Source organism: Halopelagius fulvigenes (assembly GCF_055398025.1).
In genome coordinates this window covers 1212432-1267495 of record NZ_AP043846.1, presented here as the reverse complement: position 1 = coordinate 1267495, position 55064 = coordinate 1212432, and the positions used below count along the sequence as shown (strand labels likewise).

Below are 55064 nucleotides of genomic sequence, written 5' to 3'. Positions count from 1 at the left end.
CAAGACCCCTACCGCGAGATGCTCGACGTGGAGGAGGACGATTCTCCTCTGGAGCGTGACCTGTTCACGTTGTTCGAGCATTTCAGCGTCGATCCGGACGAGGGTGAGGACGACCACTCCTCGACCGTCGGCGTCGGCCCGATAGCGGGCATTCAGACAGCGTAACACCCGACGACCCGGCGCCGACCCTCCCCCGGTCGGCCCCGACCCCGCCACTCCCCCACTCGGCGGGCGGTCGTCGGCCCCATTCCCCCTTTCTAATTTCGATCGTTCGACTGAGAGAGCGACGGCACGAATCCGACACCGAGAGAAGAGAGCGACGAGAGCGTTCGGCGGTTACCGGTCGAGTGCGGAGAGGGCTTCGGCGGCCTCCCGCGCGGCGGCGAGATGTTCGCGCGCGCGGCGCGGGTCGTCCGCCGACTCGCCGCGCGTCGCGTGCGTCGTCACCGCCCGGAGGAGCGCTTCTCTCGCCTCCGTGACGGTCCCGGCTCGTCCGCTCGGAGCGGTGTCGACCGACGAGGACGGAGGCGACGGTGACGAAGACGACCGGGTGGACGTGCGCGGGTGCCCGGAGCTGGCCGTCGAGGTGACCGTGTCGTCGGTTTCCGGCGACGCGGCCGACTCCTGGCCGGTTTCGACCCCGGTCTCGGCCGGCGTCGCCCCGTCGTCCGCCTCCGTCCGGCGGTCGCTCCCGACGCCGTTCGACGCCGCGGCGTCCGGGGCGTCCGCGGCGTCTCCTCGCCCTTCCGCGACTGCGGCGGACGCGGCGTCCGAGTTCGCGCTCTCGGCCGCGTCGCCGTTCGCCGCGTCCGCCGTCGCCGCCGCCTTCGACCCGCCGCCCTGACAGTTCGGACAGAACTCCTGTTCCTGATAGCGGAAGACGGGCGCGCCGCAGTCGTCGCAGTGTTTGTTCGTCATCGTCGCGCCCTTCAACAGGAGTTCGCTCATCCGCGCCGTCTCCTGACGGCGGGACTCGTCCTGTTCGTACTTCTCGCGGAGTCGCCGTCGCTCCGCTTCCTTGTCGAAGTCGCTCATACCCCAACGGAAGCGACGTGCGTCGAAAAAGCCACCGGGAGCGCTCTCGCCCGCCGTTCGCCGGCGGCGACCCCCCGCGCCGCCCCCGACGGTGTTCGACGAACGACGAACCGGGATTCGACGTGAAATGGCGAGAAACGGGCGTTCCGAAGCGTTTAATCGGAATCCGGTGCCTCGTTTTACGTGGTATGACGAAAGTTAGCGTGGTAGGTGCTGCCGGGACGGTCGGCGCCGCCGCGGGCTACAACATCGCACTTCGGGACATCGCCGACGAACTCGTGTTCGTCGACATCCCGGACAAGGAGGACGAGACGGTCGGTCAGGCGGCCGACACGAACCACGGCGTCGCGTACGACTCGAACACGGAGGTGTATCAGGGCGGCTACGAGGACACCGCCGGGTCGGACGTCGTCGTCATCACCGCGGGCATCCCGCGGTCGCCGGGGCAGACCCGCATCGACCTCGCGGGCGACAACGCCCCCATCATGGAGGACATCGGCTCCTCGCTGGCGGAGCACAACGACGACTTCGTCTCCATCACCACCTCGAACCCGGTGGACCTGCTGAACCGCCACCTGTACGAGGCGGGCGACCGGGACCGACACAAGGTCATCGGCTTCGGCGGCCGACTCGACTCCGCGCGCTTCCGCTACGTCCTCAGCCAGCGTTTCGACGCGCCCGTGAAGAACGTCGAGGGGACCATCCTCGGCGAACACGGCGACGCGCAGGTGCCCGTCTTCTCGAAGGTTCGCGTGAACGGTCGTGACCTCTCCTTCGACGACGACGAGAAAGACGAGATTCTCTCCGACCTGCAGGAGTCCGCGATGGACGTCATCGAACGCAAGGGCGCGACCCAGTGGGGGCCGGCCACCGGCGTCGCCCACATGGTCGAGGCCGTCCTCCGCGACACCGGCGCGGTCCTGCCCGGGTCCATCAAACTCGACGGCGAGTTCGGCTACGAGGACACCGCCTTCGGCGTCCCCGTCAAACTCGGCTCCGACGGCGTCGAGGAAGTCGTCGAGTGGGACCTCGACGAGTACGAACGGGGTCTCATGGACGACGCCGCCGAGAAACTCCGCGACCAGTACGAGAAGATAGCGTAAGCGGTCGTCGCCTCGAACCTCCTCTTCTTTCGACCGCGGATACGCCGCCGCTTACCGCGTCCCTCGCCGTCGCTCTGCGCCGACGACCAGACGACCAGAAGCGCGAGTAACCCGCTGACGACGGACGAGAGGAGACTGATGAACATCGGGGCCATGTAGTTCGCGCAGTCGCCGCCTCCGCCGCACTCCGTCGCGGCGAATCCGAAGAGTCCGGGCGGGTCGGAGAGTCCGACGCCGCTGACCGAGAGCAGTACGATGGCGGTCAGAGCGAGGAGACGCCGTTTCGTCGTCACGGCTCCGCCTCACCGGCGACCCCTCGGTCGGGAGGCGGCACGAACGCCCGTTCCTGACAGTCACCTACTGATTTAGGTCGAGGGATTACGACTGTCCCGGCCCACTAGCAGGTAATGTCAGCCGACGTCTACCGGTACGAAATCGACGCGGGCGTCGCCGTCTTCAACCTCACGGAGTTCTCGGTCAACGGCGGACTCCTCCTGCAGGAGTTCTTCGAGACGTTCGAATCCGTCCTCGCCCGGTCGGAGGTGACGGCGACCGTCCTCGTCTTCGCGGAGGAGGGCGGCCTCAGCAGGTGGTTCTTCGAACGGTTCGACGACCTTCTATCGAGGATCGACGGCTACGAACTCGACCGGGCCGCCGTCGTCGCGCCGCCGGTGAAACGGACCGCGCTTCGGGGCCGCCTCGCGGAGACGGACGTGACGGTAAAGACGCCCGAGACGCCGTCGGCGGCGGTGGAGTGGGCGCGAACGTCGGCTTAGGAGGGAGTCGGCTTCTCGACGTGCGAGAGGTACGCGGTGAGGTCCGTCGTCGTTATCATCCCGATGACGGTGCCGTCGTCCACGACCGGCACGTGGTGGACGCCGCGTTCTATCATCGTGTCCGCCGCGGCGGTGATGGGTTCCTGCGCCGTCGTCGTCACCACGTCCGTGCTCATGTACTCCGAGACTGGCGTCTCGTCCTTCGGGTGGCGTTCGGCGACGATTCTCACGAAGTCCGTGGAGGTGAGAATCCCGAGCAGTCCGTCCTCCTCATCGGTGACGACCACTGACCCGACGCCCTCTTCGAGCATCGTCTGGGCGGCCGTCTCGACCAACGTGTCCGGAGAGACGGTGTGCACGGGCGAGGACATGAGTCGCGCGACGAATATATCGTCCATGCTACTTGCTACCCTCGGACAGAACATAACGATTGTCGTTCGAAAACCGGGGCGGGGCGGGACTTTCGGCGTCTCGGCCGTCCCCGTCAGAGGCGTTCTTTCAGCGTCTCGGCCGTCCCCTCGCCGACGCCCGGCACGTCCGTCAGGTCGCCCACGGACGCCTCGCGGACGTTCTCGACGCTCCCGAACCGCCGGAGGAGGGCCCGCCGCGTCTTCGGGCCGACGCCGGGCACGTCGTCTAACACCGTCTTCACCTCGTCGCGGATGGTCTGGTGGTACTGGACGGCGAAGCGGTGCGCCTCGTCGCGCACCCGTTGGAGGACGTGCAGGTGCGGCGCGTCGTTCGGCCAGTCGTACACCCTCTTATCGGTGATGACGAGTTCCTCCTCCTTCGCGAGGGCGACGGCGGGCACGTCCCACCCGACTTCCGCGAGGGCGTCTAGCGCCGCGTCGAGTTGGCCGTCGCCGCCGTCGATGAGGAGGAGGTCCGGGTCGGGCCTGTCGTCGCGCCCCTCGACGGCGCGTTCGGCCCGCCAGCGCACGAGTTCGCGCATGTTCGCGTAGTCGTCGTTCCGGTCTGGGAGTTTCTTCCGGCGGTAGTCGGACTTCTCGGCGGACCCCTCGATGAAGCAGACGTTACTCCCGACGACGGCGGTGCCTTGGGCGTGACTCACGTCGAACCCCTCGATGCGCGATACCGGCGGCAGGCCGAGTGCGTCCGCGAGTGCGCCGAGTTCGTCGCTCCGGCCCGGTCCGCGTCTGGCGTTCTTCAGGGCGAGTTCGACCAGTTTGGCCTCGCGGCCGGCCCCGGGGACGCGGACGGCGACGCCCTCGGCGTTCAACCACGCCGTCACGTCGTCGTCGTCGGGGCGTTCCGAGAGCAACACGGCGTCCGGAAGCGTTCGCTCGGCGTAGTACTGCGTGAGGAACGCGGAGAGGACGGCGGCGCTTCTGTCGCCGCCCTCGGGCGCGTCGAGGCGGTGACTCGACCTATCGACGAGTTGCCCGCGTTCGCTGTGGAGGCGGGCCACCGTCGCCGAGTCGCCCTCGACGGCGACGCCGAGGACGTCCACGGCGCGTTCGTCCGTCCGGGCGGCCACCGCCTCCTCGCCCGCGCCGTGGAACGACTCCACCGCGTCGAGCCTGTCCCGGAGGTTCGCCGCGCGTTCGAAGTTCTCCTCCTGCGCGGCGGACTCCATCGCCCGGCGCAGGGGGTCCGCGAGGACGCCCGTCTCGCCCTCGAAGAACCGGACGACCGATTCCACGTCCTCGCGGTAGTCGGCCTCCGAAATCTCGCCCGTGCAGGGGGCGGTGCAGAGGCCCATCTCGTAGTCGAGGCAGGGGCGGGCGCGGTTGGCGTACTTGTGGTCCGAACACCCGCGGACGCCGTACGTCTCCCGCAGGGCCTTCACCACCGTCTCGACCCGTCCCTTGTCGGTGAAGGGGCCGAACACCGTCGCGCCCTCTTCTGGGTCGCGCGTCACCTCGATGCGCGGGACGGGGTGGTCGGTCAACTGCACCAACGGGTACGACTTGTCGTCCTTCAGGCGGACGTTGTACCGCGGTTGGTGGCGCTTGATGAGGTTCGCTTCGAGGAGAAGCGCCTGCGTCTCGGTGTCCGTGACGGCGAAGTCGATTCGGTCGGCGCGTTCGACCATCTGACGGATGCGCGCCCCGCGCGGGTCGGCGTACGACCGCACCCGGTCGCGGATGTTCACGGCCTTTCCGACGTAGAGAACGGTGTCGTCTCGGTAGAACTGGTAGACGCCGGGCTCCGTCGGAAGGTCCTTGGCGCGCGCTCTAACGCCGCTTTCGTCCATCTACCCCCGGGTACGTTCCGACGGGCTTTGAGGCTGACGCGACGGCTCCGGGGGTCGCCGCCCGCCGCCTCCGCCCGTCACTTCGACGCTTCGAGGACGGCCGCCCGGATGGCCTCGTCGTACCCCGGGTGGGTGGACCACCGGTCGTCCGACGCGACGAGGTAGTCGATGGCCTCGACGGCGTCCCAACTGACGGACAGGACGAGGTGGTCGTCGTTCTCTCCGGCGTAGTCGTGCGGTGCCCCTCTGTTCGCCGAGGCTCTCGCAACGTCACCGGAACGCGTCGCGTTCCGATCGGCGTACGAAACGCTTCGCGTCTCGTCAACGTCGTCGGACTGCGTCCGATGGGCTGGCGAGCTTCGCTCGTCAACGTCGCGAGACTCCGTCTCGCGGCCCGTAGAGCTCCGCTCCGCGACGTCACCGGACCGCATCCGGCGCGCCGACGAACGTCGTTCGCCGACGCCGTCGGGCGACGCCCGGCCGCGTGCCGAGGTTTCTTCGACCGTGTCGCCGATCACCGCCCGGAACGCGCGTTCGGCCCGGTGGAGGTCGTGGCCCAGTTTCGTCGCGGCGAACCGGTTGCTCTCGCTTCTCGTGACCGCCTCCGCGTCGAGCAACGGCGGGAGGTGGCGGTGGCGCAGTTCCACCTCCAACTCGTTTATCCGTCGATCCGGGTGGTCGTCCGGCCCTCGGAGTCCGTCTTCGGTGCGGGCGGCGACGCGACGGGCGAGTTCTCGCCGCGTCAGCGGTCGACTCGCCTCGACTACGGCGGCGAGGGTGTCGCGTCGCCGTCGGGCGGCGAGCAGTTCGTGGAAGGTATTGCAAGGGGAGGGGACCATTCTATCTCCGACTATTTCTCTCATCGCTTAATTTTTATTCGTATTCGGCAGTTATGTCGTGTTTCCATACATATCGGCCGCGGTCGGTAGGTACAAACCGCGCCTCGCCGAACGCCGACTATGACCGACGCCGACGACGCCGACGACGACGCCGTCCGCGCGTGGCTCGTCGAACGCACGTACGACGACCGCGGCCTCATCATCCTCGTGTACGCGACTCCCGACGGCGAACGCGCCCGCCGGAAGGAACTCGCGGCGACGGTGATGCATCAACGCGGTATCACCCCCACCGCCGCGGTGGACGTGGACACCGAGGACTTAGACGAGGTGACGGACGCGGAGACGCGCGACCGGTACGCCGCGGAGGCGACTCGGATGCGCGAGAAACACGACCCCGACGACGAGGTGTAACACCCACCTTTTTCGAGGGGGTCCTCGCGCGCCGAGGGCGCGCTGTGGGGAACTCTCCCCGCAAAAACCCGGAGGGAAAAAAGGCCGACGAGACGGCAAGGCCGTCTCGCTCTACTCGCGGATGCCGGCTGTGCGCCGCGTTCGCTGCGGACCGACGGACCGTGACATCCCGTTGACGAAAACCGCCGGACGCGGACGCCCCAGTTTCAACGCTGATTCTCGCACCAAACCCTTTATCGGATGACCTGACTACCCACGGGCATGGCCGCCATCGAACTGGACGGGGTGACGAAGCGGTACGAAGACGTCACCGCCGTCTCGGATCTCTCCCTTACGGTCGACGACGGGGAGGTGTTCGGCTTTCTCGGACCGAACGGAGCGGGGAAATCGACCACGATCAACATCCTCTTGGATTTCGTCCGCGCGACGGAGGGCACGGTTCGCGTCCTCGGACACGACGCTCACAGAGAGAGCGTCGCCGTCCGGGCGCGGACCGGCGTCCTCCCGGAAGGGTTCGACGTGTACGACCGCCTCACCGGGCGCGCGCACGTCGAGTTCGCAATGGACTCGAAGGGCGTCGAGGGCGACCCCGACGCCGTCCTCCGACGCGTCGGCATCGCCGATGCCGCGGACCGGAAAGCCGGGGGCTACTCGAAGGGGATGCGCCAGCGTCTCGCCCTCGGGATGGCCCTCGTCGGCGACCCCGACCTCCTAATTTTGGACGAACCCTCCTCGGGTCTCGACCCCGCGGGAGCGAAGGAGATGCGTGAAATCGTGCTTCAGGAGGCTGAACGCGGGACGACGGTGTTCTTCTCCAGTCACGTCCTCGAACAGGTCGAGGCGGTCTGCGACCGCGTCGGCATCATGCGCGAGGGCGAACTCGTCGCCGAAGACACCATCGAGGGCCTCCGCGACGCCGTCGGCACGGAATCGACGCTCCGCGTCACCACGGCGGGCGACGCCATCCCCGACACCGACGCCCTCACCGAACTCGACGGCGTCAGTTCCGTCTCCACCGACGGCGAGACGCTTCTCGTCTCCTGCGACGGCGACGCGAAGACGGCCGTCATCGGCGAACTGGAGTCCCAGGGCGTCGAGGTGACCGACTTCGAGACGCGCGAGGCGTCGCTCGAAGACCTCTTCTTGGCTTACACCGGACGGGGAGACGGGACGGCGGACGAACCGGAGGTCCGCGCATGACGTGGCGAGCGGTCGCCGAGAAGGACTTCCGCGACGCCATCCGCTCGCGGTGGCTGTTCGGCGCGACGGCCTTCTTCGTCCTGTTCGTCGGCGGGGCCACCGCCCTGTTCTTCGGGGTGCTCCTGCCGCCGAACGCCCGCGACGCGTCGAACCTGTTCGGGTTCTTCGCGAATCTCGGCGTCTTCAGCCTCTCGTTCCCCGGCCTGTTGGCGCTCATCCTCGGCTTCGTCGGTCTGTCCACCTCCTACGGCGCGATAATCGACGAACGCGAGTCCGGGTCGCTGAAGCTGATGCTGTCGCTGCCGAACTCCCGGCTCGACGTGGTCGTCGGTAAACTCCTCGGTCGGAGCGCCGTCGTCGCCGTCGCCCTCCTCGCGGGGTTCGTCGCGGCGTTCGTCGGCTTCCTCGCGACCGGAACCGCCGTCGATTACGGCGCGTTCATCCCGCACGTCGCCCTGACGGTCATCCTCGGCGTCGCCTTCGTCTCCATCGGCCTCGGCATCTCCGCCGCCGCCGACTCCAACCGCGAGGCGACGCTGGCGACCCTCGGACTCTACCTCATCTTCGGCATCCTCTGGTCGTCCATCGCCGAGGGGATTCCGAAACTCATCAACTACGCCGCCAAGCAGGCTCCCTTCGTCTCGCCGCTCGAAAACATCACGCGGGTCAAAATCGGCCTGTTCCTGAAGTACGTCAACCCGCTGAAGACGTACGAGACGCTCGCCGCGCAGGTGTACTACGGCGCGGCGCAGGCCCGCCTCGTCAGCGCCGCCTTCGGCGAGCAGATGACCCTCGGTCCCCTGTTCAAAGAGAGCATACCGTTCTACTTCTCCGGCTGGTTCCTCATGCTCGTCCTGTTGGCATGGGTGGTCGCTCCGGTCGCTCTCGGCTACCTCGTCTTCGAGAAGCAGGATCTCTAACACCCACCTTTTTCGAGGGGGTCCTCGGCGACGGCGGAGCCGTCGCCTCGAACCCCCGCCAAAAAGCTGGACCAAAAAGGCCGGCGACATCGCGGCCTTCGGCCGCTCGTCGCCGGTGAACCGCTTGCTTCGTCTTCGGACGACCCCCGAGTTGTCCGAACGGCGGGCGAGACGGCCTTGCCGTCTCGCTTCGCTCGCGGATGCTCGGTACGGGACGATTATCTCTCAGACGTCCATCCGATGTAGGTGATTCCGACGCCCAACAGCACCACCAGAAACCCGATCTCGTAGTGTATGAATTGGGCGGCTCCGAGGCCGAGAACGCTTACGTGAGTACCCGCGACCATGCGCTTCAGGTCCATCGACTCCGCTTCGTAGGAGGGCACGTCATCTGTCCGGTCAATCTCCACATCTATCTACCGCAGACACGCTCCGCGGCGAGTCGCCTCACTCCGGCGGATAGTCGATACCGCGTTCGTCCAAGAACGCCGCGAACCCATCCTCGTCGAGTTCGGGCACGCCGTTCTCCTCGGCGTCGTCTCGCTTCGTCCGTCCCGCGCCCTCGCCGACGACGAGGTAGTCCGTGTTGCCCGACACCGTCGTCGTCGCCGTCGCGCCGTGGCGTTCGACCAGTTCCTGCGCCTCGTCCCTCGTCACCGACAGCGACCCGGTGAAGACGAAGGTGAGTCCGTCGAGTTCGTCGCCGCCGGAGTCGGCCGCCCGCGCCTCCGGTTCGACGCCCTCCTCGCGGAGTGCCTCGACGGCCCGCCGGTTCCGGTCGTTCCCGAAGAACTCTCGAATTCGCTCGGCGACGGCCGGCCCCACGTCGTCCACCGCCCGGAGTTCCTCCTCGCTCGCGTCCATCACGGCGTCTAACCGTCCGAACTCGCGGGCGAGGTTCCGCGCCGTCGCCTCGCCCACCTCGGGGACGCCGAGGGCGGTGAGGAAGTTCGAGAGCGTCGGGTTTCGGGTGTCGTCTATCTCCGAGACGAGGTTCTCCGCGCTCTTCTGCCCCCAGCCGTCGAGTTCCGCGAGCTCGTCCGGTTCGAGGCGGTAGAGGTCGGCCAGTTCCGAGACGAGGCCCGTCTCCACGAGCTGTTCGACGCGTTCCTCGCCGAGTCCGTCGATGTCCAACGCGCCTCTGCTCCCGTAGTGGCCGACGGCGCGGACGAGTTGTGCGCCGCATTCGAGTCCGCCGGTGCAGTAGGCTATCGGGCCGTCGCGTTCGACCGGACTGCCGCAGACGGGGCACTCCTCGGGGAACTCGTAGGTGCCGTCGGCGCGTTTCTCCACGACTTCGGCCACGTCCGGAATCACGTCGCCCGCGCGCTTGATGCGCACCTCGTCGCCGACGTTCACGCCGAGGCGGGCTATCTCCTCGGGGTTGTGAAGCGACGCGCGCGAGACGGTGACGCCGCCGACGTCCACCGGGTCCAACAGGGCGACGGGCGTGAGACGACCCGTCCGGCCCACCTGCACCACCACGTCGGTGATCGTCGTCACCTCCGACCGGGCGGGGAACTTGTAGGCGAACGCCCACCGGACGGCGCGGTTCGTCTCGCCCAGTCGCTTCCGTTTCCCGCGGGCGTCCACCTTGATGACCGTCCCGTCTATCTCGTAGTTCAGGTCCTCGCGTTCCGCCAGCAACGCGTCCCGGTACTCGATCGCGCCCTCGATGTCGTCGGCGCGTTCGACGCGTTCGTTCGTCGGGAGGCCCCACGCGTTGAGGCGATCCAGCGTCTCCCACTGCGTGTCGGGCGCGTCCGTCGCGTCGAGAACGTCGTAGAAGAACACCGCGAGCGGTCGTTCGGCGGCGACGGACGGGTCGAGTTGGCGAAGCGTCCCCGCGGCGGCGTTCCGCGGGTTGGCGAACGGTTCCTTCCCCCTCTCGACGCGTTCGCGGTTGTGCTCGCGGAAGGCGTCCCGCGGCATGTACACCTCGCCGCGGACGGCGAGGAACTCCGGGTGGTCGCCGCGGAGTTTCAGCGGCACCGACCGGATGGTCCGGACCTGTCGGGACACGTCGTCGCCGCGGACGCCGTCGCCGCGGGTGGCCGCGCGTTCGAACTCGCCGTCGCGGTAGACGACTTCCAGGGATAGACCGTCGAACTTCGGTTCGCAGACGTAGTTCGCCTCGCCCACCTCGTCGCGGACCCGGCGGTCGAACTCGCGGACGTCCTCGGCTTCGACCGACTGGTCGATGGAGAGCATCGGCGCGACGTGTTCGACCGTCTCCAGTTCGTCCAGCGGTTCCCCGCCGACGCGCCCGGTCGGACTCGCCTCGTCGTCGAAGCCGAACGCCGCTTCGAGGTCCTGCAGGCGGGCGAACAGTTTATCGTACGTCCGGTCCGCGACGAGGGGGTCCGCCTCGACGTAGTAGCGGTAGTCGTGTTCGCGCACGGCGTCGCGCAGGAGAGACACCTCTCTCTCGGCCTCCTCGCAGGAGAGTTCCTCGACCGGTTCGAAGTCGGTGTCGGGTTCGACGAGGTACGGGTTGCCCGCGTCGGCGTACGCCGTCTCGAACTCCGCGTCGCCGGGCGACTGCTCGCTCATCGTTCGCCGGTGTGCGCGCCGGGGGGTAAAATCCACCGCCGGGCGGCGAGAGCGGCGGCGAACCCCTCACTCCAGCTTCGCCCGCGCGTGTTCGCGGACGGCCTCGTGCGGGTCGTTCGCCGCCGTCTCGCGGAGGAGTCGGCGCGCCTCCGGGCCGCCGACGCGTCCGAGCGCCGTCACCGCCGCCCGTCGGAGCGCCGTGTCGTCGTCCGCCAGCACCGACGCCATCGCCTCGGCGACGCGCGCCGGTTCCTCGCCGAGGCGGCCGAGGGCGTCGATGGCCTCGCGGCGGACGTCCGCGTTCGGGTCCGACGTCGCCCGGTCGGAGAGGGGCGACACCGCGGCGGCCGTCCCCAGTTGCGCGCTGGCGAGGCACGCCCGCCGCCGGACGCTCGGGTCGTCGTCGTCGAGTGCGGTCACCACCGTCGGAATCGCCCGCGGGTCGCGGATTCGGCCGAGGGCCGCGACGACGTTCCACCGGAGTTCGGACTCGTCGTCGTATGCGTCGCAGAGGGGGCCGACGGCCCGCGGGTGCGCCTGCGCGCCGAGTGCCTCTATCACCCACGACCGGACGGCGGAGACGGGGTCGTCCAGTCGCTCGATGAGCGCTCCGACCACGCGTTCGCGCGTCGCATCGGACAACTCCTCGCCGTCGCGGAACTCGTCCGCGCGCGCGCCGAGTTCGGCGAACGCCCCCGCGGCCTCCTGCCTGACGAGGGGGGAGTCGTCGCTCAACCGGCGGAGAAGCGCGGGGACGGCCCGTTCGTCGTCGGCCCAGCGAACGACGGAGATCGCCTCGCGGGCCACCGACGGGTCGGGGTCGTCCACCGCTTCGAGGACGAGTTCGTGGGCGCGTTCCCCGTTCGTGACGCGGAGGACGCGCACCACGGTCTCTCTGACTGCGGGGTCGTCGCCGGTCCTGAGCAGGTGCGCGAAGCGATCCATCGCCGCCGTCGGGTCCACGTCCCGCGCCGCCCGGACCATGGCGTACCGCGTCGTCTCGTCGCTTTCGTCCGTCGCGGCCCCGAGGAGGGGATCCAACGCCTCCGGGTCGCCGACGGTGGCGAGGGCCGTCGCGGCGGCCCGCCGAACCGCGTCGTCGTCGTCCGCGAGTTCTCCGACGAGGGCATCCACCGCCCGCGGGTCGGCGAGAACGTCCAACGCCCGGACGACGGCCCGGCGGTCCCGGGCGGAGAGGTCGCCGTCCAGCGTCTCGACCAGGATCGGAACGGCGGTCCGGACGCCGCGGCGCGCCAGTTCGGTCGCCGCCTCGGCGCGGCGGTCGGCGTCGGCCAACGCCTCGCGGAGTCGCTCCTCGGACCAGTCGCAGACCGAGGGGCCGACCACCGCGTCGAGGCCGCGAAGCTCCGTCCGCCCGGTGCGGACGGCGAGTCTGTCGCCGACGGCGACCCGTCCGGCCGGCGTCCGGCGGGCGGACGGCGTCTCCCCGCGGGCGTCGAGTTCGCTCGGGTCGAACGCCACGGTTCCCTCGCCCACGTCGAGGAGGGCGCGCCCGTCGGAGACGGCGACCACCTCGCCGCGGAAGCGCGTTCCGCGCCCGTCGAACGCCTCCGAACCGGGGTCGATTCCGACGGCGTCGCCCTCGCCGACCGATTCGACCGAGGGGTCGGAGAGCCAGATCCGGGCGACGGCGCGCGATTCGCGTTCCGCCGCCTCGGCCCGGCCGTCCGGGTCGGAGACGCCGACGCGCGCGCCGCCGGCCGTGACGACGGTTCGCCGTCGCTCCGCCTCCCGACCGGCGGCGGCCGAAACGCCGCCGGACTCCGCCCCCCGCGCGACCGACCGTCGCTCGGCGGCGTCGTCGGACTCCGTTCCGGAGGCCGACGGGTCCCGGTCGCCAACCGCGTCGAGGAGGCGGACCGGGAGGCCCCACTCGTCGAACTCCGCGGCCGCGAGTTGGAGCGACCGCATCTCGGCGCGGAGGCCGGCGACGCTCTCGGTGAGTTCCGGGTTCGTCTCGACCACCGCGGTACAGAACGTCTCGACGGTCGAGAGCACCTCCTCGACGAGTGCGCGCCGGTCGGCGACGACGCGTTCGGAGCGGTTCGGTTCGGTGCCGTCCGATTCGGCGTCGCCCGATTCGGCGTCGTCGTCTCCGTCGTCCGCGCCCTCCGAGTCGGGCGTCGTCCCGTCGGGGAAGGTCAACTCCGGGCCCTCCGACTCCGGGGCGGACGCGAACCACGTCGCAACGCCGTCGCCCGCGGGTTCGAAGTGGAACTCGAACCGTTCCTCGAAGAACTCCACGACCGCCGCCTCGCCGTCGAGGACGCTCGACACCGCCGCGAGCAGTTGGTCGAGGTGCCACCGGAGGTGGTCCCTCCCCTGACCGACCTCTCGTCCCCCGACGACGAGGCGGACGTCAGCCGGCGGGTCCGCGTCTCCGCCGCGGATGCGGTCGTACACCGTGGCATCGTACGCGACGCTGACGCGCACGTCCGTCTCACCCAACCCCTTCGACATGCATCTGAGACGACGGTAGTCCGGAAAAAGCACTTCGGTGCGGCCGCCCCGGAATGCCGTAACCGCCGGTTATAAGATGCCGCGGGAATATGCGTGAGATACATGAACGACGGTTTCCACACCCGGAGCCTGCACGCCGGGCAGGAACCGGACTCGGCGACCGGCGCCCGCGCCCCGCCCCTCTATCAGACCACGTCGTACGCCTTCGAGGACGCGGACCGCGCCGCGGACCTGTACGCCCTCGACGCCGAGGGCGACGTCTACTCCCGCATCTCGAACCCGACGACGCGAGTTCTCGAAGACAGGTTGGCGGCGTTGGAGGCGGGCGTCGGCGCAGTCGCCACCGCGTCCGGGATGGCAGCGCTCGACGCCGCGACGAGCATCCTCGCCCGCGCGGGCGACAACATCGTCGCCAGCGCCGATATGTACGGCGGCACCTCCACGTACTTCACGAAGATGGCGACCCGACGCGGCGTGGACGTCCGCGTCGTGGACACCCTCGATTACGACGCCTACGCGGACGCCGTGGACGACGACACCGCGTTCGTCCACGTCGAGACCATCGCCAATCCCTCGCTGAAGACGCCCGACTTCGAGCGTCTGGCCGACATCGCACACGAGGCGAAAGCGCCCTTGGTCGTGGACAACACGTTCGCGACGCCGTACCTCTGCCGCCCCATCGAACACGGCGCGGACATCGTCTGGGAGTCCACGACGAAGTGGATTCACGGGTCCGGCACCACCGTCGGCGGTATCCTCGTGGACGGCGGCGCGTTCCCGTGGGAACACGCCGACTACGACGAACTCTCCGGCGAGAACCCCGCGTTCGGCATCGACTTCGTCGAACGGTTCGGCGACCGGGCGTTCGCCGTCGCCGCCCGCCAACGGTCGCTCCGAACGCTCGGAAACCAGCAGTCGCCGTTCGACGCGTGGCAGACGATTCAGGGGTTGGAGACCCTCCCGCTTCGGATGCAGCGACACTGCGAGAACGCCCGCGAGGTGGCGACGTTCCTCCGCGACTACGACGACGTGGCGTGGGTGTCGTACCCCGGCTTCGAGGACCACGAGACGCACGAGAACGCCTCGAAGTACTTCGGACAAGGGTACGGCGGCATGGTGACGTTCGGCCTCGAAGCCGGCTTCGAGGCGGCGAAGGGCACCTGCGAGAACGTCGAACTCGCCTCCTTCCTCGCCAACATCGGCGACGCGAAGACGCTCATCATCCACCCCGCCTCCACCACCCACGCGCAGTTGAGCGCCGAGGAACAACGCGCCGCGGGCGTCGGCCCCGACATGCTCCGCCTCTCGGTCGGCATCGAGGACGCGAGCGACGTCGTCGCGGACTTAGACGGGGCGATTCGCCGCGCGACGGAGGACGCCGCATCCGCATGAGGACACCATGAAGACCGACAGCGGAACCGTCGACGTGGGCCGGTTCGACTTCGAGTGCGGCGAGGAGATACCGAATCTCCGCGTCGCCTACGAGTCCTACGGCGAGTTCGACGGAGATAACGCGGTCCTCGTCTGTCACGCCCTCACCGGCAGTCAGAACGTCGCGGGCTACGGGTCCGAGACGACCGGACAGGCCCGCGCGTGGTGGAACGACATCGTCGGCCCGGGGAAGGCCGTCGACACGAACGACTACTTCGTCGTCTGCGCGAACGTCCCCGGGTCGTGTTACGGCACCTCCGGCCCGCCGAGCGAAGGACCGGACGGCGACCCGTACGGCACCGACTTCCCGCCCGTGACCGTCGGCGACTGGACGCGTTCCCAACGCCTCCTGTTGGACGAACTCGGCGTCGGTCGCCTGCACGCCGTCGTCGGCGGGAGCGTCGGCGGGATGAACGCCCTCGACTGGGCGAAGCGCTACCCGGACGACGTGCGCCGCGTCGCCGCCGTCGCCACCGCGCCGCGCTTGGACCCGCAGTGTCTCGCCCTCGACGCCATCGCCCGCCGCGCCATCACCACCGACCCCGACTGGAACGGCGGCGACTACTACGAGTCGGGCGAGGCGGACGGCGACGCCGACGGCGCGCCGGGGCCGAAGAACGGCCTCGCCCTCGCGCGGCAACTCGGGCACGTGATGTACCTCTCGAAGTCGTCGATGGAGCAGAAGTTCGGCCGCCGGGCGGCGGGACGGGACGCCACGCGCGACGCGTTCCCCGCCGACCCCGCGGCTTCCTTCTTCCCCTATCGCGACGTGGAGTCGTACCTCGACTATCAGGCCGAGAAGTTCGTCGGCCGCTTCGACGCCAACTCCTACCTGTATCTCACCCGCGCGATGGACGACTACGACCTCTCGGAGGGGTACGAGGACGACACGCGCGCCGTCGCCGCATACGAGGGCGAGACCCTCCTGATGTCGTTCACCGGCGACTGGCACTTCACCACCGAGCAGTCTGAGGCCCTCGCGGAGTCGTTCCGCGACGCCGACGTGCCCGTCGCCCACCACGTCGTCGAGTCCGACCACGGCCACGACGCCTTCCTCGTGGAACCCGAGAAGGTCGGCCCGCCACTCCGCGACTTCCTCGATACGGGCGTCGAGGGCCGAGCGATTCACGACACCGACGACGACGAGGAGATAGACGACGGGTCGCAGTTCGCGCCCGTCCACAACAGCCTGTTTTCGGGATGACGCCCTCCCTTCCGCGCCTCGTCGGCCTCCTCGGATTCGCGTTCGTCGCCGTCGTCGTCCTCCTCGCGGCGGCGTTGGCGCCCCCGAAGACCGACTGACGCCGCTTCCCCGCCGACCCGAAGGAATTTGTCCGTCTCGGACGACGACTCGGGTATGCCTCTGCTCCGATTCGCCGGCCGAATCGCGGCGCTTCTAGCCGCGATTCCGGCGTACTACGTCGCGTACCTCCTGCTCACGGAAACCGTCGCCGTCGGCGCCGTCACCGCCGTCGGTGCCGCGTCCCTCGTCGTCGCCCTCGGCGCGACGTACGTCGCCCTCATCCCGGACGGACTGGGCGCGCGAACCATCGGCGTCTCGTTCGGCGGCCTCCTCGCCGTCGTCGCCATCGTCGTCCTCTCGACGCCGCTTCTGGCCCTGACGCCGCTCGCCGGACTCGCCGTCGGCGCCGTCGCCCTCGTTCTCCTCTTCGCGGGCGCGTCCGTCGCCGACGCGCACGCGGTCTGAACTTTCTTCTCCGTCCGCCTCCGAGCCACCGGCGTATTTTGTGAGAACGTGGGTGTTTACCACACGCCCGGACGAACCGGGCGGGTATGTCCGACGAGAACGACGAGGAGAGACCGCTCGGATTCGACACGCGAAGCCTGCACGCCGGGCAGGAACCCGACCCGGCGACGGGCGCGCGCGCACCGCCCATCTACCAGACCACCTCGTACGTCTTCGAGGACGCCGACGACGCGGCCAGCCAGTTCGCCCTGGAGAAGGAGGGGTACATCTACTCGCGGTTGATGAACCCGACGCTCGCCACGTTGCAGGAGCGTCTGGCCTCCCTCGAAGGCGGCGTCGGCGCGGCGGCGACGGCGTCCGGGATGGCGGCGTTCGACTTAGCGAACTTCCTTCTGGCGTCGGCGGGCGACAACGTCGTCTCCGCCTCGTCGCTGTACGGCGGGACGTACACGTACCTGACCCACACCGTCGAACGCCGCGGCGTGACGACGAAGTTCGTCGATACGCTCGACTACGACGCCTACGAGGAGGCCATCGACGACGACACCGCGTACGTCCACCTCGAAACCATCGGCAACCCCGCCCTCGTGACGCCGGACATCGAGCGAATCGCCGACATCGCCCACGACAACGGCGTCCCCCTGTTCGTGGACAACACGTTCGCGACGCCGTACCTCTGCCGCCCCATCGAACATGGCGCAGACCTCGTGTGGAACTCCACGACGAAGTGGATTCACGGCGCGGGGACGACCGTCGGCGGCGTCCTCGTGGACGGCGGGTCGTTCCCGTGGGCCGACCACGCCGAGAAGTACCCCGAGATAGCGCAGGACAACCCCGCCTACCACGGCGTCAACTTCGCGGAGACGTTCGGCGACGCGGCGTTCACGTACGCCGCCATCGCCCGCGGCCTGCGCGACCTGGGCAACTCCCAATCGCCGTTCGACGCGTGGAACACCATCGAGAAACTGGAGTCGCTTCCGATGCGGATGGACCGCCACTGCGAGAACGCGATGGCCGTCGCGGAGTTCCTGGAGGACCACGACGCCGTCTCCTGGGTGAACTACCCCGGACTGGAGAGCCACGAGACCCACGAGGAGGCGTCGGAGTACTTAGACGGCGGCTACGGCGGCATGATAACGTTCGGGTTAGAGGCGGGGTACGAGGCGGCCAAGGAGACGGTGAACGACGTGGAACTCGCCTCCCTGTTGGCGAACGTCGGCGACGCGAAGACGCTCGTCATCCACCCCGCCTCGACGACGCACCAGCAACTCACCGAGGAGGAGCAAGCGGCCGCGGGCGTGACGCCCGACATGGTCCGCCTCTCGGTCGGCATCGAGGACGCAGACGACATCATCGCGGACTTAGCGCAGGCCATCGACTCCGCGACGAACTGAGTCGCGTCGGCGTCGAACCGAGCGGGGACCGACGCCCCGTCCGCGGGTTCGGTCCTCCGCAAACCGTCGGAATTTAACCGTCCGCTTTCGAGTAGGCGTACGTGGTCGAAGTACTCCTCGTTATCGGACTCGTAGTCGCCGCGTTCGTCGGATTCAACATCGGCGGTTCTTCGACCGGCGTCGCGTTCGGTCCGGCGGTCGGGAGCGACATCGTCTCGAAACTCGCCGCCGCGGCGTTGATGACCGGATTCGCTTTCCTCGGCGCGTGGACCGCCGGGCGAAACGTCATCCAGACCATGGGCGGTCAGATCGTCCCGGAGAGCCAGTTCACGCTGGCGGCGAGCGTCGCCGTCCTCTTCTTCGTCGGCCTCGCCCTCCTCATCTCGAACACCTTCGGCGTCCCCGCCTCCACGTCGATGACCGCCGTCGGCGCCATCGCCGGCCTCGGCGTCGCCACCGGCACGCTCAACGCGGAGGTCATGCTCGAGATCATCTCGTGGTGGATCGTCTCGCCGGTCATCGCCTTCTGGATCTGCGCCGTCGTCGGGCGGTACGTCTACCCGTACCTCGACGCGAGACTGAAACTCGACCGCTCGCCCGGACCGCTTCTGACGCTTGACCGCTCCGGGGCGGTCCCCCGCCCGACGTTCGGGCCGAACACCACGTCTAGAGAACTCGGGAGCATCGTCCTCGTCGTCGTCATCGCCTGCTACATGGCGTTCTCCGCGGGCGCGTCGAACGCCGCCAACGCCGTCGCGCCGTTGGTCGGTAACGGCGCCGTCGGCATCGACGCCGCCATCCTCCTCGCGTCGGGCGCTATCGGCCTCGGCGCGTTCACCATCGCCCGCCGGACGCTGGACACGGTCGGAAACGACCTGACCGAACTGCCGATTCTGGCGGCACTCGTCGTCGAGACGGTGTCGGCATCGCTCATCGCGTTCCTGTCGTGGCTGGGCATCCCCGCCAGCCTGGCCGTCTCCGCGACGATGTGTATCGTCGGCCTCGGGTGGGGGCGGGCGACTCGCTCCGTCACCATCGGCGAGGCCCTCGGCGGCAAGTCGCCGGGGATGTCCGTCAACGCACTCACCGCCGAGACGGACGAGAACGTCCCGGCCGTCGGCGAGGAGTCCGAGACCGACCTCGCGGGACGGAATCTATTCGATCCGGGGACGACCGGCCGGGTCATCTTCTTTTGGCTCCTCACCCCGTCGCTGTCGGCCGCGGCGTCGTACGCGCTGTTCGCGCTGACCTCGGTCTAATCATATTCGGTTGGACACGCTGGACGTGCGTCCGGTGACGGCGGCGGGGTTGTACCGTCGTTGGGCGGGAGGAACAGCAAAGTCTAATGGTGTGGGTTTCCAACCGTGGCGTGATGCCCACGGTAGAATACCTCAACTACGACGTACTCGATGACAACGGCTGGGACATGGACGACGACGACCTCTTCGAGAAGGCCTCCGACGCCGACCTCGGCGACGAGGACTACGGTACGCTCGACGTCAATCAGGGCGAGTACATCCTCGAAGCGGCCGAGGCGCAGGGCTACGACTGGCCCTTCTCGTGCCGCGCCGGCGCCTGCGCGAACTGCGCGGCCATCCTCTTCGAGGGAGAAATCGAGATGGACATGCAGCAGATTCTCTCGGACGAGGAGGTCTCCGAGAAGAACGTCCGCCTGACCTGCATCGGCTCCCCGGAGGCCGAAGAGGTCAAAATCGTCTACAACGCGAAGCATCTCGACTACCTCCAGAACCGCGTCATCTGAGGCGTTCACCCCGACACTTTCTTTCGGTCGTCGCGCGCGACGTGTCGCCGCAGAGGAGGTCCTCACCGCCGCCGTGGGTGTGACAATACCTATCATATACCCGTCTACCAGTCGTGTTTCTCGACTTTCAGGATACCAAAGCAATAACTCCCCCCGGTGCAGTTCGCCTGTATGTTCGCCACCGTACCCGACCTGCTCCGACTCCTCGTCATCCCGGCGTTGGGGTGGGCGGCTTGGCGCGACGTGGAGACGCGTCGAGTCCCGAGCGTCACGTGGTATCCGCTCGTCGCACTCGGCGTCGTCCTCCTCGCGTGGGACGCCCTCGGACACCTGTCGTTCGCGACGTTAGCCGACCGCCTGTTCTTCGTCCGCGTGGGCGTGAGCCTGCTGTTCGTCGCACCGCTCTCGTACGCATTCTGGTATCTCGGCGGGTTCGGCGGCGCAGACGCGAAGGCGCTCATCACCTTCTCGATACTGCTGCCGACGTTCCCGACGTACTACCTGCCCGGAATCGCGCTCCCCGCGGAGGCGACGACGCTCGGCGTGTTCTCGATGACCGTCCTCACGAACACGGTCATCTTCGCCCTCGGCTACCCGCTGGCGATGGCCGTCCGGAACGTCCTCGACGGCGACACGGAGGTTCCGCTCCTGTTCTTCGGGCGGCGTATCCCCACCGTCGACCTCTCGACGGCCCACGGCCGCCTGTTCGAGACGCCCGACGGCTACACCCGGAACGGACTCGACATCGACGCCCTCCGGATGTACCTTCGGTGGCGCGGGACGACGCTCGCGGCGCTCAGAGGCGACCCCGAGGGTCACCGCGACCCCGCCGGTATCTCCCGGACGCACGACCCCACCGACGGCGCAGTCGGCGCGGGCGTCGCCGCAGACGGGGGTACCGTCGCCGCCGCGGATACCGACTCAGACACTGACGCTGACGCCGACTCCGACACCGACGCTGACGCTGACGCCGCGACGACTATCCTCGACGCCGAGGACGAGTGGGGCGCGGAGGCGTTCCTCGACTCCATCGAGGGGTCGGCGTACGGCACGACGCCCGAGAAACTCCGCGAGGGCCTCGACGTCGTGACGACGGCCGACGAGGTGTGGATTTCGCCCGGCATCCCGTTCCTCGTCCCGATGTTCTTCGGCACCGTCGTCGCGTTCGCCTACGGCGACGTGCTGTTCGGCGCCGTCGGTGCGCTCGGACTCGTCTGAGGCGTCGTTTTCTCTCTTCGGGGTACAACGCCGGCGTCCGCTTCGGCCGGCGGACGGCGGCCGACTGACGCCTCGGTCGGTACAAAAGACATATCGGCCGGCACCGCATGGTTCGACGCGATGACCGAGGACGTGGAGGTGGAGTTCGGCGAGGACGGACTCGTCCCCGCAGTCGCACAGGACGCCGACTCCGGGGAGGTGCTGATGCTCGCGTACGTCTCGCCCGAAGCCCTCGAACGGACGCGCGAGACGGGGCGGGCGCACTACTACTCCCGGAGTCGGGACGAACTGTGGGAGAAGGGCGCGACGAGCGGACACACCCAGACCGTCGCGGAGGTGCGCGTCGACTGCGACGCCGACACGCTCCTGTACGTCGTCGAACAGACCGGCGGCGCGTGCCACACCGGCCACCGCTCGTGTTTCTACCGCACTATCGACGGCGAGACGGTCGGCGAACGCGTCTTCGACCCCGACGAGGTGTACGACGACTGACCGACAGACGATGACAGACGCCACAACGGCGGACGCCGGCGAGGACGGGGCGACCGACCCCGACGTCTCGGACCTCGTTCGGCGACTCCGCGAGGCGAGAGCGGCCGTGGACGACGTCGAGTCCGACATCGCGGACCACGGCGAGGACGCCGTGGACCGCGCGGTCGGCGCGTACCGACGAGCGACGACGCTCCTCGACGACTACGAGGACTCCGCGACCGGCACGGGCGACTTTCAGGCGTACGTGCGGTTCCAAGACGAGTTCCTCGGCCTCGTCGAGGACCTCCCCGAGGACGTGCCCGTCCGCGACGCGTTCGAGGCCGCCGCCGAACGCATGGACCGCAGGCGACTCCGCGCACGCGACTTCGACGGCGCGCGCGGTGACCTCGAACCGGCGGCCCGACTCGAAGGACTCCTCGAACGGCGCGCGGAGGCCCGCGAGGAACTGCAGGCGGCGCGCCGCGACGCCGCCCTCCGACTGAAGGAGTTAGACGAACGAGTCGACGAACTGGCCGATCTGGTCGCTCTCGGCGAGGCGGACTTGGACGCCCCCGTCGAACGCCTCGGAGAGCCCATCGAGGCGTACGCCGAGTCGGTCCGCGAGGAGTTTCAGACGTGGAAAGAGGAGGCCCCCGCCCGCGAAGTGCTCGACCTGCCGGCGACGGCGGAGTCGTACCCGTTGGTCGATTTCCAGTCGCCGCCGCGGGACGTCCTCGCGTACGTGCGCGAGAACCCCGGCGGCGACCACCCGATACCGAAACTGCTGGAGTACACCGGCTACTCCGGGTCGAAACTCGACCACTACGTCGACGACGCGGCGGCGCTTCAGACGTCCGTCGCCGTCCACCGGACGTACCTCGAACGACTCGGCGCGGACCCCCTCGTCGTCTCGTGGCCGCCGCCGCGGGCGGAGGTTCTCCGCCGCCGCGCCGACGAGATAATCTCGCTCCTCGATCGGTTCGCCTCCGAGGACACCGTCGTCACCCTGCGCCGCGTGCGGGACCTGACGTACCGCGAGGACTACGCCCGCCTCCGAACCGCCGCGCGCGCCCGCAGCGAAGTGACCGACGAGCAACTCTCCCGCCTCCGGTCGGGGGCCGTCGAGACGGAACTGGAAGCCGTCCGGGAGGCGCGCGCCCGCCTCGCGGCGGCCCTCGACGAGACGGACGAGGACTGACGCGTGGTCGTCGTCGCCGCCACCGCGTTCGTCGCGGGCGCAGTGTGTCTGTTCTACGCGACGAGAGCGCTGCGGACCCGCCGGGCGGCCGCGCGCCTCGACGTCGAAGAGGACCCCACGGCGTGGCTCTTACCCCCGGACGAACGCGAGGAGGCATCCGACGATCCGGTCGAGGACGTGTCGATAGAGCGCGGGGCCGTCCTCCTGTTTCTCGGCCTGCTCTGCTTTCTGTTCGGCATCATCAGCCTTTGAGGTCGCTTCCGGAGGTTCGACGAACCCCTCGATCGGGTGGTCGGTATCAGCGGTCGTGCTGGATAGAACGCGCGCGTGCAGCACGGTGGGTGGTTCGGATGGAACGGCACCACGCCGGTAGGTACAGAGAGCGTAGTGTCCAAAAAGATACGACTATTTGCGCCCGCAGCAGTATCCGGTTATGAACCGAGACGTATTCTGGTCACCGGCCGCAGGGGTCGGGATAGAATCTCTCCATCTCATCGAGGACTCAGCAGGTGTCGCTGCTGAGGGCGTCGTCGTCGGTTCGGTCGATGGTACGTCGTTTCGCGCCCGCTACGAAGTCGAGTGCGACCGCCGGTATCACACTCGGAGAGTGGACGTTACCACCCTCGGCCAGGAACCGGAATCGATGACACTTCGGGCCGATGGGGAAGGCCGATGGACCGATGGTCGAGGAGCGGAGGTATCGGCGCTACGTGGGTGCATCGACGTAGATATTTCGGCAACGCCGTTCAGCAACACACTCCCGATTCGACGTTTGGAACTCGGCCAGAACGAGTCAGCCGAGGTGCAGGTCGCATATATCTCGGTGCCCGAACTACGCGTCGAAGCCGCCTCTCAGAGGTACACCTGCCTCGATCCGATCGACGAGGACGGCGGACGGTATCGCTACGAAAGCGTATCCAGCGGCTTCACGGCCGAGTTACCGGTCGACTCGGACGGACTCGTCGTCGATTATCCGGGACTGTTCGACCGGGTCTCGCCGTCGTAACCGCCGATAATCTGCTCTGCGCTCGCAGGTACCGGCCTGCGGGACGCGGAGACCCGAATCGAACGCGTTCACCGTGCTGAGTGTCCCCCTCTCTCCGGTGCGCAGTTCCAATCCGTCTCTCACGGTTTCGACGGAGTCGAGAAAGAGAGAAAGAGACCGTATCGAGCGGGTTCGCAGTCTGTTCAGCGAACTGAGTTGAGAGCGATGCGAAGCGCGGCCTCCGCCCCGTCAGCGAGTTCTTGGGCGCGTCCGAGGTCACTGGACTCGGCGTAGACGCGCACTTTCGGTTCGGTTCCGGAGGGGCGGACCAATACCCACGCGTCGCCGTAGTCGAGGCGGTAGCCGTCGGTGGTGTTCGGCGTTGCCTCGGAGTTCTCGGCGTACTCGCGGGCGGCGTCGAGCATCGCCTCCAGTTCCGCCTCCGTCTCGTACTCCAGGTTCACGCGGACGTTGTGGTAGTCTTCGTACGGCGCGGCGAGTTCGCTGGCGGGGGTGTCGGCGACGAGTTCGAGGAACTTCGCGCCGACGAACGCGCCGTCGCGGACGAGGCGGAAGTTCGGGAAGAATATCCCCCCGTTGCCCTCGCCCGCGATGGGGACCGACTCCCCGCGCGCCCACAGTTCGCGGATGCGCGTGATGATGTTCGTCGCGCCGATGGGCGTCAGTTCGAGGTCCGCGCCCACCTCGTCGCAGACGTCCACGAGTCGTTGCGAGACGTTGACGGCGGCCACCGTCGTGTCGCCCTCCGATAAGTTCTCGGCGGCGAGGGCCGCCAGCGACGACTCGCCGGGGATGAACTCGCCGTTCTCGTCCACGAAGACGGCCCTGTCGGCGTCGCCGTCGTGGGCGATACCCACGTCGGCGTCGGCGGCATTCACGAGGCGACAGAGGTCCTCCAGTTCGCTCCCGACTGGTTCGGAGTTGCGGCCCGGGAAGGTGCCGTCCGGCGTGGCGTTGACCGTCACGACCTCGCAGCCGAGTTCGCGGAAGAACTCCGGGCTGGTGAGCGCGCCCGCGCCGTGGCCCGGGTCGAGGGCGACGGTCAGGTCCGCCTCGGCTATCTTCTCTCGGTCCACCGACGAGAGGAGGTCCTCGACGTACTCGCGGTTGGCCGACTCGACGGTTCGGACGTGGCCGACTTCGTCCCACGTCGCCGTCGAGAACTGCTCCGAGAGGATGTGGTTCTCGATGCGTTCGAGTTCGGCGACGGAGAGTTCGACGCCGTCGGACCCGACCAGCTTGATGCCGTTGTACTCCGGCGGATTGTGCGAGGCGGTGATGACGACGGCCGGCACCTCCTCGACTTCGCAGTAGCGGACGACGCCCGGCGTCGGGACGACGCCGAGCTGGTCGACGTCCACCCCGACGCTGGCCAGTCCGCTCTCGGCGGCGTTCGACAGCATCTCCCCCGTCGTCCGGGTGTCGCGCGACACCACGACGCGGTCGGTGTCCCAGACGGTCCCTGCCGCCTTCGCCACCCGGAGGACGAACTCCGGGGAGAGGCCGTCGCCGACCACCCCTCGCGTCCCACTCGAACCGAACAGTTTCATCGTGGGGTACTGGTTCGCCCGGCGACAAAGCCGTTCCGAACCACAGTGACCTTTTTCGGTGTCGAGTTATCGGTTCGTCCGACCGGTCGGCGTTCTGACGGACGGGAGCGAACCGTCGGCGCGGAAAAGTGGACGTGAGTCAATCCCGTGGTACCACCGCTTCGTTCCGCCGCCTCCGGAGCCTTTAGGCGCGGCGCACGAGGAGGGTTCCCCATGACAGAGGCGTTTCCCTCGTTCGAAGTCGTCCCCGCGGTGGACATGCAGGACGGCGAAGTCGTGCAGTTGGTGCAGGGCGAACGCGGCACCGAGAGGCGCTACGGCGACCCGGTCGAGGCCGCAGAGCGCTGGGTCGGCGAGGGGGCGGAGACGCTCCACCTCGTCGATCTGGACGGCGCGTTCGAGGGCGAACGGAAGAACGCCGGCGCGGTGGAAGCCGTCGTAGACGCCGTGGACGTGCCGGTGCAACTCGGCGGCGGCATCCGAACCGCCGACGACGCGGCGAACCTCCTCGAACGGGGCGTCGAACGCGTCATCCTCGGCACCGCGGCGGTGGAGAACCCCGAGTTGGTCGAGGAGATAAGCGACGACTACCCCGGCCGCGCGATGGTGAGTCTCGACGCGAAGGACGGCGAAGTGCTCGTCTCCGGGTGGACCGAGAGCACCGGACTCGACCCCGCGGAGGCCGCGAGTCGGTACGAGGAACTCGGCGCGGGCGCGATTCTGTTCACCGACGTGGACGTCGAAGGGCGGATGGAGGGCGTCCAGACGGACGTGACGAGGCGCGTCGTCGAGGCGGTGGACATCCCGGTGGTCGCCTCGGGCGGCGTCGCCTCACTCGACGACGTGCGCGCCCTGCGGGACGCCGGTGCCGCCGCCGTCGTCGTCGGAACCGCGCTCTACGAAGGCACGTTCACGCTCCGCGAGGCGGCGGCCGCCGCCGGGGAGTCCGAGTAAGAAGTCAGAGTACGGGGCCGAAGTCGTTCGAGGAACGGGCGGTCAGAACGAGAGTCGCTCGGCGATGCGACGGCGACGAACTCCGCCGTCGCGTAGACGCCCGCGCCCGCGACGACGAGGCCGACGCCGACGTCCGAGAGCGTCGCCGAGGTGATGTACGGGACGCTCACGAGCAACGTCACTCCCGTCAGCACCGCCCGCTTCGGACCCATATCCGAGCGCTCGCTCCGCCCCGTATCGATCTACGTCAGACGCTCTCTGCGGGGATGCGACGCTGTCGGACGCTCTCGCGGGCGGACGCTCGACCGGAAACGGAGGGGTTCACTCCCGCCGCGTCCCGCGTCCGCGCCCGTCGCGTCGCACTCCGTCCGCGGACCGGTTCGTCACCGCCGTCACCACGGCGGCGGACGCGAGGACGATGAGCGCGACACCTAACGCCGTCTCCGTGCCCGACCGGGAGAACAGCAGCAGGCTCCCGAGACACAGGGTGTACAACGCCACCGCCGCCCCCTTCCAGCGCATGGCCATACCGCCCCTCTGTGCGCGTCCCCAATTAATATCCGGCAGACGGCCGTCTGACGAGGTTCGGTATCTACCGGGAGTACGACGCCCAGAATCGGACGTCTCTCGTCCCCTCCGGGCGTTCGAGCGTCGAACCCGTCGAAAAACCGAGTGCCGCGAGCGCAATCGTCATACGGGAGGGCGAGAACTGGGAGGCATGAGCGACGACGCCGCGGAACGCACGGTGGCCGTCTCGCGGGAGACGGCGGAGACGACGATAGACCTGACGCTCGCCGTGGACGGCGACGGCGACGCCGTCGTAGACACCGGACTCGGCTTCTTCGACCACATGCTCGAAGCGTTCGCCAAACACGGCCTGTTCGACCTGACGGTCCAGTGCGACGGCGACCTGCACGTGGACGACCACCACACCGTCGAGGACGTGGCCATCGTCCTCGGGGAGGCGTTCGCGGAGGCCCTCGGTGAGAAGCGCGGCATCGTCCGCTACGCCGACCGGAAGGTGCCCTTAGACGAGGCAGTCGCGGGCGTCGTCGTGGACGTGAGCGGTCGGCCGTACTTCGGCTTCGAAGGGGAGTTCTCGCAGGACCGAATCGGCGAATTCACGAGCGACATGGCCCGGCACTTCGCGTACTCGCTCGCGATGAACGCCAGGTTGACGCTCCACGCGGAGGTGTCGGGCGTCAACGCCCACCACGAGGTGGAAGCGCTGTTCAAAGCGCTCGCGCGTTCGCTCGACGACGCGACGCGCGTGGACCCCCGGCGGAGCGACACGCCGAGCACCAAGGGCGAACTGTAGTCGTGGGCCGAAACGAAGCGGTCAGGATTTTCTGAGCGTCCCGCCGTCGTCCGCGAGGACGCCGCGTTCGACGGCGTAGTCGATGATGTCGCGGACGTGGTCGTCGTCTAAGTCGTACGCGCCGGCGGCGAGTTCCTCCACCTCGGCCCGTTCGACGGGGAACTCGCGGTTGTTCAGGAGGCGCATCACCTTCCGGAACTGCGGCGGTTCCTCGTCCGCCGAGGAGGTGTCTTCCCCCTCGTCCGTCCCCGTCGCCCCGCGTTCGCCGGCGTCGTCGCCCCCCGCCGCTTGGAGGGATTCGCCCGCCTCCTCGTCCGTCGCGTCGGCGATGCCGGCCGTCTCGGCGTCCGCCGTCGCGTCGTCGGACGCCGCGTCCGCCGTCGCCGCGGGTTCGCTCGGCGAGTCGTCGGACGCCTCCGCGGAGAGTTGGTCGTCCGTGTCTCTGCCCGCCACCATCGGGGAGTTCGACCCGAGCGAGTCGGTTGTTTCGTCGCGCCCGTCGCCGTCGCCGCTTCCGACGGTTCCGTCCTCGCCGCCACCTCCGCCGCTCTCGACGCCGAGACGGTCGAGGAGCGGTTCGAGGACGGCTTCGAGCGTCGAAGAGCAGTCGCCGCAGAGGACGACGCGACGCTGTTCGCCCTCCGCGGGGGACAGTTCCGGTGGCAGCACTTCGTAGACGCCGTCGGCGTCGGCGCCGCAGAAGTCGCAGGAGCGAAGTTGGCGCATGGGCACGTCCACCTCTCGCCGTCGGACGGATTAAAGCCCCGGCAGACGGGCCGTCGCCCGTTCTCGGTGGTACAGAATTAAAGCCGCCCGCCGCGAACGTCCGCCGACGGATGTTCGACGAAATCATGCAGAAGTTCGAGGGGAGTCCCAGCCAACAGGCTGTCATCCGACTCCTCCTCGAACGGGGGTTCTCGGTCAACGACGAGGGGCGCGTCGTCTCCGGCGGCATCGAGATTCCGAACACCGGCATCGCGCGCGAGATCGACGTGGACCGCCGCGTCGTGGACTCGACGACGAGCGCGATTCTCGAAGACGAGGAACTCCGCCGCATCTTCCAGAACATCTCCTCCATCCCGAGCCTGATGGACCTCGCGCCCGTGTTGGACCTCTCGGTGCTCACCGTCGAAGTCGGCGACGCCGACGAACCCGGCATCGTCGCCGACGTCACGTCCCGACTCGCGGCGCGCGACATCTCCATCCGCCAGACGATAAGCGAGGACCCCGAGTTCACCAACGAACCGAAGCTGTACATCGTCACCGACGAACCCCTGCCGGGCGACCTGTTGAACGAACTCTCCGCTCTGGAGTTCGTCCGGAAGATATCCATCGCCTGAGTCGCGTCGGCCCGCAACGTCGCGTCCCCCGTCTCGGAACCGGGACCCTCAGCTTACGGTGCCCGGTAGTAGCTTCTTCTTCCCCGCCCCGCGTCCACGATGCGCCGCTCCAGTCGCCCGTTATCGACGAGTTTGTCGAGGATCGAGTTGACCGTCGCGAGGTCGAGAGCGCACCCGACGAACTCCTCGATGTCCGCGTCCCCGACGTTCGACTCCGACCGCCCCAAATCGACGACTCGCTCGGCGATCTCCCGCACGTTGTACGCCTCCTCCGGGTTGCCGTGCAGGAAGCGGAGTATCTCGTTCTCGATGGAGGGCCGTTCGTCGCCGCTCTCGAACGTTTCGCCGTCAATGGGCATAGCCTCGAATAGCACCCTCCGCCCCGTAAGTCCGCGTTTCCGGCCGACCGATAGCCGCCGACGCGTACGAACCCTTTTGACCGATGGCGGGCCTACCGCCACGCATGAGCGACGACGACGCCTACCGCACCGTCGCCGGGCGCGGCGAGGCCGCCTTCGAGATACGAGGCTCGGAGTTCATCGGCTACGTCGCGCCCGCGAGCACCGTCGAGGAGGCGGAGGCGTTCGTCGCCGAGATAACCGAGCGACACCCCGACGCGACGCACAACGTGCCCGCCTACCGCGTCCCCGCGGGGGGAGCGTCCGCCGGTGCGGGAACGATGCTCCGCGAGTACGCCTCGGACGACGGCGAACCGTCCGGGTCCTCGGGCGACCCGGCCCTGAACGTCCTCGTCCAGCAGGAGATTCGGAACGTCGCCGCCGTCGTCACGCGCTACTACGGCGGGACGAACCTCGGCGTCGGCGGACTCCCGCGGCGTCAAGGAGGCACTCGAAGACGCGGGCGTCGTCGAGGAACTGCCCCACGAAACGTTCTCCGTCGCCGTCGAGTACGACGACTCCGGGACCGTCCGCGGCATCTTAGAGAGCGCAGACGCCGAGTTCGACGCCGCGTACGAGGAGGACGTCTCCTTCGACGTTCAAGTGCCCGTCGCGGACGGCGCGGAACTGAGAGACCGCATCAGAAGCGCCACCAGCGGTCGAGCCGACATCTCGTAACTCCTCCCCCGTCCGAACCGCCGGGAGCGGTACACTCACGTCGCCGGATTCCCTCGCCCCGTTCGTGACAGACAGATACGACGCGGTAGTGGTCGGCGGCGGCATCGTCGGGTCGTCCGTCGCCTACCACCTCGCCCGCGAGGGGACCGACGCCCTCCTCGTCGACCGCCGCGACGAGGGCCGCGCGACGGACGCCGGCGCGGGCATCCTCTCGCCGGCGACGACGAGCAGAGACGACGAGACGTGGGTTCGATTCGCAGTCGAGGCCGTCGCGTACTACGACGAGTTGGTGCCCGCACTCGAAGCCGAACAGGACGGTCCCCACGGGTACGCGGAGCGCGGACTCCTCGCAGTCGCCGTGAACGGCGCGGAAGCCGACGCGTACGACGAGACGCTCGAACTCGTCCGCGAGCGGCGAGCGGAGTACGGGACGCCCGCGCCCGGGACGATACGCGAGCTCGATTCCGAGGAGGCGAAAGCCCGGTTTCCGCCCCTCGCGGAGACGAAACGCGCGTTCCACTACGACGACGCCGCCCGCGTGGACGGGCGGACGTTCGAGGCGGCCCTCCGGCGCGCCGGACGGGCGCACGGCCTGACCGAACGCGAGGGGGGCGTCGCGGAGATTCTCGTCGAAGGCGGCGACGTTCGGGGCGTCACGCTCGCCGACGGGGAGACGGTCGAAGCCGAGAACGTCATCGTCGCCGGCGGCGCGTGGTCGGCGGCGTTCGAGTCGCAGTTGGGCGTCGAGGTGCCCGTCGAACCGCAACGGGGGCAGATAGTCCACCTCGACGTGGACGAAGACACCGAGGGGTGGCCCATCGTCAGCCCGTTCCGGAGCCATTACATGGTGTCGTGGGACGACGGCCGCGTCGCCGCGGGCGCGACCAGGGAGACGGGCGCGGGGTTCGCTCCGCACACCACCGTCGCGGGCCTGCGCGAGGTGTTCGACGAGGTGCTCCGCGTCGCGCCGGGCCTGTCGGACGCGTCGCTCCGAACGTCGCGCGTCGGACTCAGACCGCTGAGCGAGGACGGCCACCCCGTCTTGGGCGAGGTCCCCGGCGTCGCCGGCGCGTACCTCGCCACCGGACACGGACCGACGGGTCTCCAACTCGGGCCGTACAGCGGAAAACTGGTCGCGCAGGCGGTCCGGGGCGAGACGCCCGAAACGGACGTCTCGCAGTTCGGCGTCGGGCGGTTCTGAGCCGTCAGTCGCCGGCCGAGACGGCCGTCGGTTCGGCCTCCTCGTCGGCGCTCCGACGGTTCTGGAGGACGAGTGCGCCGAAGATAGCGCCGCCGACGGCGCGCATCGCCACGTCCACGACCACCGGGTCGCCGAAGTTCTCCAAGAGGCCCACCGCGCCGGTGAGGTCGGTGAAGGCGTTGAGAACCAGCATCGGAGCCATCAGCAACAGCGCCGACGCCGCGAACAGGGCGCGGTCCGAGCGGTCGGCCGGTCCGTACATGTGGCCGATGACGGTGACGCCGAGGGCGACGACGCCGACGAACACGCCCGCGACGGGTACGACCACCTGAGGGACGAACCAGCCGACGTCGGCCACGTCGGCGAACGTGATGACTCGCGCGTCCGCGCCGCGCCCGCGGAGCAGGAGGATGCCGGGGGTGAGCGCGAAGGCGAACGGCACGATGGCCTTGTTGAGCGACAGCGAGAACGCCTCGATACCCGTCTTGAACGGGTCAGAGCGGGCGATGCCGGACGCCGCGTACGCCGCCACGGCCACCGGCGGCGTGATGTCGGCGATGACGCCGAAGTAGAGGATGAACAGGTGCGCCGCGAGGAGCGGAATGTCGCTCGACTGGGCGATGGCCGGGCCGAGGAGCGACACGAGGATGATGTACGTCACCGTCGTCGGCATCCCCATCCCGAGGATGATGGAGGCGATGGCGGTGAACAGCAGTAGCAGGACGATGGAGCCCGCGGCGACGGCTTTGATGAGGGCCGTCAGGTTCGGGCCGAGGCCCGTCGCGCTGACGACGCCGGGGATGATGCCCGCGGCGGCGACGGCGATGACGACTTCCGTCGCCGTCCGCGCGCCCGAGTCGAGCGACTTGCCGAGGAACGCCACGTACCGGGTGGCGCTCAGGTTCGCCAGTCGGGGGCGGCGCACGGCGGCAGAGAGTCGCTCGCTCGTCTCGTCCACCGCCGGGTCGAGGTCCATCAGCGGCGAGTAGGTCTGCCGGCGGACGACGAGGAACGCGAGACTCACGAGAACGACGACGGTTCCGAGGTCACCCGCGGCGGCCGAGGCGGCGGCGACGGGCGACATGCCGCCGTCCCCGCCGCCCGTCGCGGCGTCCACGACGCCGACGCCCGTCAGCAGGAACGAGACGAACTGCGCGAGCAAAAGCGCGGCGATGCTCCCGACGAGGGGGACGCGCGTCCGCCGGTTGTACGCGGCGACGGCGGCGATGAGCGCCATGATGGCGACCAGCGTGTACCACGCCGAGCGAGCGACCGTCAGGCGTTCGACGAGGAGGAAGTACAGCAGAAGCAGGATGGGGACGAGGTAGAACCACCCTTTCCGGAGGTGTTTCGGCACGGCGACGACTTCGCTCGCGTCGAGTCCGCCGATATCGGCGCGCACCGCTTCGAGGTGGACCATCACCCAGACGCCGAAGAAGAACACGACGGCCGGGATGGTGGCGGCGACGATGATGTCGGAGAACGGCACGCCGATGAACTCTATCATCAGGAACGCCGCCGCGCCCATCACGGGCGGGAGAATCTGCCCGCCCGACGACGCCGAGGCTTCGACGCCGCCCGCGAACTCGGGGCGGTAGCCCGACTTCTTCATCAGGGGGATGGTGAACGCGCCGGTGGTGACGGTGTTGGCGATGGACGAGCCCGAAATCGTCCCCATGAACCCCGACGCGAGGATGGACGCCTTCGCGGGGCCGCCCCGGCGCGTCCCCGTCGCCGCGTACGCGAGGTCGATGAACCACTGCCCCGCGCCGGACATCTCGAGGAACGCGCCGAAGAGGATGAAGATGTAGATGAACTGCACGGACACCGTCACCGGGATGCCGAACACCCCGTTTTCGGTGTTGTACCAGAGGTTCTGGACGATGTTCGCCCACGACCCCTCGGGGATGGAGAGGACGCCGACGAGGGGCGCGCTCCCCGGAATGAGGTAGCCGTACCGCGCGTAGACGATGAACGACGCGACGATGAGCATCAGGTAGACGCCCAGCGACCGCCGCGTCGCTTCGAGGACGAGGAGGACGCCCACGACGCCGAGGACGTAGGCGTAGGCGACGTCCGAGAACGGCAGGACGCCCACTATCTCGCCGAGCGGAATCACGTTCGCCACCGCCGCGAACGGGCCGTCGGGGCCGAGGTACTCCGCGACGGTTCGGCCCGACTGGAGGCCGAGGACGCGCAGTTGCTGAATCTCCTTGAACTCGAGCACCATGTACGCGGCCGTCGCCGCGGCGCAGACGACGAACACCGCGTCTATCGGCGTGATGCGCTCTCGCTCCGGGTCCACCGCCAGCCACCGGACGACGCCGCGCGCGCCGACGGCCGCGCGGGTGACGGGGTTGTCGCCGCCCAACCGGTCGCGGAGTGCGGGGACGACGGCGGCGAGTCTGCGCGCTATCGCGCCGTCGCCGGTGGTCGGGGGGAAGAGGAGAAACGCCAGCATGAGGCCGAAGGCGACGTGGACGGCGTTGACCTGCAGGAGTTGGAGCGCGCCGAGGTCGATTTCGCCGACGAACGGCAGTTCGGCTCGGAACTCGAACCCGCGGGCGGCCAGCCACACCTGAAACAGCGAGAAAGTGATGGCGATGGCGGAGACGAGAACCGCCGCCGGCCCGGCGAAGGAGCGCTTCCGCTCTATCTCCTCGATGAGTTCTTGGGCCTCCTCCTCGGACATCTCCTCGTCGACCGCGTCGGTGGCCGCGCCCTCCGGCGCAGCGTCCACGCCGTCCGCGTTCGCGTCGGCGTCCGCGTCTTCGGCGTCGTCGGTGTCTCGTCCGCCGTCGGTCAGATACGACCGCTCCGCGCCCGCATCCGGTGTCGAGGCGTCGGAACGCTCGTCCGAACGGCAGTCGCTCGCGCGTTCTCCGTCGTCGATGCGTCGGTCGGCCGACCGACCGTCGTCGTGTGTGTCAGTCATTGTCGTGTGAAGGCGGGGAGGGCCCGGTCCAGAAGCGACCGTTGTTCGATGCTGAGGCGGACGCTCCGCGCGTCGGAGAGGCTCACGAGGTCGTACGTCTCGTCGCCGACGCGGAGTTCGTGGCCGGCGACGCGGCCGGGCTTGACGTAGAACTCCTCGTAGGACCCCGGCGGGTCGAAGACGAACGACCCGTTCACCTGTCGAACGTCCGCGCGGGCGGGGAGGCCGGCGCCGAACGAGTGAAACACCATCCGCGTCATCTCCAACTCGTCGCCGCGGACGGTGTACTCGTCTATCACCTGCGTCTTCTCGACGCTGTGAGTGTACGCTATCGCGACGGTCGTCCCGTCGGAGACGGGGACGGTCAGCAGTTCTTCGCCGGTTTCGGCGTCGCTGACGACGAGTACGTTACCTCCCGGTACCGCCGCACTCGCCCCTACCGTCAGGACGAGTACGAGAAAGAGAGCAGCGAACCGGCCGAGCGTTCGTCCGTTCATTGTCGAGACGATAGGCGGTGGGGCGCGGGGAATTACTTACCGAAGTACGCCTGCGCTCCGGGGTGAAGGTCGATGGACATGCCCTCTTGGGCGGAGTCCTTGCTGATGAAGTCCGTCTTGATGGAGAGTTGGTCCACGTTGTCGAAGATGGCCGCGGTGACCTCTTTGACGGTCTTTTCGGGCTGTTCGGCGTTCGTCGCGATCATCGCCTGCACGGACACCGTCGGGGCGGCCTGTTTGAGGCCGTACGTCCCGGACGGAATCTCGTCGTCGGCGTAGAACGGCGCGGCGTTCTTGACGGCCTTGCGGTTCTCGCCCTCAATGGGGACGATGCGCACGTCGTTCGTCGCGGCGAGTTCCTCGATAGCGCCGACGGGCCATCCGCCGACGACGAACGCGGCGTCGATGTCGCCGTTCTTCAGTTGGTCCGACGCCTGTGAGAAGCCGGTGTTCTGCTCGGAGTAGTCGCTGATGCCGAGGGCTTCCAGAATCTGGACCGCGTTCACCTGCGTCCCCGACCCGAGGTCGCCGGTGTTGATGGTCTTCCCCGAGAGATCCGAGGGCTTCTTGATGCCCGTGTTCGCCAGCGTGACGATGTGGATGGTCTCCGGGTAGAGCGTCGCGACGCCGCGGAGATTCTTCACCGGGTTACCCTTGAACGCGTCGATGCCCTCGCCGTTGGCGGCGAAGTAGGCGACGTCGTTCTGTATGAGGGCGAAGTCGGCGTCGCCGCGGGCCAGACTGCCGACGTTCTCGACGGACGCGCCGGTGGACTGGACCTGCAGTTTGTAGTCGGTGTTCTCCTCGACGACCGACTTGAACTCGTTCGAGAGGGGGAAGTACGTCCCGCCCGTGCCGCCCGCGTGCCACGAGAGGCGCGACTCGGTGCTGCCACCGCTCTCGGTGGTCTCTCCGCCGGAGGTTCCCTCGCCGGTGGTCGCCTCCCCGCCGGCGGTCGTCCCTTCGCCTTCGGTCCCTTCGCCGCCACCGCCACCGGAACATCCGGCGAGGCCGGCGATACCAGTGAGACCCGCAGCCGCAACGAATTCGCGTCGATTCAGTTTTCGAGACATAGCCGTGAGATGAATATCCGCACATAATACTATTACTAATTATGTTCAGGATCTCTCCGCCGAGATGACGTTCCGCCAACTTCTTCGTGGGATTTGCTGACGTACGTCCCGGCGTTCTCCGCCGGGTAACGTAACTCTATCAATCGCGGCGGTCAAGGCAGCCTATGACTCGCATCTCCGCGGCTGACTATCACGACGTCGCGCAGGTCGAAGACCCGCAGGTGTCGCCCGACGGCGACCGCGTCGCGTTCGTCCGAAAGGTGCCGAAGGACGACGAATCGTACGAGCAGACCGTCTACCTCGTGCCGACGGACGGGACGGGGGAGGCCCGGCGCTTCACCGTCGCCGAGGGCGTCGATTCGAAACCGCGGTGGAGTCCCTCCGGCGACCGACTGGCGTTCGTCTCCACGCGCGGCGCGGACGACGACCGGCCGCAACTGTGGGTGCTCCCCGTCTCCGGCGGCGAGGCGGAACGGGTGACGGACGTTCCCGGCGGCGTCGGCAACGTCGCGTGGAGTCCCGACGGGTCGAAGATAGCCTTCCAGCAGTCCACGACGGCCGAGGAACGCGAGGAGAGACTCGATACGAACCTCGGCGGCGAGGAGTACGAACGCGAGACGCCCGACCCCCGCGTCGTGGACCGACTCGTCTACCGACAGCACGGGCGGTACAAGGACGGTGCGGAACCGCACGTCTACGTCGTCCACCTCGACGAGGCGGGGGACGGGGAGGACGCGGAGGCGGACGCCGACGCCCCCCGCGTCGAACGACTCACCGAGGGGGAGTACGGCCACGTCTCGCCCGCGTGGGGCGACAACGAGACGCTCTACTTCGGCGTGAAGCGTCACCAGGGCGACACGGAACCCGACGACAGCGTCGTCATCGACATCGTGGCCCACGACCTCTCGACGGGCGAGACGGAGGACGTGACGCGGACGACGGCGTGGGGACTCGCCCTCGACGCGACGGCGGACGGTCGCCTCGCGTTCGGTCGGACGCCCGAGGAACGCCTCTCGATGCGGCAGTCCGACGTGGTGGTGTACGACCGGAAGGCCGACGAGGAGTTCGTCCCCACGGAGAACTTAGACCGCGATATCGCCCTCCAAGGCGGCCTCTCGTGGGGGCCGAGCGAGGAACGCGTCTACTTCCTCACGCCCGACGAGGGCGACTACGTGGCGCGACGCGTGCCCGGTGATGCGTCCGCCGACCCCGACGTTCTCGTCGGCGAGGGTCACGCCACCTCGGTGTCCGTCGGCGGCCCGGCCGACGACTCGGTGGTCGCCGTCGCCAAGAGCGAGTGGGACCACCGCGGCGACGTGTTCTGTCTCTCCGAGGGCGAGGAACGGCGACTGACGAGCGTCAACGCCGACTACCTCGAACGCGTCGAGGTGCGGGAACCCGAGGAGGTTCGCTTCGAGTCCGAGGAGGGAGTCGAGGTGCAGGGGTGGGTGCTGACCCCGCCGGAGTTCGACCCCGAGGGGACGTACCCCCTCGTCGTGGAGGTTCACGGCGGCCCGCACGCGATGTGGTCCGTCACGGGCACCATGTGGCACGAGTTCCAACTCATGGCGGCCCGCGGGTACGTCGTCTTCTGGTCGAACCCGCGCGGTTCGACCGGGTACGGCGAGGAGTTCGCCACCGCCATCGAACGGGACTGGGGCGAGGTGACGATGACGGACGTGATGGCCGGCGTCGAACTCGTTTGCGAACGCGACTACGTGGACGAGGAGAACGTCTTCCTTACCGGCGGTTCGTTCGGCGGGTTCATGACCGGGTGGATGGTCGGCGAGACGGACCGTTTCCGCGGCGCGGTGGCCCAACGCGGCGTCTACGACCTCTCGTCGTTCTACGGTTCGACGGACGCGTTCAAGCTAATTGAGGGCGACTTCGACACGACGCCGTGGGACGAACCGGAGTTCCTCTGGGAGCAGTCGCCCGTCGCCCACGCCGCCGACGTATCGACGCCGACGCTGGTGATGCACGCCGAGAACGACTTCCGCGTCCCCGTCAACAACGGCGAGATGTTCTACCTGTTCCTGCGGAAGAACGGCGTCGAGACGCGCCTCGTGCGCTACCCGCGCGAGGGGCACGAACTCTCCCGGTCGGGCGAACCGGCGCACGTGGTGGACCGACTCGAACGCACCGTCCGGTGGTTCGACGGCTACTCCGACCACCACGACGCGCCGAAGGCCCTCGAACGCGGCGATGACGGCCTCTCGGCGGCGAACGACGGCGAGGATGGGAGGGGCGACGGCGACGAGAGCGACGACTGAGGGAGAGTCGGAGGCATCGCGGGAACTCTTCGCCTCCCGAATCTATAGCGGCCTCGGTACCCCTCGGGGGGTGCGTTTCGTCCGCGCCGATCCGGCGGACAACTTCGCCCCCGTTTCCCGTTTTTCGACCGGAAGCGAAGGGGTTCGCGGCGGGTCGAACTACGCCGATTCGAGTTCGGCGGCCAGCGAAGTCAGTCGCTCTGCGAGCGTTCCCGCGTCGGCGGCGACGACGCGCGCCAACGGTTCTCTGCCCACCGCGCCGCCGTCGACGACCGCCGCGGGCGTCTCGCCCTCCGATTCGAGCGTTCGACGGACCGCCCCCCGCGAGACGCTCTCCGTCTCCGGACCCGACTCCTCCCCGTCGGCGGACTCGACGCGGGCGACCGACCACCCGAGCGAACCCATCGCGTCCGCCACGTCGTCGTCGAACCGGCAGTTCGCCGCGAACCGGGCGGTCGAATCGACTTCCCGAACCGCAAGCAGGAACGCGGCGAGGTGACTCGACGCGCCGACGCGGACGCCCCGGTTCGGCCGCACGCCCGATTTCGTACGCGCGATTCGGCCCTCGACCGCCGCGAGCTCGTCCGGGCGTTCCGCGTACGGCGTCGCGCCGACGACGTTCAAGCCGACTTCGGGGACGAGTGCGCGCGCGCCCGCGCCCGCACCGACGAGTTCGTCCACGACGCCCTCCACCGCCTCGACCGCCTCCGTCCGCGCCGCGCGGTGGCGAATCGTCGCGAGGTGGTGGACCGACCCCGGCCCCTCGCCGACGTCGAGGGGGTAGCGGATGGCCCGTTGGAGGGACGCCACGGCGGAATCGACCGCCGCGGTCGCGTCCATCCCCCGCGCGAGGTTCGCGGCTATCGCACTCGACAGCGTACACCCCGACCCGTGCGTCGCGTCGGTGTCCACGCGTTCGTGGGCGAACGAGACGTGCGACCCCTCTGTGACGAGAACGTCGAGTACCTCCTCGCCGGGGGCGTGGCCGCCTTTCACGAGTGCGGCCTCCGCGCCCATCTCGACCAACGCCGCGCCCGCCTCCCGCGCCGCGGACTCGTCGGTCGGTTCGGTGTCCGTGAGGACGGCTGCCTCGTCGGCGTTCGGCGTCACCACCGCCGACGCCGCGATTAGGTCCTCGTAGGCGCGTTCGGCGTCCCTGTCGAGCAGTCTGTCGCCCGAGGTGGCGACCATCACCGGGTCCACGACGACGGGGAACGGCGCGTCCGCGACGCAGTCGGTCACCGTCTCGACCATCTCCGCGGTGCCGAGCATCCCCGTCTTCGCCGCGCCGACGTCGAAGTCCTCGGTCACCGCCTCGTACTGCGCCCGCACCTCCTCGGTCGGCACGGGGTGTATCGAGGAGACGCCGCGGGTGTTCTGGGCGGTGACGCTCGTGATGACGCTCGTCCCGAAGACGCCGGCGGCCTCCATCGTCTTCAGGTCCGCCTGGATGCCCGCACCGCCCCCGGAGTCGCTTCCGGCGACGGTGAGTGCGACGGGCCGCGCGTCGGGCGCGGGCGTCCGCATCACGAACCACCTCGCCCGGACGGTCTGCGGTCTGTCGCGCGGTGCGCGGCGCGTGAGAAGAGGCGAGTGCGTTCGGCCATAGTTGAAAGTTGTACTACTCGGTAATAATTTTGTGTCTCGCCTGCGTCGCCGGGATAATGGCGTTCACCGACGAACTCGAACCCGAGGCCGACGACATCTGGACCGCCATCGTCGAACACCCGATGGTCGAACGGTTGGGCGAGGGGACGTTAGACGAGGACCCGTTCCGGGAGTGGGTCAGACAGGACTACTACTACCTGCGGGAGTACGGGCGGACGTTCGCCCTCGCGGCGTCGTCGGCGCGGCGTCTCGACCGGATGGGGACGTTCGCGGAACTCCTCCACTCGACGCTGAACACGGAGATGGACCTCCACCGGTCGTACGCCGCTGAGTTCGGCATCTCCGAGGACGAATTGGAGGCGACGGACCCCTCGCCGACGACGCGGGCGTACACGGACTTTCTCGTCCGGACGGCGGCGGTGGAGACGTTCGGCGACGCGGTGGCGGCCGTACTCCCCTGCATGTGGGGGTTCAACGAGACGGCGCGACGACTCGCGGCCGACGGTGTCCCGGACCACGACCAGTACGCGGCGTGGATAGAGATGTACGAGGGCGAGGAGTTCACGGAACTCACCGACTGGTGTCTCGACCTGATGGACGAGGTGGCCGAGGAGTCGACGGCGGCCGACAGAGAGCGATACCGGGAGCGATTCCTCACCTCCGCGCGGTACGAGTACCGCTTCTGGGACGCGGCGTGGCGGCGGGAGTCGTGGGAGGTGTAGGGCAGTAACCGGTTGTACTACCAAGTTTTATCACCGCCATCTCGCGTATCGTCTCACGTGAAACGACACGTTCGACGGTCGGCCGCGGAGAGAGCGGGGTGGGTTGCGTGGTGAGCACGACGGCGGCGCTCGGACTCACCGTCCTGACGCTCTCGGCGTTCACCGCGTTGGGCTTTTGGTACTCCCGGGGGCGAGTCCGGAGCGTCGAGGACTTCCTCACGGCGCGAAACAGCGTCGGGTCGGGGTCGATGACGGCGACGCTCGTCGCCTCGGTGATGGGCGTCTGGATCCTCCTGAGTCCGGCGGAGGCGGGCGCGGCGTTCGGCGGCGTCACCGCCGTCGCGGGCTACGCCGTCGGCGAGGCGATTCCGATGCTCGCGTACGCCCGCCTCGGCCCGCGCATCCGCGAACTCCTGCCCGAAGGGCACTCGCTGACCGAGTACGCCCTCGTCCGGTACGGCCCCGCCGTCTACCTCTTGGTGTTCGTCGTCAGCGTCACCTACATGTTCGTCTTCCTCGCCGCCGAACTCACCGGCATCACCAGCGCCCTCCAACTCGTCGCGGCGGTGCCGCGCTGGCAGACGGCGGTGCTCGTCGGCGCGTTCGTCCTGCTGTACACGGGCTACGGCGGCCTCCGCGCCAGCATCTTCACCGACACCGTGCAGGCCGTCCTCGTGATTCCGCTCCTGTTGGGGAGCGCCGTCGCCGCCCTCGTCGCCCTCGGCGGCCCCGCGGCGGTTCACCGGAACGTCGCCGCCGCAGACCCCTCCCTCTTGGACCCCGGCTTCCTCACCGGCCTCCAGTTCGGCTTCTGGGTGGCCATCGCCGTCCTCGGCGCGGAACTCGTCAACCAGACGTGGTGGCAGCGCATCTACGCCGCCGAGGACTCCGAGACGCTCCGGCGGGGGTTCCGCCGCGCGGCCCTCGTCAACTTCGTCCTCGTCTTCGTCGCGGGCCTGTTCGGCGTCGCCGCGCGCGGGTACGTGGACGTCGTGACCGACTCGGCGAGCGCCCAGTACAACGCCAGCGTCGCCTTCTTCGTCCTCGTCACGGAGGCGTTCTCCGAGACGTTCGCCCTCGCCGTCGTCCTCGTCGCCCTCCTCTTGGTGATGAGCACCGCCGACACCCTGTTCAACGCCCTCGCCAGCCTCGTCACGACGGACCTGCCACGGGTGCTCAACGATCCGGACGACCGGACGCTGACGCTGTCGGCGCGGGCGCTCACCGTCGTCGTCGCCGTCGCCGCCATCTACGTCAGCCTCCGCGCGCGGAGCGTCCTCGAACTGTTCCTCTTGGCGGACCTGTTCGGCGTCGCCGTCGCCGTCCCCCTCCTGTCGGGGCTCTACTCCGAGCGCGTCACCGGCGAGGGCGCACTCGCCGCCGGCCTGTCGAGCCTCGCCGTCGGACTCGTCTTCTTCCCGAACCCGCTGGTCCGCGGCCCCCTGTCTGCCGTCCCCGTCCTCGGCGAACTCCTCCCGACGCCCGCGTTCCTCCCCGCGTTCGTCGGCACCGCCGTCGTCTCGATACTCGTCACCGCCGTCTCCGTGCGGACTTCGTCCTCGCGGTTCGACCACCGGCGACTCGCCGACGCCGTCCACAGCCTCGACGACTCCTCCGCCGGCTACCGAGAGAGCGACGACTGACTCCCCGCCGGAGATATTCTTCGGTGTTACAACTTGGTAAACTTCTTACGTCGGTACCGCAACCCACCGGCCATGAGTCGCGCGGACGAAGCCGTGACGAACGTCACGGCCGTCGATACGGAACGAGTGGGAACGTACGTTCGGGAGATGGGGCCGTCGTGGGTCGCGGGCGCGGTGGCCGCCGGCCCGGCGACGATGGCCAGCGTCGTCACCGCGGGCGCGGCGTTCGGCTACCGACTCCTGTGGATAGTCGTCCTCTCGGCGGTCCTCGGCGCACTCGCGCAGTACCTCGCCATGCGGCTCGGCCTGTTCACCGAGGACGGCATCGTCTCCGTCGTCGAACGCCACCTCGGAGCGTCGTGGGCGTGGATACTCGTCGTGGACGCCGTCCTCGCGGCGGGTCTGGCGCAACTGGTCATCATGAAGGGCTTGGCCGACGTGTCCGCGGCGGCGACCGGAATCGACGCCCGGGTCTGGGGCGTCGCGTGGGCCGTCGTCCTCGCCGTCGGACTGGCGGGCCGGGGCTACCGGTTCGTCGAGACGGCCGCGAAACTCCTCGTCTCCGCCGTCGTCCTCGCGTTCCTCGCGTCGCTTCTGGTCGTCCCCGTCGACCCCGCCGCGGCCGCCTCGGGCCTCGTGCCGCGGATTCCCGCCGGCGTGGACGGCGCTCTCGTCGCCGCGGGCGTCCTCGGCGGCGCGGTGCACATCACCCTCGTCACGATGCACTCCTACACGATGCGCTCTCGGGGGTGGACGACCGAGGACTACGGCCTGGCCACGTTCGACGTGGGCCTCTCGATGCTCGGGGCGTTCGGCGCGTTCAGCGTCGCCATCTTCCTCGTCGCCGCGGGCGTCCTCCACGACCCGAGTATCGCCGCGAACGAACTCACCGCCGTCGCCGCCGCGCAGACGCTCGGCCCCCTCGTCGGCCCGAACGCGAAGTGGCTCTTTCTGCTCGGACTGTGGGGCGCGGCCGTCTCGACGCTCGGCGGTAACACCGTCGTCCCGCCGTTCCTCATCGCGGACAAACTCGGCTGGGAGACGGACATCGAAGACGGTCGGTACCGCGCGGCGTTGGTCGCGGTGGCCCTCCTCTCCGCTGTGGGCGCGTTCGTCGGCGGGTCGTTCTTCCCCCTCCTCGTTCTCGTCCTCGCGTTCGGCCTCGTCGGGACGCCGTTCGTCCTCGTCGTCGTCCTCTACCTCCTGAACTCCGATGCCGTCTCCGAGTCGAACTCGACGCTCGCGAACGTCGGCGGCGTCGCCCTCCTCGCCGTCGCGGCGACGACGGCGGGGTCGTTCGTCAGAGAGCAGGTGGCGGGCGGACTCGCCGACCCGACGACGCTGTTCGTCGCGGCGTTCTCGCTCTTCGTCGGCGTGGCGACGCTGGCACTCGTCGCTCGGTACCTCCGGGAACGTTTCGCGGGTACGGGTGGGGTAGTCGAGGCGTAGTCACCGGAAACGCCCGCTTCGGTACCCGTGACTATGGTCCTCACGCGGCAACCATGTGGTACGTTTCCACTCGGTTCCATTCGAAGGAAAACCGCACGACGGCGGACGAACTCTACCCGAAGCGAAGGGGTTCGGTCCCGGCGGCGAACCGCGGTTTCGCGGTCGCTCCGCGCGCCGTCACCTCCGCGGCCGACGCGAACCGCGTCTGGTCCGGAGACCGGGAATCAGCCTGCGACGACCGGAATCCGGTCTACGGCGACCGGAACACGGTCAGAGGCGATTCGGGTTCAGTCCACGATGATGTCGGCGTCGCCGTCCTTCGGAACGGGCGTCCGCTCCGATTCGGGTTGCATCTCCTCGCGGTACCGGGCTATCCACTCGGCGAAGCAGTTCGGACAGAGTCGCTGGCTGTCTATCTCCGAGCGGTCCACGCTGAGACGGACCGTCCGCGAGAGGGCGTCCTCCACGGCCGTACCGCAGGCGTCGCATGGGTCGGCGTCGCTCATACGGCCTCACGTGTGTAACGCTCCGGTATAGTCGTTGTTCTGCGCCGCGCCGCCGAAGAAAGCGAGACGGTCGAAAGAGAGGAGAGTCGGCCTACTGCGTCCGGAAGGCGCGGTCGCCGGCGTCGCCCAGACCGGGGATGATGTAGCCGTCCTCGTCGAGGTGGTCGTCGATGGAGACGGTCAAGAGGTCGGCCTCGGGGAACTGGTCGCCGACGCGGAGGAGTCCGTCGGGCGCGGAGACGGCCGAGAGGACGAACAGGTCCGTCGGTTCCGCCTCGGCGTTCGAGAGGACGTGGTCGAGGACGGCGCACATCGTGGACCCGGTGGCGAGCATCGGGTCCGCCACGATGACGGTGTCCTTCTCCGTTATCTCGGGCAGTTTCACGTAGTCGATGGTGATGGGGAACTCGCCCTCCTCGTCCATGCCGGCCTCCTCGTCGCGGCCGGCGCTGATGACGCCCTGCTTCGCCCGCGGGAACGCCTTCAGCAGTCCCTCCACGAACGGCGTCGCCGCCCGGAGGACGTTGATTATCACCACGTCGTCGAGTCCTTTGACGCGTTCGCCCGTCGTCTCGGTCAACGGCGTCTGGACGGTGACGTACTCCGTCTCCATCGCGCCGTCGATTATCTCGTAGCCGCAGATGCGGCCGAGTTTCACGAGGCCTTTCCGGAAGGCGACCTGCGTCGTCTCCACGTCTCGCAGGCGCAACAGGGTGTCCTTGGCGAGAGCGTGGGTGATGAGGTACGCGTCGTCTCGGTCTTCGATGGGCATCTTGTTCGAAACGCAGAACGCCGAGGGCATAAAGTCCGACGAATCGCCGCTCACACGTCGCCTGCCGTGGGTTCACGCCGCACGGTCTGTCTGCGAACGCGACTCGACCGCCCCCGTCACCGCGTCACGACGTACGTCACCGCCATCAACACGAGGGCGAACGACGCGACGTTCACCACCGTGAACGGGACGACGTCGATGTAGCTCAGGCCCCAAACGACGACCGACGCGAAGGCGGTCGAGAGGACGAGGTTCATGGCGAACAGCACGCGCGGGTCGCCCTGCGATGCGGGTTCCATACCTCCCCGTCCGACCTCCGTCACTTAGATTCTTTGCGATACACTCCCAAGCGAACCCGAATGCGACTCCGAAACCGCCGAGGCGAGGCCGTAGACGCCGTTCCGTTCCTCGTCGTCTCGGGGTTGGGGCTGCTTCTCTGCGTCTCGTTCGGCCCCCTCTACGTCGCGGCACTCGGTCTCCCGTGGACCGTCGCCGTCTGCGCCTCGGGCGCGGCGTCCGTCGTCGTGACCGCGGGCGCGTACTACCGTCTGGTCTGGACCGGGACGCCCCTCCGCACCGCGGAGATTCCGCCGGGGTCCCGACTCCGGCGCATACTGTACGCCGGGGTCGCTCTCGGACTCCTCCTCTGTCTCCTCTCCCTGCCTCTTTTGTGACCCGACGCGAAACGGCGGGCATGCGTGAAGTGACGGTCTCTCGGTTCGTCCCCCGGTCGCCGCCCACTCTCTCTCGGATGCTGACGCCCGAGGCGATGGTCGAGTACGAGGGGAGTTTCGAGGTGCGGGACGTGCGGGAGGGGGAGGCCGACGCCCTCGTCACCGTCGGGGGCGGCGGCGTCGAGTTCGTCCTGCGCTTCGAGGAGACCGACGATGGCCTGCGGTACGAACAGGCGGGCGAGGCCGGCCCGTTCGACGCGATGGAGACCACCGTCGCCGTCGAACCCGCCGAGGGCGGTTCGACCGTCACCGCCCGGTCGTCGGTGAGTCTCGGCCTCCCCGCGCCCGCTTTGACCGACCGCGTCGCCGCGTGGAAGCGACGCAGCGAACTCGAACGCGCCCTCGACGCACTCGTCGAGGACTGCTGAGGTTCGCCCGGTTCGACCGGGTGCGCCCGTTAGCCCTCGGGCGTCGGTTCCGCGAGCGTCGTCCGGTCGCCGGGGGAATCGGGGAACGGGTTCTCGGACTCGAAGGCGTCCCAGTCGGCGGCCATCTCCTCGTCGGTGAGGAGACAGTCGTCTAGCGCCGCGACGAGTCCCTCCTCGTCCATCTCGCGGCCGATGAACACGAGTCCGGTCCGCCTGTCGCCCCACTCGTCGTCCCACTCGAACCCGAGGTCCGAGCGATTGCGCCGGTAGGCGTCCTGTTCGAAGTCGGGGAGGCTGGCTATCCAACGACCGCTTCCCTCGACGTAGGCCGAGGGACCGGCCTGACTGTACGTGAGGTGCGTCTCCTCCCGGCCGGCGACCCACATCGACCCCTTCGACCGAATCACGCTCTCGGGGAGGTCAGAGAGGAGTTCGGCGACTCGGCCGGGGTGGAACGGCCGCCTGCGCCGGTAGGTGAAGGAATCGACGCCGTAGGCGGCCTGCGGGTGGCTGTGGCCGTCGTGGTCGTGTCCGCTGTGGTCGCCGTGGTCGTGGCCGTCGTGGCCTCCTTCCGCGCCCTCCGCGTCTGCCTCCGCCGCGTCCTCTCTCTCGGCGGCGTCCAACATCCGTCGCCACCCCGCCGCCTCCGCCGCGGACTGGGGGTCGAACCGCTGGACGCCGAGCAGTTCGTCCGCGTCCACCTCGGCGTACGTCGCCGGGATGATGTCCGCACCCGGACGAAGTGCTTTGACGACGCTCTCGACGCGTTCGCGTTCGGCGTCGCTCACCAAGTCGCACTTGTTCAGGACCACCGCGTCGGCGAACTCCACCTGTTCGACCAGCAAGTCCGAGATGGGGCGCGTCCCCTCCTCGCCGCCCTCGGCGACTGTCTTCGAAGGCGTTCCGTCCGCGTCGAACGTGTCCGCGAACAGGCGGGCGTCCACGACGGCGACGACGGATTCGACGCGGTACCGCGCGGCGGCGGGCGACCCGCCGGTGAACAGGCGGGCGACGGGGGCGGGGTCGCTGATTCCGGAGGGTTCGACCACGAGGTGGTCGAAGTCGCGTTCGCGCGCGAGGCGGACGACGGCCGTCTCCAAGTCGTCGCGGAGTTCGCAGCAGATGCACCCGTTCGACAGTTCCGCGACGGTGCCGTCGGCGACGGACAGGTCCGACTGTTCGCTGACGAGTTCCGCGTCCACGTTCAACTCGCCCATGTCGTTGACGAGGACGGCGATGGTTCGCTCCCCGGCGTTCCGCAATAAGTGGTTCAGGAGCGTCGTCTTGCCCGCGCCGAGGCTTCCGCTCAGCACCGTCACCGGCGTCTCGTCCGTCGAACGCAGACCCATGCCCGCAGATGGCGCGCGACGGTATATCAACGCACGGAATCCGGGCAGTCGTTCGTGAGCGACACACTTTTTGGCGGCGGAGGGTGAGACGTGAACGAATGACACTCGCGGAGCGAATCGACCGGTACCGGAAGGTCCTCGCGGAGTGGCTCCGCGGACTGTACCACGGGATGATTTCGCACCCGGCGTACGAGAAGATAGAGAAGGAGGCCGAGGACGTGGAGGACACCTTCATGCTGGCGTGTTTCCCCGAGGCGTTCGGCATCCCGAGTCCGGTGTCGTACTACACCGCGGAGTTGCTCCCCTACCTCGAAGACGAGTTCGAGGCGTGGGAACGGCGGATGTGGGACCGGGGGTCGCTCCTCGAACGGAAGGGGCAGCAGTACCACTTCTAACATGCGCAAGTTCGTCTTCTTCGGCGGCAAGGGGGGCGTCGGCAAGACGACGCTCTCCTCGGCGTACGCGCTGAAGTGCGCCCGCGAGGGGTTGGAGACGCTCGTCGTCTCCACCGACCCCGCCCACAGCACCTCGGACGTGTTCGACCAACAGTTCGGCGACGACCCGAAGGCCGTCTCCGGCGAGGAGAACCTCCACGCGATGGAGGTGGACCCCGACACCGAGGTGGAACGCCACCTGATGGAGACGAAACGGGCGATGGGCGACCAGGTGAGTTCCGCGATGGTCAACGAGATAGACCGGCAGATAGAGATGGCCCACCAGACGCCCGGCGCGTACGAGTCGGCTCTGATGGACCGCTTCATCGAGGTGATGCGCGAGTCCGACGACTTCGATAGGGTTGTCTTCGACACCTCGCCCACCGGCGGCACCCTGCGTCTCCTCTCGCTTCCGGACCTCTTGGAGGGGTGGATAGACCGACTCACGCACAAGCGCGAACGCTCCATCGACCTCTACGAGAAGGCGGCCATCGGGAACAACGAACCGCGGCGCGTGATGGACGGCGACCCCATCCTCGCGCGCCTCCGGACCCGAAAGGAGCGATTCGAGTTCGCGGGCGAGGCGTTGCGCGAACGCGCGGCGTTCTTTCTCGTCGTCAACCCGGACGAACTCTCCATCCGCGAGACGCGTCGCTCCGTCGAGCAGTTGGACTCCTACGGCCTCGACGTGCGCGGACTCGCCGTCAACCGCCTCACGCCGGAACCCGAACCGCACGAGGAGGGACGCGGCGCGCGCTTCCTCCGCGACAGGGTGGAGACGGAACGCGAACGCCTGCGGGAACTGCGCGAGGACTTCGAGGAACCCGTCGTCGCGGAGATTGCCACCCGCGTCGCGGAGGTGAAGGGCGACTTCCTCGGCGAGGTGGCCGCGGAACTGGACATCGACGTCGCCCCCGAAACGGAAGCGTAGCGCTCTCCCCGCCCCGTCGGGGGATTTCGACCGAAAATTCACCCGCCGAGGAGTTACTATTTGTTCTCCCTGGCGTGGTAGTAATCAACAGGGTTAATAGGCGGTTTTTCATGAAATGCAATGAGGCACGCCACCATGGTTCAAGTAATTTGGCTCGTCGCGGCGGTGTTCGCGCTGTTCAGCGTGGGGTATCTCGGTTACTCGAAGTACCTTGCGCAGTTCGTCGAACTCGACGACAGTCGCGAGACACCGGCCCACAAGTACAAGGACGGACAGGAGTACGTACCGGCGAAGAAGCCGGTACTGCTCGGGCATCACTATTCGAGCATCGCGGGCGGAGCACCCATCGTCGGCCCGATAACCGCCGGCGTCGTCTGGGGGTGGGTGCCCGCTCTCGCCTGGATCGCCATCGGGAACCCCCTGATGGGGAGCGTCCACGACTTCGTGTCGCTGTCGGCCAGCCTCCGACACGAGGGGAAGTCTATCGGTTACATCATCGGCGAGTACGTCGGCGAACGGGGCAAGGATATGCTCCTGTGGTTCGCCTTCATCACCATCATCCTCGTCGTGGCTGTGTTCGCACTCGTCGTCGCCATCGTGTTCGACGCCTACCCGCAGGCGGCGACGGCGAGCCTGATATACATCGGACTGGCCGTGCTGTTCGGCGCCTACCTGTACCAGTTGAACCTCCCGTTCATCCCCGGTACCGTCGCGTTCGTCGTGGCGATGTTCGTCGGGGTCTGGGTCGGCATCCAGTACCCCCTCGCTCTGCTCCCGGCGGCGGAGGGGTCGTCTTACCCCGCGGGCACTATTGTCCTGTTCGCGATGGAGGGGTCGTGGCTCCCGGCCGCGGGTTCGTTCGGCACGAACGCCGCCGCGTGGATTCCGGTCATCCTCCTGTACGGTGCGCTGGCTAGCGCCCTGCCGGTCTGGGTGCTTCTCCAACCGCGCGACTACCTCTCGTCGTTCCTGCTGTACACGGGCGTCGGAGGCGCGCTGCTGGCCGTCATCGTCGGAACCGTCGGCGGAGCGCTCGGCATCTCGGCGATAACGTCGAGCCAACCGCTCGTCACCAACCTCGAACCGTACTACGGCTTCATCGGGCGAGGCGGACTTCCGCTGTTCCCGCTTCTGTTCATCACCATCGCGTGCGGGACCATCAGCGGCTTCCACTCACTCGTCTCCTCGGGGACGACGTCGAAGCAGCTGAACAAGGAGTCCGACGCGCGGACCATCGGCTACGGCGGCATGCTCGGCGAGGGTCTGCTCGCCACCGTCGCGCTCATCACCGTCGCCCTCGTCTCGCCCGACGTCGGCGGCGGCATCGGACTCGCCCTGCCGACGTTCGCTACGGGCGGCGGCATCCTGCTGACGAGTTTCGGCATCCCGACGTCGTTCGGTGGCCCGTTCATGGCGCTGGTGCTCGTCAGCTTCCTTCTGACCTCCACCGACACGGCCGTCCGCCTCGGACGGTACATGATGGAGGAGATAATCGGGACGCCCGAGTCCGCGACCGAGTCGTTCGCGGCCGACCGGTACGGGAACGCCGCCGTGCAGTGTCTCGCGGCGTACGTCCTCATCGCGAGCGGTTCGTGGACGACGCTGTGGGCGCTCTTCGGCGGTGCGAACCAACTGCTGGCCGCGCTGGCGCTGCTGACGGCCACGGTGTGGCTCGCCAACTGGAGCGACGCGAAGCAGCTTCTCAGCACCGGCGGCCCGATGGTCGTCATGGTGACCATCACGGTGCTGGGACTGCTCTGGATCGCGCTCCACGACAACATCTACGCGAAGTTCCTCAACTCCCAGTGGATGGCGAGCGCGGACGTGGTCGCGATGCTGTCTGCGGCGGCGCAGATCGCCATCGCGTTCACGCTCATCTACCTGGCGCTGTCGCTGGTGAAGATGGGGTACGAGAACATCCAGAAGGTCCGCGAACAGCCCGGTTCCGGCGAGTTCACGCCCGGCGACGACTGAACCGACGACCGACCGTCCCCGCGCGAGCCCTCCGCGTTCTTCCGTTTTTCACCCGGCGAGCGACGTCGCCGAGAGTCGTCTCGGCGTCGACGTACCGGCGACGAATCGTCGCGGCGGTTTCAGCCGCGGAGTCGGTCCACGATGCGGCCGAGAAGTCCCCTGTCGTCCGACGGTTGCACGTCGTCCCAGAGGGCGAACGCCTGCGCTACGTCCGCGTTCTGACTCGCGACCACCTCGTGCGTCTCGGGGACGGCGACGACGAGGTTCACCTCGTAGTGGCCGTAGTAGCCGAACTTCAGGAGCGTCCGATCGGAGAACGACTCGACGAACTCCCGAACGTCGTCGCTCGTCTCGGAGACGACGGCGACGAAGGTGAAGTCCGTCCCGTAGTGTTCCTCGTCCGGGACCAACCACTCGGCGTCGTCGGCCAGTTCGTGCCCGAGTTCGACGAGTCGTTCGAGTTCGGCGACGGTCACGCGCGGAGTGCGCCGCGCGAAGATGTACTCTCGGCTCTCGTGGTTCGCGTAGTTGAGGGCGGGGTGGAGGAACTGCTTTCGGTTCTCGACGCGCATCGTCCCGACCATCTCGAACCGTTCCCCGCGGACGCGCCGGTCCCTCTCTAAGTCGTAGTTGAACATCAACCGGTCGCTCACCCGGTTGAGGTACTCGTCGTCCCACTCGGGCACGTCCGGGAGTTCGACGCCCGCCTCGGCGGCGACGGCCTCCGGGTCGAAGTCGCCAGATTGCGTCTGGCCGCCCGACGAGCGCTGCTCGTCGAAGTCGTCCTCGCCCCCCTCTTCGCCTCCGTTCGCGCCCTCGGCGTCGCTCATTCGTCGGGTTCGTACGGCGCGACGTCGCCGTCCACGTTCGGCGCGCCGACGGCGAGGACCACCACGTCCGAGTCGGCGTCGGCGGGGTTGTGCGCCCGTTGGGGGTTGTTCGGTTCGACGGCGAACAGGCCGCCCTCCTCGATTTCGTACGTCCCCTCCGGTGTCTCGACGAACAGGGTCCCCGAGAGGACGTAGAACGCCTCCTCCTGTTCCTCGTGGTAGTGGTACGCCAGCGGAATATCCTCGCCCGGCGCGGCGCGGAAGCGGTTGACCGCTACCTTCGAGAGGCCCGCCGCCTCGCTCAGACGGCGCATCTCGCAGGGCCGGTCCGCCTCCGTCTCCACCTCGTCGGCGTCGACTACGGTGTATCCCATGATTGTCTCCACCTCGCAAGGGTACAAAAGCCCCTCGGGGCGTCCCCGGACGCAAGAATTTAATCGTTAGGGTTCCTAGCTCACGCGAGTCGTTCTCATGCCCGAGAAGAAAACCGAGAGTTGTGGCCGGTGCGCGATGTCAACCGTCGTGGACGCGGCGTCGGCGCGCGACGCCGACGGAGGCGACGAGGAGTCGAACGCCCGGAACCCGATGGACGGCGGGCGCATCGAACTCTCCGAGTCGGAGGTGCGCGCCGCCTCGCCCGCGGCGTGGTTCGCCGGCGTCGTCTCCCGCCTCGACGACGCCGCCACGGCCTTCATCTACGGGCGTCGGTGAGTCGCGCGGAAAACACTGTCGCGGAACCGATCAGGTAGTATGGCCCGCGAATAGACTTTTATAGCCGGCCCCTCCTACCCTCGCCTAAGCCGATGGAAGAGAGCGTTTCGGGCTTCAAAGTCCGTGGTTCGTGGGGCGACGTCGTAGAGCACGGCGAACGCATCACGCGGGCCCTGCGAGACGCCGACGTGAATAGTGAGGCGATAGAACGATGGGACGAGTGGCGGCCGAAGTCCCACGAACGTCTCGGCGAGGACGTGAGTCAGAAGACCGCCGAACAGGCCAGCGTCGGCGAAGGCGAGGGCGAGAGGGCCGGCAAGGAGCCGAACGAGGACCTCCAGACCGCCGGCGAGAAGCTGTCGGAGTCGTACCAGAAGGTCGAGGAGGGCGACAACGACGGCGCGGTCGAACGCTGGAGCGAGTCCATCGGATACGTCGCGCGCGCGGCGGACTCGGCCAGTCGGAAGGCCCTCCGGAAGGTCGAAGACACCGTCTACCAGAAGGTGATGACGCAGTTGGCGCCGTACTACTTCGACAGCGAACTCGTCAGCGCCAACATCCAGAAGACGACGCGGGGCGAGAGCGACGAACCGCGCTTCATCTTCGAGGTGAACATCAACGACGACGAACTGAAGTCGGAGGTGAGTCGTCGCCTCGGGCAGTACGACGACGAGGTGGACCGCTGGCACGTCGACACCGAGAAGGAGACGGCGACGGCGGAAGCGGCGGAGGGCGTCGAACCGCCCGAGTCCGAAGAGGAGTCGAAGTTCACGACGAACTGAGCCGGTTTCATCCGGCGAACGCTCGTCGAGGGCTTCGCGTTCACGACGAATTGAGTCAGCGTCGGCTGACGTACTCGTCGTGGACTTCGGTGAAACGACGAACTGAGCCGGTTCGTCCGGCGAACGCTCTTTTCTTCGAGACTCGCGGGCGCATCCGGCGGACAGACAACAGTCATGTCCGCGGCGTCCGAAGGTTCGATATGACCGACCCACTCCGCGTCGAGGCCGGCGAACTGTCCGCCGAGGAGATTCTCGACGCCCTCTGCGGCGGACGCCGCGTCCTCGTCGAGACGGAGATGATGGGCGAGACGCGCCAACTGTCGCTCCGGCACGACGGCACGACGTTCTACTGCGACACGCCCACGACGCTCCACAAGCACAGCGAGGCCGAGGAGATGCGGACCTGCATCGAGAAGATGGGGTACGCGAAGGAGGCATGAGGGCGGCGGGAGCGGAATTCGAGAGCTCTTTGAAGTAGTGTCACCCGCTTACTCACACGCGGAGCGATCTCGAAAAGAGAGGGACGTTATCCGTGCAGAAGTGTAATTAATCGTATATGGGAGCGATGACTGATAGTCACTTCGAAGCGCTGGCGAACGGTCACCGACGGCAGATTTTGGCGTCGCTGATGCGAGAGAACGGACGCTCCGTCGTTCCGGACGCGGCGGACGATCTCTCCGGAGAGAGACAGCTACAGGCGGAAATCGCCTTCAGGCACGTCCACCTCCCGAAGTTAGACGCCGTGGATTTCATCGACTGGGACCCGGAGTCGGGTATCGTCGCGAAGGGCCCTCGCTTCGGGGACATCGAACCGCTACTGAGGTTTCTCACGAACGAGTACACCGAATGCTTCGAAATCAGGTATTAATCTCTCGAAAAACTGCCACGAAGGTGGCAGCTAGGCGTAGAATAGCGGTTGGTTGGGACCCTACGTACCCTACGCCCAGTGACGATTCGAACTACCACTGTATAACCCTACTGTGATTATCTGAGTGAATGAACTGTTTCGCGTCCCGCGCTCGTCTCGGTGTTCCTCGTCGGGAGTCTCTCCGATGGCGTCGCCGGCGGACGGACGAGAGGCGGTGACTTATCAAGGCTCGCATACTATTACAGACGGTACCGGAGGCGCCGGTCAAATGGTTGGGACCCATGTCAGAGTTATCTAGCTATCAAGAGGCGGTCGAACTGCTTCAGAAACTGGGATTGAAAGAGTACGAGGCGAAGTGCTTCGTGGCGCTGTCGCGTCTGCCGAAAGCGACGGCCAAGGAGATAAGCGAGACGTCGGACGTGCCGCGGACTCGCGTCTACGACGCGATTCGCGTACTGGAGACGAAGGGACTCGTCGAGATTCAACACAGCAACCCACAGCAGTTCCGGTCCGTCCCCATCGGGGAGGCGGCGAAGACGCTCCGGGCAGAGTACGAGTCTCGGACGGAGTCGCTGGTCGACGCCCTCGAATCGATGGGATCGGCGTCGCTCAACGCCGACGAGGAGGTCACCCACGAGGTGTGGGCGCTCTCGGGCGAATCAGCCATCGGGAACCGATTACTGCAACTCGTCGGCGACGCCGACGAGGAGGTTGTGCTCATCCTCGGGCGCGAAGGAACGGTCACCGACGAGTTGCTCGAACGCCTGCAGAGCGCTCGGGAGTCAGGCGTCGACGTCCTCGTCGGGACGACCACGGGGGCGTTCCACGACCGAATAGAGGGCGCGCTTCCCGACGCCGAGGTGTTCGTCTCCGAACTGTCGTGGTTGCACAGCTCTCCGTCCGACCCCGACGACGACACGGCCATCAGCCGACTCCTGTTGGTCGACCGGGACACGATTCTGGTCAGTTCCGTTGAGGAGGACGAGTCGGGGTCCGTCGAGTACGAGCGAGCGGTGTTCGGAAAGGGGTTCACCAACGGTATCGTGGTCATCGCCCGCCGACTGATGGCGATGGGGCTGAACCCCATCGACGACCCCAAACCGCGCGACGAGTAGCGACCGGCGTCTCTCCGCGGCGGTCCTCCGTCGATTCCCCCGGCGTCCGGTCTCGCCTCCGGTTCGGAGCGAACTGAATCTGACTCCGCGGCGTGCGCGCCCTGCCGGCGACGCGGGACTTTAATCGGGGGCGCGGCGTTGTACCGTACATGAGCGACGCGCCAGATATGGGGGACCTCGTCGAAACGGAGAACCCGAGTTTTCAGCACGTTCTCGCGTGCGTCTTCGGCATCCAAGCCCACGAGAGCAGGACGTACTTGACGCTTCTCGACAGTCCGGGCAGTACGGTCGCGGAACTCGCGGACGAACTCGACAGGGACCGGAGCA

At 68.2% G+C, this 55064-nt stretch carries 58 protein-coding genes and 1 pseudogene (2 of these 59 cut by a window edge); 37 read left to right on the top strand and 22 right to left on the bottom strand.

The window, feature by feature from the left end:
* On the top strand, positions 1-165 hold the 3' portion of the coding sequence (locus tag ACZ522_RS11125) for a hypothetical protein (protein ID WP_379699598.1). Its footprint begins 114 nt before the window's first position; only the last 165 of its 279 coding nucleotides appear in the window; its start codon lies beyond the left edge, outside the window; its stop codon occupies positions 163-165.
* 171 nt (positions 166-336) lie between these two features.
* On the opposite strand, the gene ACZ522_RS11120 is transcribed toward ACZ522_RS11125, so the two are convergent.
* On the bottom strand, positions 337-1035 hold the full coding sequence (locus tag ACZ522_RS11120) for an Sjogren's syndrome/scleroderma autoantigen 1 family protein (RefSeq protein WP_379699601.1): 699 nt from the start codon (positions 1033-1035) through the stop codon (positions 337-339).
* Between the two features lie 188 nt (positions 1036-1223).
* Between ACZ522_RS11120 and mdh the strand changes: the two genes are divergently transcribed.
* Entirely contained in the window at positions 1224-2138 is a 915-nt protein-coding gene (gene mdh / locus ACZ522_RS11115) for a malate dehydrogenase (protein ID WP_379699604.1), read from the top strand.
* A gap of 407 nt (positions 2139-2545) precedes the next feature.
* Complete coding sequence (locus tag ACZ522_RS11110; RefSeq protein ID WP_379699607.1) at positions 2546-2914, top strand: hypothetical protein; 369 nt, start codon at positions 2546-2548, stop codon at positions 2912-2914.
* Here the strand turns inward: ACZ522_RS11110 and ACZ522_RS11105 are convergent.
* The 3 genes from ACZ522_RS11105 to ACZ522_RS11095 all read right to left on the bottom strand — a co-directional run bounded on the left by ACZ522_RS11105 (position 2911) and on the right by ACZ522_RS11095 (position 5971).
* The gene (locus ACZ522_RS11105; protein WP_379699609.1) at positions 2911-3312 is read right to left on the bottom strand and encodes a CBS domain-containing protein; all 402 of its coding nucleotides are present in this window, start codon (positions 3310-3312) and stop codon (positions 2911-2913) included. The two genes, ACZ522_RS11110 and ACZ522_RS11105, sit on opposite strands and share 4 nt — an antisense overlap.
* An 86-nt stretch (positions 3313-3398) precedes the next feature.
* Complete coding sequence (locus ACZ522_RS11100) at positions 3399-5132, bottom strand: excinuclease ABC subunit C (protein ID WP_379699612.1); 1734 nt, start codon at positions 5130-5132, stop codon at positions 3399-3401.
* Positions 5133-5209: 77 nt separating this feature from the next.
* Complete coding sequence (locus ACZ522_RS11095; RefSeq protein WP_379699615.1) at positions 5210-5971, bottom strand: DUF7344 domain-containing protein; 762 nt, start codon at positions 5969-5971, stop codon at positions 5210-5212.
* A 120-nt stretch (positions 5972-6091) separates the two neighbouring features.
* Between ACZ522_RS11095 and ACZ522_RS11090 the strand changes: the two genes are divergently transcribed.
* From ACZ522_RS11090 to ACZ522_RS11080, 3 genes are all read left to right on the top strand, one after another.
* The gene (locus ACZ522_RS11090) at positions 6092-6382 is read left to right on the top strand and encodes a DUF7967 family protein (RefSeq protein ID WP_379699618.1); all 291 of its coding nucleotides are present in this window, start codon (positions 6092-6094) and stop codon (positions 6380-6382) included.
* A 261-nt stretch (positions 6383-6643) separates the two neighbouring features.
* On the top strand, positions 6644-7582 hold the full coding sequence (locus ACZ522_RS11085; RefSeq protein WP_379699621.1) for an ABC transporter ATP-binding protein: 939 nt from the start codon (positions 6644-6646) through the stop codon (positions 7580-7582).
* Positions 7579-8502 carry an ABC transporter permease gene (locus tag ACZ522_RS11080; protein ID WP_379699624.1) on the top strand — a complete coding sequence of 308 codons (924 nt, stop codon included), beginning with the start codon at positions 7579-7581 and terminating at the stop codon, positions 8500-8502. The genes ACZ522_RS11085 and ACZ522_RS11080 overlap by 4 nt, the downstream gene beginning before the upstream one ends.
* A gap of 218 nt (positions 8503-8720) precedes the next feature.
* Here ACZ522_RS11080 and ACZ522_RS11075 read toward each other — a convergent pair whose 3' ends face one another.
* From ACZ522_RS11075 to ACZ522_RS11065, 3 genes are all read right to left on the bottom strand, one after another.
* Positions 8721-8912, bottom strand: a complete 192-nt coding sequence (locus ACZ522_RS11075; RefSeq protein WP_464391810.1) for a hypothetical protein — start codon at positions 8910-8912, stop codon at positions 8721-8723.
* 37 nt (positions 8913-8949) lie between these two features.
* The gene (gene ligA, locus ACZ522_RS11070) at positions 8950-11055 is read right to left on the bottom strand and encodes an NAD-dependent DNA ligase LigA (protein ID WP_379699630.1); all 2106 of its coding nucleotides are present in this window, start codon (positions 11053-11055) and stop codon (positions 8950-8952) included.
* A gap of 66 nt (positions 11056-11121) precedes the next feature.
* The gene (locus ACZ522_RS11065) at positions 11122-13536 is read right to left on the bottom strand and encodes a HEAT repeat domain-containing protein (protein ID WP_379699632.1); all 2415 of its coding nucleotides are present in this window, start codon (positions 13534-13536) and stop codon (positions 11122-11124) included.
* A gap of 102 nt (positions 13537-13638) precedes the next feature.
* Here ACZ522_RS11065 and ACZ522_RS11060 point away from each other — a divergent pair, with 102 nt between their 5' ends.
* The 11 genes from ACZ522_RS11060 to ACZ522_RS11010 all read left to right on the top strand — a co-directional run bounded on the left by ACZ522_RS11060 (position 13639) and on the right by ACZ522_RS11010 (position 23724).
* Entirely contained in the window at positions 13639-14928 is a 1290-nt protein-coding gene (locus ACZ522_RS11060) for an O-acetylhomoserine aminocarboxypropyltransferase/cysteine synthase family protein (protein ID WP_379699634.1), read from the top strand.
* A 7-nt stretch (positions 14929-14935) separates the two neighbouring features.
* Entirely contained in the window at positions 14936-16171 is a 1236-nt protein-coding gene (metX, locus tag ACZ522_RS11055; protein ID WP_379699637.1) for a homoserine O-acetyltransferase MetX, read from the top strand.
* A 153-nt stretch (positions 16172-16324) separates the two neighbouring features.
* Positions 16325-16675 (top strand): hypothetical protein, encoded by a 351-nt coding sequence (locus ACZ522_RS11050; protein WP_379699640.1) that lies wholly within the window; start codon positions 16325-16327, stop codon positions 16673-16675.
* An 86-nt stretch (positions 16676-16761) separates the two neighbouring features.
* On the top strand, positions 16762-18069 hold the full coding sequence (locus ACZ522_RS11045) for an O-acetylhomoserine aminocarboxypropyltransferase/cysteine synthase family protein (RefSeq protein WP_379699643.1): 1308 nt from the start codon (positions 16762-16764) through the stop codon (positions 18067-18069).
* A gap of 101 nt (positions 18070-18170) precedes the next feature.
* The gene (locus ACZ522_RS11040; protein WP_379699646.1) at positions 18171-19328 is read left to right on the top strand and encodes an inorganic phosphate transporter; all 1158 of its coding nucleotides are present in this window, start codon (positions 18171-18173) and stop codon (positions 19326-19328) included.
* Positions 19329-19441: 113 nt separating this feature from the next.
* Positions 19442-19831: a ferredoxin Fer gene (fer, locus tag ACZ522_RS11035; protein ID WP_379699648.1), complete on the top strand. Its 390-nt coding sequence runs from the start codon at positions 19442-19444 to the stop codon at positions 19829-19831.
* Between the two features lie 171 nt (positions 19832-20002).
* A complete protein-coding gene (locus tag ACZ522_RS11030; RefSeq protein ID WP_379699650.1) occupies positions 20003-21049 on the top strand; it encodes an A24 family peptidase in 1047 nt (348 codons plus the stop codon).
* A 120-nt stretch (positions 21050-21169) separates the two neighbouring features.
* A complete protein-coding gene (gene hisI / locus ACZ522_RS11025; RefSeq protein WP_379699652.1) occupies positions 21170-21541 on the top strand; it encodes a phosphoribosyl-AMP cyclohydrolase in 372 nt (123 codons plus the stop codon).
* Between the two features lie 10 nt (positions 21542-21551).
* Positions 21552-22718, top strand: coding sequence for a DUF7118 family protein (locus tag ACZ522_RS11020; protein WP_379699654.1), 1167 nt, complete (start codon positions 21552-21554; stop codon positions 22716-22718).
* Positions 22719-22721: 3 nt separating this feature from the next.
* On the top strand, positions 22722-22970 hold the full coding sequence (locus tag ACZ522_RS11015) for a hypothetical protein (protein ID WP_379699656.1): 249 nt from the start codon (positions 22722-22724) through the stop codon (positions 22968-22970).
* Between the two features lie 181 nt (positions 22971-23151).
* Positions 23152-23724, top strand: a complete 573-nt coding sequence (locus ACZ522_RS11010) for a putative glycolipid-binding domain-containing protein (RefSeq protein ID WP_379699659.1) — start codon at positions 23152-23154, stop codon at positions 23722-23724.
* A gap of 182 nt (positions 23725-23906) precedes the next feature.
* On the opposite strand, the gene glmM is transcribed toward ACZ522_RS11010, so the two are convergent.
* A complete protein-coding gene (gene glmM, locus ACZ522_RS11005) occupies positions 23907-25274 on the bottom strand; it encodes a phosphoglucosamine mutase (protein ID WP_379699662.1) in 1368 nt (455 codons plus the stop codon).
* Between the two features lie 213 nt (positions 25275-25487).
* Here glmM and hisA point away from each other — a divergent pair, with 213 nt between their 5' ends.
* Complete coding sequence (gene hisA, locus ACZ522_RS11000; RefSeq protein ID WP_379699665.1) at positions 25488-26228, top strand: 1-(5-phosphoribosyl)-5-[(5-phosphoribosylamino)methylideneamino]imidazole-4-carboxamide isomerase; 741 nt, start codon at positions 25488-25490, stop codon at positions 26226-26228.
* Here hisA and ACZ522_RS10995 read toward each other — a convergent pair.
* Positions 26171-26440 carry a hypothetical protein gene (locus ACZ522_RS10995; protein WP_379699668.1) on the bottom strand — a complete coding sequence of 90 codons (270 nt, stop codon included), beginning with the start codon at positions 26438-26440 and terminating at the stop codon, positions 26171-26173. The two genes, hisA and ACZ522_RS10995, sit on opposite strands and share 58 nt — an antisense overlap.
* A 109-nt stretch (positions 26441-26549) precedes the next feature.
* Complete coding sequence (locus tag ACZ522_RS10990; RefSeq protein WP_379699671.1) at positions 26550-26756, bottom strand: hypothetical protein; 207 nt, start codon at positions 26754-26756, stop codon at positions 26550-26552.
* A gap of 190 nt (positions 26757-26946) precedes the next feature.
* Here ACZ522_RS10990 and hisB point away from each other — a divergent pair, with 190 nt between their 5' ends.
* Positions 26947-27546, top strand: coding sequence for an imidazoleglycerol-phosphate dehydratase HisB (gene hisB / locus ACZ522_RS10985; protein ID WP_379699673.1), 600 nt, complete (start codon positions 26947-26949; stop codon positions 27544-27546).
* 21 nt (positions 27547-27567) lie between these two features.
* On the opposite strand, the gene ACZ522_RS10980 is transcribed toward hisB, so the two are convergent.
* A complete protein-coding gene (locus ACZ522_RS10980) occupies positions 27568-28272 on the bottom strand; it encodes a hypothetical protein (RefSeq protein ID WP_379699963.1) in 705 nt (234 codons plus the stop codon).
* A gap of 110 nt (positions 28273-28382) precedes the next feature.
* On the opposite strand from ACZ522_RS10980, the gene ACZ522_RS10975 reads away from it, so the two are divergent.
* A complete protein-coding gene (locus ACZ522_RS10975) occupies positions 28383-28886 on the top strand; it encodes an amino acid-binding protein (protein ID WP_379699675.1) in 504 nt (167 codons plus the stop codon).
* Positions 28887-28939: 53 nt separating this feature from the next.
* Here the strand turns inward: ACZ522_RS10975 and ACZ522_RS10970 are convergent, their stop codons facing one another.
* Positions 28940-29245, bottom strand: coding sequence for a hypothetical protein (locus ACZ522_RS10970; protein ID WP_379699678.1), 306 nt, complete (start codon positions 29243-29245; stop codon positions 28940-28942).
* A gap of 104 nt (positions 29246-29349) precedes the next feature.
* Here ACZ522_RS10970 and ACZ522_RS10965 point away from each other — a divergent pair.
* Positions 29350-29962: pseudogene (locus ACZ522_RS10965) on the top strand (IMPACT family protein).
* 64 nt (positions 29963-30026) lie between these two features.
* A complete protein-coding gene (locus tag ACZ522_RS10960) occupies positions 30027-31163 on the top strand; it encodes an NAD(P)/FAD-dependent oxidoreductase (protein WP_379699680.1) in 1137 nt (378 codons plus the stop codon).
* 4 nt (positions 31164-31167) lie between these two features.
* Here the strand turns inward: ACZ522_RS10960 and ACZ522_RS10955 are convergent, their stop codons facing one another.
* From ACZ522_RS10955 to ACZ522_RS10945, 3 genes are read right to left on the bottom strand one after another with little or no spacing between them, the layout of a single operon-like run.
* Positions 31168-34098, bottom strand: coding sequence for a TRAP transporter permease (locus ACZ522_RS10955; RefSeq protein WP_379699682.1), 2931 nt, complete (start codon positions 34096-34098; stop codon positions 31168-31170).
* On the bottom strand, positions 34095-34595 hold the full coding sequence (locus tag ACZ522_RS10950; RefSeq protein ID WP_379699684.1) for a DUF1850 domain-containing protein: 501 nt from the start codon (positions 34593-34595) through the stop codon (positions 34095-34097). The genes ACZ522_RS10955 and ACZ522_RS10950 overlap by 4 nt, the downstream gene beginning before the upstream one ends.
* A 32-nt stretch (positions 34596-34627) precedes the next feature.
* Complete coding sequence (locus tag ACZ522_RS10945; RefSeq protein WP_379699686.1) at positions 34628-35668, bottom strand: TAXI family TRAP transporter solute-binding subunit; 1041 nt, start codon at positions 35666-35668, stop codon at positions 34628-34630.
* 164 nt (positions 35669-35832) lie between these two features.
* On the opposite strand from ACZ522_RS10945, the gene ACZ522_RS10940 reads away from it, so the two are divergent.
* Positions 35833-37941, top strand: coding sequence for a S9 family peptidase (locus ACZ522_RS10940; RefSeq protein ID WP_379699688.1), 2109 nt, complete (start codon positions 35833-35835; stop codon positions 37939-37941).
* Between the two features lie 159 nt (positions 37942-38100).
* Here the strand turns inward: ACZ522_RS10940 and thiD are convergent, their stop codons facing one another.
* Positions 38101-39468: a bifunctional hydroxymethylpyrimidine kinase/phosphomethylpyrimidine kinase gene (thiD, locus tag ACZ522_RS10935; RefSeq protein WP_379699691.1), complete on the bottom strand. Its 1368-nt coding sequence runs from the start codon at positions 39466-39468 to the stop codon at positions 38101-38103.
* Between the two features lie 137 nt (positions 39469-39605).
* Here thiD and tenA point away from each other — a divergent pair, with 137 nt between their 5' ends.
* From tenA to ACZ522_RS10920, 3 genes are all read left to right on the top strand, one after another.
* Positions 39606-40271, top strand: coding sequence for a thiaminase II (gene tenA, locus ACZ522_RS10930; RefSeq protein ID WP_379699694.1), 666 nt, complete (start codon positions 39606-39608; stop codon positions 40269-40271).
* Positions 40272-40378: 107 nt separating this feature from the next.
* A complete protein-coding gene (locus ACZ522_RS10925; RefSeq protein ID WP_379699696.1) occupies positions 40379-41914 on the top strand; it encodes a sodium:solute symporter family transporter in 1536 nt (511 codons plus the stop codon).
* A 72-nt stretch (positions 41915-41986) separates the two neighbouring features.
* Positions 41987-43363 carry a divalent metal cation transporter gene (locus ACZ522_RS10920; protein ID WP_379699698.1) on the top strand — a complete coding sequence of 459 codons (1377 nt, stop codon included), beginning with the start codon at positions 41987-41989 and terminating at the stop codon, positions 43361-43363.
* Between the two features lie 287 nt (positions 43364-43650).
* Here the strand turns inward: ACZ522_RS10920 and ACZ522_RS10915 are convergent, their stop codons facing one another.
* The 3 genes from ACZ522_RS10915 to ACZ522_RS10905 all read right to left on the bottom strand — a co-directional run bounded on the left by ACZ522_RS10915 (position 43651) and on the right by ACZ522_RS10905 (position 44940).
* The gene (locus ACZ522_RS10915; protein WP_379699701.1) at positions 43651-43869 is read right to left on the bottom strand and encodes a DUF7569 family protein; all 219 of its coding nucleotides are present in this window, start codon (positions 43867-43869) and stop codon (positions 43651-43653) included.
* Between the two features lie 91 nt (positions 43870-43960).
* The gene (gene upp / locus ACZ522_RS10910; protein ID WP_379699703.1) at positions 43961-44641 is read right to left on the bottom strand and encodes a uracil phosphoribosyltransferase; all 681 of its coding nucleotides are present in this window, start codon (positions 44639-44641) and stop codon (positions 43961-43963) included.
* A 116-nt stretch (positions 44642-44757) separates the two neighbouring features.
* Positions 44758-44940: a hypothetical protein gene (locus ACZ522_RS10905; protein WP_379699706.1), complete on the bottom strand. Its 183-nt coding sequence runs from the start codon at positions 44938-44940 to the stop codon at positions 44758-44760.
* Positions 44941-45000: 60 nt separating this feature from the next.
* On the opposite strand from ACZ522_RS10905, the gene ACZ522_RS10900 reads away from it, so the two are divergent.
* Together ACZ522_RS10900 and ACZ522_RS10895 are read left to right on the top strand one after the other, a co-directional pair.
* Entirely contained in the window at positions 45001-45315 is a 315-nt protein-coding gene (locus ACZ522_RS10900; RefSeq protein WP_379699708.1) for a hypothetical protein, read from the top strand.
* Between the two features lie 20 nt (positions 45316-45335).
* Positions 45336-45743 (top strand): SRPBCC family protein, encoded by a 408-nt coding sequence (locus ACZ522_RS10895; RefSeq protein ID WP_379699711.1) that lies wholly within the window; start codon positions 45336-45338, stop codon positions 45741-45743.
* A gap of 29 nt (positions 45744-45772) precedes the next feature.
* Here ACZ522_RS10895 and ACZ522_RS10890 read toward each other — a convergent pair whose 3' ends face one another.
* Positions 45773-47086, bottom strand: a complete 1314-nt coding sequence (locus ACZ522_RS10890) for a CobW family GTP-binding protein (protein ID WP_379699965.1) — start codon at positions 47084-47086, stop codon at positions 45773-45775.
* A gap of 104 nt (positions 47087-47190) precedes the next feature.
* Between ACZ522_RS10890 and ACZ522_RS10885 the strand changes: the two genes are divergently transcribed.
* The 3 genes from ACZ522_RS10885 (at position 47191) to ACZ522_RS10875 (ending at position 50431) form a co-directional block, all read left to right on the top strand.
* Positions 47191-47487, top strand: a complete 297-nt coding sequence (locus tag ACZ522_RS10885; protein WP_379699713.1) for a DUF7990 family protein — start codon at positions 47191-47193, stop codon at positions 47485-47487.
* Between the two features lies 1 nt (position 47488).
* On the top strand, positions 47489-48457 hold the full coding sequence (locus ACZ522_RS10880) for an ArsA family ATPase (protein ID WP_379699715.1): 969 nt from the start codon (positions 47489-47491) through the stop codon (positions 48455-48457).
* A gap of 135 nt (positions 48458-48592) precedes the next feature.
* Entirely contained in the window at positions 48593-50431 is a 1839-nt protein-coding gene (locus ACZ522_RS10875; RefSeq protein WP_379699717.1) for a carbon starvation CstA family protein, read from the top strand.
* 119 nt (positions 50432-50550) lie between these two features.
* Here ACZ522_RS10875 and ACZ522_RS10870 read toward each other — a convergent pair whose 3' ends face one another.
* Positions 50551-51261, bottom strand: coding sequence for a DUF8052 family protein (locus tag ACZ522_RS10870; RefSeq protein WP_379699720.1), 711 nt, complete (start codon positions 51259-51261; stop codon positions 50551-50553).
* Positions 51258-51635 (bottom strand): cupin domain-containing protein, encoded by a 378-nt coding sequence (locus ACZ522_RS10865; RefSeq protein ID WP_379699723.1) that lies wholly within the window; start codon positions 51633-51635, stop codon positions 51258-51260. The genes ACZ522_RS10870 and ACZ522_RS10865 overlap by 4 nt, the downstream gene beginning before the upstream one ends.
* Positions 51636-51771: 136 nt before the next feature.
* On the opposite strand from ACZ522_RS10865, the gene ACZ522_RS10860 reads away from it, so the two are divergent.
* From ACZ522_RS10860 to ACZ522_RS10835, 6 genes are all read left to right on the top strand, one after another.
* Positions 51772-51972 (top strand): hypothetical protein, encoded by a 201-nt coding sequence (locus ACZ522_RS10860; RefSeq protein ID WP_379699725.1) that lies wholly within the window; start codon positions 51772-51774, stop codon positions 51970-51972.
* Between the two features lie 92 nt (positions 51973-52064).
* The gene (locus tag ACZ522_RS10855; protein ID WP_379699727.1) at positions 52065-52754 is read left to right on the top strand and encodes a DUF5828 family protein; all 690 of its coding nucleotides are present in this window, start codon (positions 52065-52067) and stop codon (positions 52752-52754) included.
* A 200-nt stretch (positions 52755-52954) separates the two neighbouring features.
* The gene (locus ACZ522_RS10850; RefSeq protein ID WP_379699729.1) at positions 52955-53194 is read left to right on the top strand and encodes a hypothetical protein; all 240 of its coding nucleotides are present in this window, start codon (positions 52955-52957) and stop codon (positions 53192-53194) included.
* Positions 53195-53319: 125 nt separating this feature from the next.
* Positions 53320-53622, top strand: a complete 303-nt coding sequence (locus ACZ522_RS10845; protein WP_379699732.1) for a DUF7344 domain-containing protein — start codon at positions 53320-53322, stop codon at positions 53620-53622.
* A 281-nt stretch (positions 53623-53903) separates the two neighbouring features.
* Entirely contained in the window at positions 53904-54737 is an 834-nt protein-coding gene (locus tag ACZ522_RS10840) for a TrmB family transcriptional regulator (protein WP_379699735.1), read from the top strand.
* Between the two features lie 149 nt (positions 54738-54886).
* A protein-coding gene (locus tag ACZ522_RS10835; RefSeq protein WP_092538540.1) for a helix-turn-helix domain-containing protein crosses the window boundary here: on the top strand, positions 54887-55064 show its beginning. Its footprint extends 197 nt past the window's final position; only the first 178 of its 375 coding nucleotides appear in the window; its start codon is at positions 54887-54889; its stop codon lies beyond the right edge, outside the window.

Bases quoted from the DNA above. Each gene is read 5' to 3' on its own strand.
- ACZ522_RS10950 (WP_379699684.1), bottom strand. From the start codon at position 34,595: ATGAACGGACGAACGCTCGGCCGGTTCGCTGCTCTCTTTCTCGTACTC.
- ACZ522_RS11045 (WP_379699643.1), top strand. From the start codon at position 16,762: ATGTCCGACGAGAACGACGAGGAGAGACCGCTCGGATTCGACACGCGA.
- ACZ522_RS11120 (WP_379699601.1), bottom strand. From the start codon at position 1,035: ATGAGCGACTTCGACAAGGAAGCGGAGCGACGGCGACTCCGCGAGAAG.
- ligA (WP_379699630.1), bottom strand. From the start codon at position 11,055: ATGAGCGAGCAGTCGCCCGGCGACGCGGAGTTCGAGACGGCGTACGCC.
- ACZ522_RS10870 (WP_379699720.1), bottom strand. From the start codon at position 51,261: ATGAGCGACGCCGAGGGCGCGAACGGAGGCGAAGAGGGGGGCGAGGAC.
- thiD (WP_379699691.1), bottom strand. From the start codon at position 39,468: ATGCGGACGCCCGCGCCCGACGCGCGGCCCGTCGCACTCACCGTCGCC.
- ACZ522_RS11030 (WP_379699650.1), top strand. From the start codon at position 20,003: ATGTTCGCCACCGTACCCGACCTGCTCCGACTCCTCGTCATCCCGGCG.
- hisB (WP_379699673.1), top strand. From the start codon at position 26,947: ATGAGCGACGACGCCGCGGAACGCACGGTGGCCGTCTCGCGGGAGACG.
- ACZ522_RS10855 (WP_379699727.1), top strand. From the start codon at position 52,065: ATGGAAGAGAGCGTTTCGGGCTTCAAAGTCCGTGGTTCGTGGGGCGAC.
- ACZ522_RS10865 (WP_379699723.1), bottom strand. From the start codon at position 51,635: ATGGGATACACCGTAGTCGACGCCGACGAGGTGGAGACGGAGGCGGAC.
- ACZ522_RS11085 (WP_379699621.1), top strand. From the start codon at position 6,644: ATGGCCGCCATCGAACTGGACGGGGTGACGAAGCGGTACGAAGACGTC.
- mdh (WP_379699604.1), top strand. From the start codon at position 1,224: ATGACGAAAGTTAGCGTGGTAGGTGCTGCCGGGACGGTCGGCGCCGCC.
- ACZ522_RS11095 (WP_379699615.1), bottom strand. From the start codon at position 5,971: ATGGTCCCCTCCCCTTGCAATACCTTCCACGAACTGCTCGCCGCCCGA.
- hisA (WP_379699665.1), top strand. From the start codon at position 25,488: ATGACAGAGGCGTTTCCCTCGTTCGAAGTCGTCCCCGCGGTGGACATG.
- ACZ522_RS11100 (WP_379699612.1), bottom strand. From the start codon at position 5,132: ATGGACGAAAGCGGCGTTAGAGCGCGCGCCAAGGACCTTCCGACGGAG.
- ACZ522_RS10940 (WP_379699688.1), top strand. From the start codon at position 35,833: ATGACTCGCATCTCCGCGGCTGACTATCACGACGTCGCGCAGGTCGAA.
- tenA (WP_379699694.1), top strand. From the start codon at position 39,606: ATGGCGTTCACCGACGAACTCGAACCCGAGGCCGACGACATCTGGACC.
- ACZ522_RS10995 (WP_379699668.1), bottom strand. From the start codon at position 26,440: ATGGGTCCGAAGCGGGCGGTGCTGACGGGAGTGACGTTGCTCGTGAGC.
- ACZ522_RS10895 (WP_379699711.1), top strand. From the start codon at position 45,336: ATGCGTGAAGTGACGGTCTCTCGGTTCGTCCCCCGGTCGCCGCCCACT.
- ACZ522_RS10990 (WP_379699671.1), bottom strand. From the start codon at position 26,756: ATGGCCATGCGCTGGAAGGGGGCGGCGGTGGCGTTGTACACCCTGTGT.
- glmM (WP_379699662.1), bottom strand. From the start codon at position 25,274: ATGAAACTGTTCGGTTCGAGTGGGACGCGAGGGGTGGTCGGCGACGGC.
- ACZ522_RS10840 (WP_379699735.1), top strand. From the start codon at position 53,904: ATGTCAGAGTTATCTAGCTATCAAGAGGCGGTCGAACTGCTTCAGAAA.
- ACZ522_RS11080 (WP_379699624.1), top strand. From the start codon at position 7,579: ATGACGTGGCGAGCGGTCGCCGAGAAGGACTTCCGCGACGCCATCCGC.
- ACZ522_RS11110 (WP_379699607.1), top strand. From the start codon at position 2,546: ATGTCAGCCGACGTCTACCGGTACGAAATCGACGCGGGCGTCGCCGTC.
- ACZ522_RS11060 (WP_379699634.1), top strand. From the start codon at position 13,639: ATGAACGACGGTTTCCACACCCGGAGCCTGCACGCCGGGCAGGAACCG.
- ACZ522_RS10970 (WP_379699678.1), bottom strand. From the start codon at position 29,245: ATGCCCATTGACGGCGAAACGTTCGAGAGCGGCGACGAACGGCCCTCC.
- ACZ522_RS11105 (WP_379699609.1), bottom strand. From the start codon at position 3,312: ATGGACGATATATTCGTCGCGCGACTCATGTCCTCGCCCGTGCACACC.
- ACZ522_RS11020 (WP_379699654.1), top strand. From the start codon at position 21,552: ATGACAGACGCCACAACGGCGGACGCCGGCGAGGACGGGGCGACCGAC.
- ACZ522_RS11090 (WP_379699618.1), top strand. From the start codon at position 6,092: ATGACCGACGCCGACGACGCCGACGACGACGCCGTCCGCGCGTGGCTC.
- ACZ522_RS10920 (WP_379699698.1), top strand. From the start codon at position 41,987: ATGAGTCGCGCGGACGAAGCCGTGACGAACGTCACGGCCGTCGATACG.
- ACZ522_RS10975 (WP_379699675.1), top strand. From the start codon at position 28,383: ATGTTCGACGAAATCATGCAGAAGTTCGAGGGGAGTCCCAGCCAACAG.
- ACZ522_RS10850 (WP_379699729.1), top strand. From the start codon at position 52,955: ATGACCGACCCACTCCGCGTCGAGGCCGGCGAACTGTCCGCCGAGGAG.
- metX (WP_379699637.1), top strand. From the start codon at position 14,936: ATGAAGACCGACAGCGGAACCGTCGACGTGGGCCGGTTCGACTTCGAG.
- upp (WP_379699703.1), bottom strand. From the start codon at position 44,641: ATGCCCATCGAAGACCGAGACGACGCGTACCTCATCACCCACGCTCTC.
- ACZ522_RS10845 (WP_379699732.1), top strand. From the start codon at position 53,320: ATGACTGATAGTCACTTCGAAGCGCTGGCGAACGGTCACCGACGGCAG.
- ACZ522_RS10875 (WP_379699717.1), top strand. From the start codon at position 48,593: ATGGTTCAAGTAATTTGGCTCGTCGCGGCGGTGTTCGCGCTGTTCAGC.
- fer (WP_379699648.1), top strand. From the start codon at position 19,442: ATGCCCACGGTAGAATACCTCAACTACGACGTACTCGATGACAACGGC.
- ACZ522_RS10900 (WP_379699708.1), top strand. From the start codon at position 45,001: ATGCGACTCCGAAACCGCCGAGGCGAGGCCGTAGACGCCGTTCCGTTC.
- ACZ522_RS11010 (WP_379699659.1), top strand. From the start codon at position 23,152: ATGAACCGAGACGTATTCTGGTCACCGGCCGCAGGGGTCGGGATAGAA.
- ACZ522_RS10905 (WP_379699706.1), bottom strand. From the start codon at position 44,940: ATGGAACCCGCATCGCAGGGCGACCCGCGCGTGCTGTTCGCCATGAAC.
- ACZ522_RS11050 (WP_379699640.1), top strand. From the start codon at position 16,325: ATGCCTCTGCTCCGATTCGCCGGCCGAATCGCGGCGCTTCTAGCCGCG.
- ACZ522_RS10980 (WP_379699963.1), bottom strand. From the start codon at position 28,272: ATGCGCCAACTTCGCTCCTGCGACTTCTGCGGCGCCGACGCCGACGGC.
- ACZ522_RS10880 (WP_379699715.1), top strand. From the start codon at position 47,489: ATGCGCAAGTTCGTCTTCTTCGGCGGCAAGGGGGGCGTCGGCAAGACG.
- ACZ522_RS10955 (WP_379699682.1), bottom strand. From the start codon at position 34,098: ATGACTGACACACACGACGACGGTCGGTCGGCCGACCGACGCATCGAC.
- ACZ522_RS10945 (WP_379699686.1), bottom strand. From the start codon at position 35,668: ATGTCTCGAAAACTGAATCGACGCGAATTCGTTGCGGCTGCGGGTCTC.
- ACZ522_RS10915 (WP_379699701.1), bottom strand. From the start codon at position 43,869: ATGAGCGACGCCGACCCATGCGACGCCTGCGGTACGGCCGTGGAGGAC.
- ACZ522_RS10885 (WP_379699713.1), top strand. From the start codon at position 47,191: ATGACACTCGCGGAGCGAATCGACCGGTACCGGAAGGTCCTCGCGGAG.
- hisI (WP_379699652.1), top strand. From the start codon at position 21,170: ATGACCGAGGACGTGGAGGTGGAGTTCGGCGAGGACGGACTCGTCCCC.
- ACZ522_RS11065 (WP_379699632.1), bottom strand. From the start codon at position 13,536: ATGTCGAAGGGGTTGGGTGAGACGGACGTGCGCGTCAGCGTCGCGTAC.
- ACZ522_RS10860 (WP_379699725.1), top strand. From the start codon at position 51,772: ATGTCAACCGTCGTGGACGCGGCGTCGGCGCGCGACGCCGACGGAGGC.